The 57,671-nt window shown below is 54.7% G+C and carries 52 protein-coding genes; 14 read left to right on the top strand and 38 right to left on the bottom strand.

All coding sequences use genetic code 11. The features are described from left to right. Positions 1–81 precede the first annotated feature (81 nt). From AAF465_05820 to trxA, 14 genes are all read right to left on the bottom strand, one after another. On the bottom strand, positions 82–480 hold the full coding sequence (locus tag AAF465_05820) for a DoxX family protein (protein ID MEM7082232.1): 399 nt from the start codon (positions 478–480) through the stop codon (positions 82–84). Positions 481–559: 79 nt separating this feature from the next. Further along, entirely contained in the window at positions 560–1,066 is a 507-nt protein-coding gene (locus AAF465_05815; GenBank protein MEM7082231.1) for a hypothetical protein, read from the bottom strand. 84 nt (positions 1,067–1,150) lie between these two features. After that, positions 1,151–1,630, bottom strand: a complete 480-nt coding sequence (locus AAF465_05810) for a hypothetical protein (protein MEM7082230.1) — start codon at positions 1,628–1,630, stop codon at positions 1,151–1,153. A gap of 174 nt (positions 1,631–1,804) precedes the next feature. Continuing rightward, on the bottom strand, positions 1,805–2,290 hold the full coding sequence (locus tag AAF465_05805; GenBank protein ID MEM7082229.1) for a hypothetical protein: 486 nt from the start codon (positions 2,288–2,290) through the stop codon (positions 1,805–1,807). Between the two features lie 96 nt (positions 2,291–2,386). After that, positions 2,387–2,710: a phosphotyrosine protein phosphatase gene (locus AAF465_05800; GenBank protein MEM7082228.1), complete on the bottom strand. Its 324-nt coding sequence runs from the start codon at positions 2,708–2,710 to the stop codon at positions 2,387–2,389. 81 nt (positions 2,711–2,791) lie between these two features. After that, positions 2,792–3,622, bottom strand: a complete 831-nt coding sequence (locus AAF465_05795) for an alpha/beta hydrolase (GenBank protein MEM7082227.1) — start codon at positions 3,620–3,622, stop codon at positions 2,792–2,794. Positions 3,623–4,126: 504 nt separating this feature from the next. Next, positions 4,127–4,477 carry a VOC family protein gene (locus AAF465_05790; GenBank protein ID MEM7082226.1) on the bottom strand — a complete coding sequence of 117 codons (351 nt, stop codon included), beginning with the start codon at positions 4,475–4,477 and terminating at the stop codon, positions 4,127–4,129. A 99-nt stretch (positions 4,478–4,576) separates the two neighbouring features. Continuing rightward, positions 4,577–4,987 (bottom strand): hypothetical protein, encoded by a 411-nt coding sequence (locus tag AAF465_05785; GenBank protein ID MEM7082225.1) that lies wholly within the window; start codon positions 4,985–4,987, stop codon positions 4,577–4,579. Between the two features lie 113 nt (positions 4,988–5,100). Next, a complete protein-coding gene (locus AAF465_05780) occupies positions 5,101–5,613 on the bottom strand; it encodes a hypothetical protein (GenBank protein ID MEM7082224.1) in 513 nt (170 codons plus the stop codon). Positions 5,614–7,256: 1,643 nt separating this feature from the next. Next, positions 7,257–7,751 carry a hypothetical protein gene (locus AAF465_05775; protein MEM7082223.1) on the bottom strand — a complete coding sequence of 165 codons (495 nt, stop codon included), beginning with the start codon at positions 7,749–7,751 and terminating at the stop codon, positions 7,257–7,259. A gap of 117 nt (positions 7,752–7,868) precedes the next feature. Then, positions 7,869–8,186, bottom strand: a complete 318-nt coding sequence (locus AAF465_05770; protein ID MEM7082222.1) for a hypothetical protein — start codon at positions 8,184–8,186, stop codon at positions 7,869–7,871. A 96-nt stretch (positions 8,187–8,282) separates the two neighbouring features. Continuing rightward, positions 8,283–8,771, bottom strand: coding sequence for a hypothetical protein (locus tag AAF465_05765; GenBank protein ID MEM7082221.1), 489 nt, complete (start codon positions 8,769–8,771; stop codon positions 8,283–8,285). A gap of 201 nt (positions 8,772–8,972) precedes the next feature. Next, positions 8,973–10,229, bottom strand: coding sequence for a transcription termination factor Rho (gene rho, locus AAF465_05760; protein MEM7082220.1), 1,257 nt, complete (start codon positions 10,227–10,229; stop codon positions 8,973–8,975). A 194-nt stretch (positions 10,230–10,423) separates the two neighbouring features. Further along, positions 10,424–10,735 carry a thioredoxin TrxA gene (gene trxA / locus AAF465_05755; GenBank protein MEM7082219.1) on the bottom strand — a complete coding sequence of 104 codons (312 nt, stop codon included), beginning with the start codon at positions 10,733–10,735 and terminating at the stop codon, positions 10,424–10,426. A 322-nt stretch (positions 10,736–11,057) separates the two neighbouring features. On the opposite strand from trxA, the gene AAF465_05750 reads away from it, so the two are divergent. Continuing rightward, complete coding sequence (locus AAF465_05750) at positions 11,058–12,398, top strand: DEAD/DEAH box helicase (protein MEM7082218.1); 1,341 nt, start codon at positions 11,058–11,060, stop codon at positions 12,396–12,398. Between the two features lie 87 nt (positions 12,399–12,485). Here the strand turns inward: AAF465_05750 and AAF465_05745 are convergent, their stop codons facing one another. Further along, a complete protein-coding gene (locus AAF465_05745) occupies positions 12,486–13,190 on the bottom strand; it encodes an HAD-IA family hydrolase (protein MEM7082217.1) in 705 nt (234 codons plus the stop codon). 71 nt (positions 13,191–13,261) lie between these two features. On the opposite strand from AAF465_05745, the gene cysQ reads away from it, so the two are divergent. From cysQ to AAF465_05710, 7 genes are all read left to right on the top strand, one after another. After that, on the top strand, positions 13,262–14,026 hold the full coding sequence (gene cysQ, locus AAF465_05740) for a 3'(2'),5'-bisphosphate nucleotidase CysQ (protein MEM7082216.1): 765 nt from the start codon (positions 13,262–13,264) through the stop codon (positions 14,024–14,026). Between the two features lie 7 nt (positions 14,027–14,033). Continuing rightward, entirely contained in the window at positions 14,034–14,339 is a 306-nt protein-coding gene (locus tag AAF465_05735) for a DUF3301 domain-containing protein (GenBank protein MEM7082215.1), read from the top strand. A gap of 229 nt (positions 14,340–14,568) precedes the next feature. Then, complete coding sequence (locus AAF465_05730; protein MEM7082214.1) at positions 14,569–14,778, top strand: DUF465 domain-containing protein; 210 nt, start codon at positions 14,569–14,571, stop codon at positions 14,776–14,778. Positions 14,779–14,782: 4 nt separating this feature from the next. After that, on the top strand, positions 14,783–15,469 hold the full coding sequence (locus AAF465_05725; GenBank protein ID MEM7082213.1) for a metallophosphoesterase family protein: 687 nt from the start codon (positions 14,783–14,785) through the stop codon (positions 15,467–15,469). 137 nt (positions 15,470–15,606) lie between these two features. Then, positions 15,607–16,143 carry a carboxymuconolactone decarboxylase family protein gene (locus AAF465_05720; protein ID MEM7082212.1) on the top strand — a complete coding sequence of 179 codons (537 nt, stop codon included), beginning with the start codon at positions 15,607–15,609 and terminating at the stop codon, positions 16,141–16,143. A gap of 422 nt (positions 16,144–16,565) precedes the next feature. Next, positions 16,566–17,573, top strand: coding sequence for a GGDEF domain-containing protein (locus AAF465_05715; GenBank protein ID MEM7082211.1), 1,008 nt, complete (start codon positions 16,566–16,568; stop codon positions 17,571–17,573). A 133-nt stretch (positions 17,574–17,706) separates the two neighbouring features. After that, entirely contained in the window at positions 17,707–18,192 is a 486-nt protein-coding gene (locus tag AAF465_05710; GenBank protein ID MEM7082210.1) for a hypothetical protein, read from the top strand. A gap of 106 nt (positions 18,193–18,298) precedes the next feature. Here AAF465_05710 and pntB read toward each other — a convergent pair whose 3' ends face one another. The 15 genes from pntB to AAF465_05635 form a co-directional block, all read right to left on the bottom strand. After that, the gene (gene pntB / locus AAF465_05705) at positions 18,299–19,693 is read right to left on the bottom strand and encodes a Re/Si-specific NAD(P)(+) transhydrogenase subunit beta (protein ID MEM7082209.1); all 1,395 of its coding nucleotides are present in this window, start codon (positions 19,691–19,693) and stop codon (positions 18,299–18,301) included. Positions 19,694–19,702: 9 nt separating this feature from the next. Then, the gene (locus tag AAF465_05700) at positions 19,703–21,244 is read right to left on the bottom strand and encodes a Re/Si-specific NAD(P)(+) transhydrogenase subunit alpha (protein ID MEM7082208.1); all 1,542 of its coding nucleotides are present in this window, start codon (positions 21,242–21,244) and stop codon (positions 19,703–19,705) included. Positions 21,245–21,491: 247 nt separating this feature from the next. Next, positions 21,492–22,406 carry a rhodanese-related sulfurtransferase gene (locus AAF465_05695; protein MEM7082207.1) on the bottom strand — a complete coding sequence of 305 codons (915 nt, stop codon included), beginning with the start codon at positions 22,404–22,406 and terminating at the stop codon, positions 21,492–21,494. A gap of 30 nt (positions 22,407–22,436) precedes the next feature. Beyond that, positions 22,437–22,634: a hypothetical protein gene (locus tag AAF465_05690; GenBank protein MEM7082206.1), complete on the bottom strand. Its 198-nt coding sequence runs from the start codon at positions 22,632–22,634 to the stop codon at positions 22,437–22,439. A 40-nt stretch (positions 22,635–22,674) separates the two neighbouring features. After that, a complete protein-coding gene (gene plsB / locus AAF465_05685; protein MEM7082205.1) occupies positions 22,675–25,185 on the bottom strand; it encodes a glycerol-3-phosphate 1-O-acyltransferase PlsB in 2,511 nt (836 codons plus the stop codon). A gap of 26 nt (positions 25,186–25,211) precedes the next feature. Further along, positions 25,212–26,618 carry a GTP-binding protein gene (locus AAF465_05680; protein MEM7082204.1) on the bottom strand — a complete coding sequence of 469 codons (1,407 nt, stop codon included), beginning with the start codon at positions 26,616–26,618 and terminating at the stop codon, positions 25,212–25,214. Next, entirely contained in the window at positions 26,545–28,089 is a 1,545-nt protein-coding gene (locus AAF465_05675) for a GTPase (protein ID MEM7082203.1), read from the bottom strand. Before AAF465_05675 ends, AAF465_05680 begins: the two co-directional genes overlap by 74 nt. Further along, positions 28,061–28,876 (bottom strand): SDR family oxidoreductase, encoded by an 816-nt coding sequence (locus AAF465_05670; protein ID MEM7082202.1) that lies wholly within the window; start codon positions 28,874–28,876, stop codon positions 28,061–28,063. The genes AAF465_05675 and AAF465_05670 overlap by 29 nt, the downstream gene beginning before the upstream one ends. 261 nt (positions 28,877–29,137) lie before the next feature. Further along, on the bottom strand, positions 29,138–29,401 hold the full coding sequence (locus AAF465_05665; protein ID MEM7082201.1) for a hypothetical protein: 264 nt from the start codon (positions 29,399–29,401) through the stop codon (positions 29,138–29,140). A gap of 270 nt (positions 29,402–29,671) precedes the next feature. Then, positions 29,672–30,985 (bottom strand): DsbA family protein, encoded by a 1,314-nt coding sequence (locus AAF465_05660; protein MEM7082200.1) that lies wholly within the window; start codon positions 30,983–30,985, stop codon positions 29,672–29,674. 12 nt (positions 30,986–30,997) lie between these two features. Next, positions 30,998–31,336 carry an MGMT family protein gene (locus AAF465_05655; GenBank protein ID MEM7082199.1) on the bottom strand — a complete coding sequence of 113 codons (339 nt, stop codon included), beginning with the start codon at positions 31,334–31,336 and terminating at the stop codon, positions 30,998–31,000. A 3-nt stretch (positions 31,337–31,339) separates the two neighbouring features. Continuing rightward, entirely contained in the window at positions 31,340–32,869 is a 1,530-nt protein-coding gene (locus tag AAF465_05650) for a hypothetical protein (GenBank protein ID MEM7082198.1), read from the bottom strand. 143 nt (positions 32,870–33,012) lie between these two features. After that, positions 33,013–33,339 carry a tetratricopeptide repeat protein gene (locus tag AAF465_05645; protein ID MEM7082197.1) on the bottom strand — a complete coding sequence of 109 codons (327 nt, stop codon included), beginning with the start codon at positions 33,337–33,339 and terminating at the stop codon, positions 33,013–33,015. Between the two features lie 146 nt (positions 33,340–33,485). Next, complete coding sequence (locus tag AAF465_05640) at positions 33,486–35,465, bottom strand: SDR family oxidoreductase (protein MEM7082196.1); 1,980 nt, start codon at positions 35,463–35,465, stop codon at positions 33,486–33,488. Positions 35,466–35,914: 449 nt separating this feature from the next. After that, a complete protein-coding gene (locus AAF465_05635) occupies positions 35,915–39,202 on the bottom strand; it encodes a reprolysin-like metallopeptidase (GenBank protein ID MEM7082195.1) in 3,288 nt (1,095 codons plus the stop codon). A 452-nt stretch (positions 39,203–39,654) separates the two neighbouring features. On the opposite strand from AAF465_05635, the gene AAF465_05630 reads away from it, so the two are divergent. Further along, on the top strand, positions 39,655–40,728 hold the full coding sequence (locus tag AAF465_05630) for a pyridoxal-phosphate dependent enzyme (GenBank protein MEM7082194.1): 1,074 nt from the start codon (positions 39,655–39,657) through the stop codon (positions 40,726–40,728). A 7-nt stretch (positions 40,729–40,735) separates the two neighbouring features. Here the strand turns inward: AAF465_05630 and AAF465_05625 are convergent, their stop codons facing one another. The 4 genes from AAF465_05625 to AAF465_05610 form a co-directional block, all read right to left on the bottom strand. After that, positions 40,736–41,140: a DUF1043 family protein gene (locus AAF465_05625; protein ID MEM7082193.1), complete on the bottom strand. Its 405-nt coding sequence runs from the start codon at positions 41,138–41,140 to the stop codon at positions 40,736–40,738. Positions 41,141–41,247: 107 nt separating this feature from the next. Then, positions 41,248–42,510 carry a serine hydrolase domain-containing protein gene (locus AAF465_05620; protein ID MEM7082192.1) on the bottom strand — a complete coding sequence of 421 codons (1,263 nt, stop codon included), beginning with the start codon at positions 42,508–42,510 and terminating at the stop codon, positions 41,248–41,250. A gap of 213 nt (positions 42,511–42,723) precedes the next feature. Continuing rightward, positions 42,724–43,275 carry a DNA-3-methyladenine glycosylase 2 family protein gene (locus tag AAF465_05615; protein ID MEM7082191.1) on the bottom strand — a complete coding sequence of 184 codons (552 nt, stop codon included), beginning with the start codon at positions 43,273–43,275 and terminating at the stop codon, positions 42,724–42,726. A 77-nt stretch (positions 43,276–43,352) separates the two neighbouring features. Beyond that, complete coding sequence (locus tag AAF465_05610) at positions 43,353–43,730, bottom strand: cytidine deaminase (protein ID MEM7082190.1); 378 nt, start codon at positions 43,728–43,730, stop codon at positions 43,353–43,355. Positions 43,731–43,797: 67 nt separating this feature from the next. Between AAF465_05610 and AAF465_05605 the strand changes: the two genes are divergently transcribed. Both AAF465_05605 and ppnN read left to right on the top strand, forming a co-directional pair. Continuing rightward, positions 43,798–44,697, top strand: a complete 900-nt coding sequence (locus AAF465_05605) for a 3'-5' exonuclease (protein MEM7082189.1) — start codon at positions 43,798–43,800, stop codon at positions 44,695–44,697. 68 nt (positions 44,698–44,765) lie between these two features. Continuing rightward, on the top strand, positions 44,766–46,127 hold the full coding sequence (gene ppnN / locus AAF465_05600; GenBank protein MEM7082188.1) for a nucleotide 5'-monophosphate nucleosidase PpnN: 1,362 nt from the start codon (positions 44,766–44,768) through the stop codon (positions 46,125–46,127). 55 nt (positions 46,128–46,182) lie between these two features. On the opposite strand, the gene AAF465_05595 is transcribed toward ppnN, so the two are convergent. The 4 genes from AAF465_05595 to AAF465_05580 form a co-directional block, all read right to left on the bottom strand. Then, positions 46,183–46,434, bottom strand: a complete 252-nt coding sequence (locus tag AAF465_05595; protein MEM7082187.1) for a tetratricopeptide repeat protein — start codon at positions 46,432–46,434, stop codon at positions 46,183–46,185. Positions 46,435–46,747: 313 nt separating this feature from the next. Continuing rightward, the gene (locus tag AAF465_05590; protein ID MEM7082186.1) at positions 46,748–48,034 is read right to left on the bottom strand and encodes a citrate synthase; all 1,287 of its coding nucleotides are present in this window, start codon (positions 48,032–48,034) and stop codon (positions 46,748–46,750) included. Between the two features lie 389 nt (positions 48,035–48,423). After that, the gene (locus tag AAF465_05585) at positions 48,424–49,095 is read right to left on the bottom strand and encodes a cyclic nucleotide-binding domain-containing protein (GenBank protein ID MEM7082185.1); all 672 of its coding nucleotides are present in this window, start codon (positions 49,093–49,095) and stop codon (positions 48,424–48,426) included. Positions 49,096–49,109: 14 nt separating this feature from the next. Then, positions 49,110–49,307, bottom strand: coding sequence for a hypothetical protein (locus tag AAF465_05580; GenBank protein ID MEM7082184.1), 198 nt, complete (start codon positions 49,305–49,307; stop codon positions 49,110–49,112). A 90-nt stretch (positions 49,308–49,397) separates the two neighbouring features. Between AAF465_05580 and AAF465_05575 the strand changes: the two genes are divergently transcribed. From AAF465_05575 to AAF465_05565, 3 genes are all read left to right on the top strand, one after another. Next, the gene (locus AAF465_05575; GenBank protein MEM7082183.1) at positions 49,398–50,432 is read left to right on the top strand and encodes a DUF3187 family protein; all 1,035 of its coding nucleotides are present in this window, start codon (positions 49,398–49,400) and stop codon (positions 50,430–50,432) included. 203 nt (positions 50,433–50,635) lie between these two features. Next, complete coding sequence (locus AAF465_05570) at positions 50,636–54,664, top strand: ATP-binding protein (protein ID MEM7082182.1); 4,029 nt, start codon at positions 50,636–50,638, stop codon at positions 54,662–54,664. 438 nt (positions 54,665–55,102) lie between these two features. Next, on the top strand, positions 55,103–57,671 hold a 2,569-nt coding region (locus AAF465_05565), incomplete at its 3' end, for a hypothetical protein (protein MEM7082181.1).

Below are 57,671 nucleotides of genomic sequence, written 5' to 3'. Positions count from 1 at the left end.
ACTCGCGTTGGCTCATCAGCAAATCGATCGCGGACTCGTGTACTGGCCAGCCACTGCCAATGCCCAAGACGCGGCTACCGCCTAGTCGACTGAAGCGTCGAGCGTCCAATGCCAATAAGCGACACCCAATAAATTGGCAATCAGAAGCACGCTGTACTCCATGCCGTTACGCCCTAATCCCACAACGAACCAACCCTCTGGCGCATGGACCAGGGCAATACCCGCGGCATAAATCAAGCAATAGGCGAGACACAGCACGGACACAAATCGCCCCAACGCCAACAACGGCGTGCCGACAATCTCAATAAACGTAACCGCATACGCAATCATTAGTCCAAAGGGGATGTGCTGTGAGTCGAGCCAAGCGCCAAACGGTGCAACGGCACCAGCCGAGAGGCGAGCCCAGCCGTGAGCGGCGATGATGCCCGCAAGGAGTATTCGCAGGCCTGTGAATAGTCGGTGTGCGTTGATTACTGACATTCGTTTACCGTCCTTATCCTAATTCGCGGCCCAACGATTCCTTACGTCCGACACGCCTAGGGACCATCGCTGCGGCGTGTTATTCGTCATAGTGGATACCTTCTGCTCGCATTCTGACCTTAAGTAATCGAGCGGCCAAGGGATGCAGCGTATCGAACTGTATGGCCTTGAGTCGCCTTTTACCAATACGAGCATCCAGCGTTGCCAAGGCCTGTATGAGCGGATCATCAGATCGCAGTGCTTGCTCCGCGCTCAAATCATGCACGTATTCCCAGCAGGACTGATACGCATCGCGTCGTGAGAGCTCTCCGTACTCGACCTCACCGTACCGACTGTTCTGCGCATCTGAGACATGCGAAGGAACCGCTGAATCGGTCACCCATGGCCTGCCTTCTTTTCTCACGTTGCCAGCAGCACGATTGTAGAATGCTCTCGTGCAAAAATTGGCTACGATTTGTTTTTCGACAGTAAGCCAAGCGTGTCCACATGTACAATCCCCATAGGTGGTGCTGTGTATGGCAACAAGCCTCCCAAGGGATGGCGAGAATTTCTTCTCTACACGGTTCTTTAGTTTCGACCATCTCATGAAAAGAACACCGAGCAATGCAAATCACGCTTGCACTCAACGGTAAGAAGCACAAACGCGCCCCCGGCAGATGGTCGCAAGTTGTTATGCATCAATACGTTCAAAATAGCGCTTGTAGACATTGATATAGTTGGTGTCGAGCTGGCAGGACGTGATGTTGGCGTAGTCAATTCGATCAAGCTCATCTAACCAACGGCCGATCCCTGTAAAATAGTGCAAGTCAATCTGATTCTTGCCGATACGCAGTATCTTGCCGATCGCCAGATCGGGCTCATCGATAAGCTCTTGCTCGACAATGAATAGTTCGTTTTGACCATTTGCGGAGAGGAAAAATTCCTCCCACGAATCCACTTTGTAGCTCGAACCAAAATCAATCGACTCGAAAACGCCCTCCTCCTTGAGTAGCTCGGTTTGAAATCGGTCGACCTCGAGAGTCTCAATGCTCGATATGTCACACCTCCTCAGCACCATGAGCCCGTCACTGCGAAAGTCGCAAATATAGTGAAGGAGCAATAGGGAGGGCGATTCGTTGATAACGAATCCCTGAATTTTCTTATCGTCCACACTTTCGCGTTTGATCGAAACAATCTCGCGTTCGTGTATTGATCGCTGGGTATTCAAAACGGTTATCTCTGAGTTGACGGTTGGTTGACAGGTTACGGTATAAATAATTCGCCGGCATTGCGAGCATTCGCTTCAGCCAAACTACCCGTTCTTGCTCTGTTATGGGCGAACTCATCAATTCCCGCGAGATTGCCCGTGCCAATAGAGCGCCTCATCGATATCGGCCTCTATCCCCTCCCCTTTGTGATACATATCACTCACAATACCGGCGGCCGCACGGCTTCCTGACTGCGCGGCTAACAAGTAAAGTTGAAACGCACGTTCCAGATCCTTGTCGACGCCTCGCCCTTCGCGGAAGGCAATCGCAAGCATAACTATGCCATCGATACAGCCACTCTTCATCGCCCGATCTGCCCAATCAACAGCCTCCTTGGGATCAGTATGCCAATAAAGCGCCGCCGCTAAGGCTTGTGCGGCCGGATCGCCACTTTTTGCTTGAGGTAAGACCTTATCCAGGTCGTATTGAATGTCATGACTGACTTGCGGTTCCGTACCGAGGTTTGAGACTCCACTGGAAGCGCACTCAGCGAATTCCGGTTTGCCGCAAGCGACAATCACGCTAAAGCCAATGAGCGCTAGAACGATTTCAACATTGCGCATAACGATTTCGGTCAGCCCAGTTTGGCGCGGTGGCGTAACGTACGGAGGAGACTATGCGGACAGGCCAAGATTCGTTGCACCAATCAGCCGTTTGACCTAGATATTGACATATCTGGGCACTCTTGTTTTTAACAGTCTAATGAGCACTGGATCGCCTCGTTCAAAGTCGTCTGGAATATCCAACACAGCCAACTTCTTTCCCTTCAACAGCGGCCTGAATTTTTTAGCCACCTTGTTTCTATGACTTCGTTCCATCACAAGAATGGCGTCGGCCCACTCAATGAGATCGCCCGTTACGGTAGTTGGCGCATCTGAATTTGTTCCGGCACCGATCGCCTCGACATTTGGATACGACTGGAACACATCCTCAGCGGTCGGACTCCTGAGTCGGTTCTCGCTGCACACAAACAGTAGATTCACAGTGTGAACACCATAAAACGACTAGCATCGGCCGTCTGAACAGGCGCATAGCGACTGGCCTGGTTCGTCGGCCTGCGCAGGTTATGTGATTGATTCATTTTCTAGAAACGGTCGTATTTTTTTCAGTAGCCGTTTGGGCTGCTCTTCGATCACAAGGTGCCCGGCATCTGGAATCTCGTAGAACAAAGATCCAGGGATCAGTGAATGCAGTAGCCGGCCGCGCTCAATGGGAATCCAGGAGTCTTCGGCACCCCAGAGTATCATTAGCGGGGTTCTAATTTGGGAATAGCGTGGCTGTACGTCGTCAGTATAGTCCTCTTTTGCCTGAGCGATTTGCCTGTAAAACGAGGCTTTACCCTCTTCTCCTGTCCAGGGCTGAATAGTTCTTTCCATTGTCTTACCGTCAATTGGCGCAAAGGCGGCTGTATTAATGTAGGCACGGACAATTGCGTCATGGATATAATCGGGGACTCCGGCGAAGGCCGCTTCATGTGCTTTTACATGCTGGAAGAAGGGCGACCCCCACGGCGATACTGAGACCGGATCGATTAACACTATCTTTTGAAAATCTTGCTGGTTAAGCAAATGCGTGCGCAACACCGTGGCACCGCCGAAGTCGTGCCCGATGATGGCAGGTCTTTCCAGATTCCAAAACTTGATCAGTTGATGAAGAACCGCGTTTTGCACGCTAAGGGACACATCCCCCATCGATTTATCGGATTGACCGTAGCCGATAAGATCAAAATAGTAGGTCGTAAAACCATCTGATAGGCCTTCGATAATGTGCCTCATATTAAATGAGGACCAAGGAGTCCCGTGCACGACGATGACAGGCGGCCCACTTCCCATAACGCCAAACCTGACATCACGACCGTCAAACGAATAGGATTCGGTTAGATTCCACGTTGTCATAGGGCAATTTCACCAGTATTAGGCTCGGCGGCCATGAGCGCACGCGTGAATGGTGCGGTCGCGAAATGCGCGGATGTACAGAGCGTCGGTTGCGGTGATTGGTTAGGCATCCGGATCTGAGCCTGCTTTCAGTCTTTTGTTGTAAATACTATGAATCATTCTTAACCCACGAAACTGTGAGTACATTCTCCACAGTGCAAAATACAGTATGGACAAGAAGCCCATTATCAGGAAACCGTTGCTGTCAGCATATAAGCCATACCCAAACATACAACTTCCCGGAACCACCTCAATGGCCCAAAGTAGCAGTCTCGATCTGACAGATTTTGGGATAGCCTGGAGATTGTTGAGATACTTTTTCTCTTCTTCTGTAAGGCTTTCTTTTTTCATGAATCGGTATGACTAACGTCTCAGTTTGGCCGCGATTGACGCCGACGAGCTTCTGGCGGTGACCGGGAGGCTCAGATGAGATATTTGACGCTGCAACGCCCGGTTATGCCGCACTCATGGATTCTCCCAAAGCCCAATGATCTGACCCTCAGGAGGCGTGATCCACGCAAAGCGGCCTTTGCCAGGCACATCAACCGGCCTTACAAGGACTTTCCCGCCAAGATCAACGGTACGCTGGACGGATTCCTCCAAATTCTCAACTTGGACATAAACGGTCACATATTGACCCCATTCCTGACCAAGTGCCGCAAGGTGGCCCGACAGACCACCCGGGGAGTGCGAGTCGATGGCTGGGCTCGAATCAGAGGCCTCAATTTCCCAGTCGAAGAGGCCACGTAAGAATTCCCGGGTCTCAGCCACATTGGTGCAGCCGATCTCAAAATGAACCACTGGATTATTCGCCACGATGCCGTCTCTTCACGACATAACGACTAAGATCAGCCACTGGCTGACGTCCATTAATTTCCATTCGATCCTCTCTCCTCGGTCGGCTTGATCCGCTTGCTAGACATTGTCTGTGCCAAAGTATCTTTCCACACTGGAAAAATAAGCCATGTAAATTATGGCGCCATCCAATAGGCCAATGATACTACCTAGAGTACCTGACAAACCGGTTTGAATGTCTACGCCCATAAATACTCTGAGCACCAACCAGAACAAATAGAACCAGAGAAATACAGAGCGACCAATTGCTATGAAGAAGTACATGAGTACCGATGCGGCGAGAAACACCAAATGGGACACATTAAACACCCAACTTTCAACCCGCACTTTCGCGTTGTAGCCTGAAAAACTCAGCAAATCTACGGTGTCTGCCGATTGAAATCGAACCTCGATATAAGGAAGGACATACCACACGGTATACGTCACCATCGACATGACGATTAGCGACCGAAATAGCTTAACGTCATCCAATCTAGATACCTAAGTATTGAACGCAGCGGTCATTAGCGCGCTCGTGTGTTTTGTGGTGGTAAAACGTGCGGGCACACCGAGGATCGGCTGCAGTGATCTGTTAGGTGACTCATTCAAGGTAGCACAGACCCAAATTTTCTGATCGTAAGCCACGTATAGTCACCTCCAATCAAGCTTGAAGGAGAGTCCAGGTCCTCAATAAACTCGTCATTTGCAAACAAAATTTCCACTTTCGTACGCTCTATAGTTTCTCTGATTCCGCAAAATTTGGCTCTTAAGACACCGTCTTCGCCCGAAACCTCCTCACTCGTCAGACTAGCAGACAGCTCTACTCGTTTTTTGTCTTTGGCTATTATCGATAATTCCGTATCTCTATGTAGTAGCCCATTCAGAATCATATTTGCTTTCGGATACTGTAGGACTACGCACCACTTCTCGTCCGGTTTTTCCTCAATCGCTTCAACCGAAACCCCGTACACAAGCGCTTCCGACGGTTCGACTATTGGCCCTAATACCTGAGCCTGAGAGCCAACAGCAAGTAAGCTCAATGCGACGAAAAACCAGCGGCCTGCGGCGGTCAAATAATTATAAGAATCAGCCGCCAACTGAAGTAGATAAGTTCCCATACAATGCCTCCTTCCAAGTCGGCTGCATCCGCCTGTTAGACTACGCACCCTCAAACTGAGTCACCATACTCACGTGGTTGCCAAAAGTTAGATGCTCTGCTAACTCGCTGTTCGGAGGCAACATCCGGGTTCCTGAATTTGGCGCACGGCAGTTTTTGCCAGTTTGATAAAATGCCCTACCGCCAATCGGCCCATTGCGATCCAAGACAATTCTAAATTCCTTCGTTTGATCCATTCTGACAATTCTGGCTAAACGATAATTACTGACACCGTTTTCAGTACTGTAGATCACCATGCTATCACCCACTTTCAGACCGCATGTGTTTACGTAGTTCCGAACAGAATCGTAATCCCAACCGAACAGTGGAGCCCCAGGTAATACTTCTACTTGCATTTGAGGTAACTATCTCAGCGGCGGCCTAACGATTAAACTCAGCGGCCGTTAGTGCACTCGTGTATCTTTCGACAGCAAATGCGCGGGCGTGCCGACGGCCTGTTGCAGCGATTTGGTAGGTGTGCTCATGGAAGGAGTTCCGGAATCTGTTTCTCAACTCTGAGATAGTGTGACTTCTGTTCCTCCACAAATTTACGCGCTTCAGACAAAGTCTTGGGTAATGGAACCTCGCCCTCAGGAAGACCGCTACCGAAAAATCTGAATCCTGATGCAAATAATAGCTGAATTTTCTGCCACTGTTTAGCGTCTTCTTTTTTGGGGGCAGTGAGCGACCAACCCATCTTATACAACTTCCCGCCACATCGTGGGCATACCTCTACATTCGAAGCCGAGCGTTCGCGTTTTTGCGAAACCCTACAGTCAAAGCACGCGTACGCAATTCTTGAGATCCCACCAACTGATCTCGCAACGCCGTTCGCGCCCCATTGACGCAACCCAGCCTGACGTCGGAGCTCCATTCTTCTCTGTTTCTCATGACCACGAGGCATGATAAACGTCTCCAGTACGCCTAACTATTAAAGTCGACGTCCGCCAGCGGGGTCGTGCATTTTTCGGTAGTAGAACGAGCGGGCACGGCGAGATTCTGTTGCAACGATTTCTTAAATGGCATCGTTAGTTGAACAAAGAGCGTAAATTTGAAAAAACCAGTACCATGCGCTCCCCGCTAATAAGACTGCTATGTTGAGCCATCATACCTCTCTCACTCTCTAAGTCGTACACGATACTTACTTCGGAGACTTCCAAGTACCTCTTGGAGCCGCACAACATTGACCGAAAGTAGCCCTCCTTTTCAAAGCTGACCGTGGTAGGCAGATGAAATCGTAACTCTGTATCATTGCCGTCGTTAGAAACTAACCTGCCAAACGTATTTATGTGCACAAGATCCTTCACCAATGGACTGGTCTCTGGAAACGAGAAATTGATGCACCATTTCCCTGCGCTTTTCGGTTCTTGCTCCTCAGAATTGACGTAAATACCGTAAGCAAGCGACTCTGATGGATCCACATCCCGTATATCAAAGTCTGCTGGATCCTGGGCTTTCACCGAATGACAAATGGAGATTATAAGAACGAATAGCAAAATTCGTGGAAGCGCCATGTAACTATTAAACTCAGCGGCCATTAGCGCGGTCGTGCGATTTGCGATAGCAGAACGTGCGGGCGTACAGAGGGTCCGTTGCAGTGATTTGTTATGTGTCACACTCATACTTGGTATTACTCTTCAAATATTTCCTGAGCATATTATTGTAGTCTTCCGTGTAAGTCGCAATTTTTCCATAGACAGCCATCTCTCCTTGACATGAGATTGCGTCCGTTGGCGCATTCACCTCTTCAAAACCATATTTGTCGACGACACAACTGCGCTCCTGGTGATCATCTATGCCATGGATTCTTGGCATGTAACCACCCATTAAGAACAAAAATCGAAAATCTTCCGATTCCACTCTTGCTGCCAGTCTTTTCCCTAACGGAACTGAATAGTAGGCCTCTACTGCGTCCAGGTATTTACAGACCGAATCACTTCTATCTCTTAATTCGACTCTCCCGCCTCCGGCAATGACTTCTTCCAATATGTGATCGACATTTATTGGACCGGCTGGTTCATCAGTATCAACGTCTTTACTACTGCAAGAGAAGGACATTCCAAGGCACAGAAATCCGACCAGTCGCGCGATGGCACTCATCCGATCGAAGACATATAACTATTAAACTCAGCGGCCATTAGCGCGCTCGTGTATTTTGCGGTAGCAAAATGCGCGGGCGTGCCGAGGGTCCGTTGCAGTGGTTTGTTATACGTCGGCCTAAATTTCATAAAACGTCCTGCATTCTTTCCAAAATCGATTAATCACCTTCTCATCGCCGTCGTGAAAATCTTCGAAGAACCCTGGCTGAATCCATGATGTCGGGTAGGCATATCTTTCTCCATCTTCGCCAATTTCAGACACCCAGAAATTTGGTTCAGCTTCATCAATGAGTTCAAATAGAGCTGGGTCGTACAAGCATGGTTCATTCATATTATTAATGATTCTAAAATCATCTGCCTCAATGCCTATGACTTCGTACTCTTTCCCGGGAGATATGAAGGTCATCTCAGTATTCTTACGCGCTCGAGCTTTCATAGAGACGTATAACTACTAAGATCAGCCGCGGCTGATCTTTGCATGAGAAAGCGACGGCGAATAGCCGTCGGTTGCATCGATTTGTTATGTTTCGGCCTAATCACTAACAAGGAAGTCCTTTGTAAACATACGACTTGCTTCATCATAAAGATGGGTTGCATTCTTCTTTGTCCAAGTTTTATCGCACCAATCACAACACTCATATAGATCCCCCATTTCGACTCCGACAAATTCGCCCTCTCGTCGTCTAGGATCATTGAACTCTAATTGGTAGGCATCCATTCTTCCAATAAAATGACAAAACTCGAAAGGAGTAATCTCATCCATGATTAGTGCCTTGCAATGTTCCAAAACTATCTGCGAAGCAACTTCAATACTACTCACTGAATATGGAGCGAAGTCTTCATGTCTTTTGGCTATAGACACGAGAATAGATTGCGCCTCACCTTCCGATATCGCATCAAATACTTCTAAGAACTCCAATTCCAATTCTAAATTGCCTTGTAATTGCAGACTTACCCAATCCGAGGCCAACGGCACCTCAGTATCGAACCATACTCGAAACGCATACTCGTACAATGTCATTTAGTCACGCTGTTAGTAAACATAACTACAATTGTGTGGAGTTGTTCTTCATAACAATAATTTATCACGGAAATAAATCGTTATTAGGAATTTGTCGAGATTTACTAACCCCCGGCAATCGCGGACTGTGATACCGGCACCCTCACCCACAAAAAACCCCGCACTAGGCGGGGTTTTTAATTTCAGCAGATTCCACTGAAGTTATCGCTTCATGCTCTCGTAGAACTGATCATTCGTCTTAGTATCCTTGAGCTTACCCAGCAAGAATTCGATCGCAGCAATCTCATCCATCGGATGCAATAGCTTGCGCAGAATCCAAATCTTGGCCAACTCTTCCGGATCGGTAAGCAGCTCTTCTTTTCGCGTACCGGAACGATTGATGTTGATCGCAGGGAACGTGCGCTTCTCGGCAATGCGACGATCAAGATGCACTTCCATGTTACCGGTGCCCTTGAACTCTTCGAAAATCACATCGTCCATTCGCGAGCCGGTGTCGACCAGCGCGGTGGCGATGATGGTGAGGCTGCCGCCTTCTTCAATGTTGCGGGCTGCACCAAAGAAGCGCTTGGGTCGGTGCAGTGCGTTGGCGTCCACACCACCGGTGAGCACCTTACCCGACGAGGGCACGACGGTGTTGTAGGCACGTGCAAGACGGGTGATCGAGTCGAGCAGAATCACGACATCCTGTTTGTGCTCGGTGAGCCGTTTGGCTTTTTCGATGACCATCTCGGCCACCTGCACGTGCCGGCTTGCCGGTTCGTCGAAGGTACTCGACACCACTTCGCCACGCACCGATCGCGCCATCTCGGTCACTTCTTCGGGACGCTCATCGATGAGCAGCACGATGAGTGAGCATTCGGGATGGTTGTGCGTAATGGAATGGGCAATGTTTTGCAGCAAGATGGTTTTACCGGCTTTGGGTGGCGAGACGATAAGACCACGCTGCCCTTTTCCGATCGGCGCTGCCATGTCGATAATGCGGGCCGTGAGATCCTCGGTACTGCCGTTACCGATTTCCATTTTCAGACGCTTGCGCGGGAACAGCGGCGTAAGGTTTTCAAAGAGAACCTTGTTGCGCGCATTCTCCGGCTTGTCCATGTTGATCTGACCGACTTTCAACAAGGCAAAGTAACGCTCACCTTCTTTCGGAGGCCGGATCAATCCGGAAATGGTGTCACCGGTGCGCAGACTGAAGCGTCGAATCTGACTCGGCGACACATAAATGTCGTCGGGACCCGCGAGGTAGGAGCTGTTGGCCGAGCGCAAGAAGCCAAAGCCGTCCTGCAAAATCTCGAGCACCCCGTCACCCCAAATGTCTTCACCTTTAGCGGCTTGCGCTTTGAGGATGCCGAAGATGATGTCTTGTCGGCGGAGTCGTGCAACCCCTTCAAGCTCCATGTCGTTGGCCATGTCGACCAGTTCAGCAATGGGTTTGATTTTGAGGTCGGAGAGTTTCATGGCCGTTTCACTTAGGGCCAGCTCCTCCTCACCGACGGTACCGAGATCCTCATCATCGTAATCCTCGCGCTTTGGCCTACGCTTACGGCGCGATTTATTGCCGCCCGACTTTTTGCCGCCGCGGTTATTGTTTTTCTTGGGACCGCCGTCGTTGCCTTTGCCGGCACCGCGAGCGGAACTACCGAGGTAACCTCTCATAATGAATTTTCCAGGGTTGCGATAAGCTTGCCTTTTGACACGACACCAGCGCTTTGTGATTCGACCTGACCGTTTTTAAACAGCATCAATGTCGGAATACTGCGCACCGCGTATTTGCCGGCGATTTGCGGATGCTTGTCGATGTCGAGCTTGGCGATTTTGACCTTACCGGCGTATTCGCTAGCCACTTCGTCAAGCACCGGGGCAATCATCTTGCACGGACCACACCATTCCGCCCAGAAGTCCACCAGTACTGGAATATCAGATTGCAGTACGTCGGCCTCAAAATCGGCGTCGGTTGTGTGAATGGGGGCCGCGGCCGCTGAATGGGATTGGTTTTGATCGCTCACTGCGATAGTCCTCCAAGAGATAGCGTTGTGAATGTGTTCGTCTAAAACGGAATGAATTGGAACCCTGAGAAGGCGATTGGACGGGATCGTGTCGTATAGGAATTGGGTATTAACAGTGACGGCGCGAACCGGATAAGGCACAATGATCCGGATGTTTTACCTGCGCTGTCTGTTTGTCGCTTCGCGATAGAGTCGGCGAAGCTGTTGTAGACCTTATTTTGGCCTGCAATCTGTCCAATATGCAAGCCTTTTATGCCCAAAAACAACACCAGGCCACAATATGACCTCTACGCATCTGTCCGAAACTGCCTTTTCCACCCTGGATTTACACCCGAACGTACTAAAAGGGGTTGAATCGGCCGGGTTCGAGTTTTGCACGCCCATTCAGGCCGGTGCACTGCCCGTGGCGTTGGCTGGGGGCGACGTCGCCGGACAAGCGCAAACCGGCACCGGTAAATCGGCGGCCTTTCTGCTGGCCATGCTCAATCGTCTGACCACCACCTCGCCCGACGACAATCGTCGTCCCAACGATCCGCGCGCCATCATATTGGCGCCGACACGCGAGCTTGCGATCCAGATTTACAACGATGCGGTGGTGCTCAACGAAGGATGCGATTACAAACTGTGCCTGGCCTTCGGCGGCACCGACTATGAAAAGCAACGCGTCGCCATCGAAAACGGCTGCGATGTACTGATCGGCACACCCGGCCGCCTGATCGACTATTTCAAACAAAAGGTGTTTGGTCTCAAGCACATCAGCGTGGTGATTCTCGATGAGGCTGATCGCATGTTTGACCTTGGCTTTATTAAAGACATTCGCTACGTGCTGCGTCGGCTGCCTGAGCCCCAGGCCCGACTCAACCTCATGTTCTCGGCAACACTCTCACAACGCGTGCTTGAGCTGGCGTACGAGCATATGAATGACCCTAAGTTGATTCGCATTGAGGCCGAGTCGGTGGCGGCGGATCGCATTCGGCAGGTCATATACTACCCGGCCAACGACGAAAAGCTCCGGCTTCTGGTGGGCATTTTGCGCAAAACCGATCCCAGCCGCACCATGGTGTTTGTGAACACCAAGCGCGCAGCGGAACTGGTGCAAGCCACACTCATCGCTAATGACTTCAGCGCGCTCGCCATCTCCGGCGACGTGCCGCAAAAGAAACGCATGAGCATGCTCAAGAAGTTTCAAAGCGGTGAGCTGCAAATTCTAGTGGGCACGGATGTGGCCTCGCGCGGCCTCCATATCGATAACGTGAGCCATGTATTCAACTACGATTTGCCGCAAGATCCCGAAGACTATGTGCATCGCATTGGCCGCACGGCGCGTGCGGGCTCCTATGGCGACGCCATCAGTTTCGGCTGCGAAAACTACGCCCAAGGCCTGCCCGATATCGAAAAATATGTGGGTTATCGGCTGCCAATGGAACCGGTAGAGCAAGCGCTCCTGGCCGACATCACCATCCCCACGCTCAAACGGCGTCGCCCACCCCCACGACGAGGCGGTCCGCGCAAAGGCGGTCGTCCTTCCCCATCGCAAAAAGCCTCGGGCAATGAGGGACAGGCTTCGAAGAAACCCAAGCGTCGGCGTCGACGACGTAAGCCCAAACCGGCGAGCGAATAGCAATACCACCAAACGGCGGACGCGCGAGGCGCCTTTGCAGTAACCATCCGCACGGCGCGGTGAAAAGGCCACCGCACGGACGGACGGTTAACCCATGGCGAGTACGGTGTCGGTGATCTCGGCCACGCTGTCCACTTCCATCGCGTCAAGACCGTGGTCCGCGCCTCGACCCGCCTTACCAAACTCCGAGTCGGGTCGCATGATTTCGATCCGATAGGCAACGCCCGCGCGTTGGGCGGCTTCCAGTACGTTGATGCTGTCGTCGATCAGTACGGTGCGTGACAGGTCGATACCAAAACTGCGTTCGAGTGCCGACCAGAAGGCGGGATACTCTTTGGGCGCGTCGAAGTCGTGTGAGGTAATCGCGCGATCGAAATAGCGCTGCACGTGCACTTCTGCCTGTTTGATGGCCAAGATAAACGGATGCGCATTGGTGGCCAGAATGCGACGCGCCGGCAGTCGCTGGAGTGCCCGCAGAAAGTCCTCCGCCCCAGGCAGCCAGCGCACCAGATGACTCTGTGTTTGCTTTACCGAGCGGATATCCACGCCGATCGAACGCGTCCAATGATCGAGGCAATACCAATCGAGCGTGCCTCGCGTGCGGTCCGCGTGGGCGATAACGCGCTGGGTTGCCTCATCGACTGAGATGCCTTTGACCGCCGCAATATGGGCCGGCAAGGTATGCAGCCAAAAGCGCGTGTCGAACGCCAGGTCGAGCAACGTGCCGTCCATGTCCAGCAGCACCGTATCGAGGTGCTGCCAGGGAATATCGTCAAGCATTGGTGCGGTCATGTTGGCTATACTACCGGTCTGTTGACTGCGGAAGGAAGAGCGTCTTGTCCTATAGTGATTGGCTTGAGCCGATGATCGACATCGCATGCGGTGCCGGTCGCCGAATTCTCGACGTGTATGACTCCGACTTTAACGTGGAGCACAAAGCCGATGAGTCGCCACTCACGGCGGCGGATCTGGCCGCGCACACGTATATTGTGGAACAGCTGCAGGCGCTCACGCCGGATATTCCGATTCTGTCGGAAGAGTCGGCCACCATCGAGTGGGAAACGCGACGGGACTGGGATCCCTACTGGCTCGTGGATCCACTCGACGGCACCAAGGAGTTTGTAAAGCGCAACGGCGAGTTCACCGTGAACATTGCGCTCATTCGCGACCATGCGCCGGTACTGGGCGTGGTGCATGTGCCGGTCTCGGGCGACACCTATTGCGGCGACACGCAATCCGGCGCGTTTCTGATCCACGAGGACGATAGAACAACCATCCAGGTGCGCCCCTGCAAGGAGACACCGGTGGTCGTGGGCAGTCGCTCACACCGCGGCGCCCTGCTTGATGAGTATCTGTCGCGGCTCGGCCCGCACGAGATGACGCCGATGGGCAGCTCATTAAAACTGTGCCTAGTGGCCGCCGGCCGCGCCGACCTCTACCCGCGACTCGGTCCGACATCCGAGTGGGACACCGCCGCTGCGCACGCCGTGGTGTCGGCAGCCGGCGGACAGGTGGTCGATCTGAATGGCAGCCCCCTTCGCTACAACGCCAAGGCCGACATTCTCAATCCGCATTTTTTTGTGATCGGCGACGACTCCGTCGATTGGTTAAGGCCGCTACAGGATTAAGCTCAGCATGTGGCCCTATCTGATTTTGGTGCTCCTTCTAACGGCCAGTTGGTTTTGGTTCGACACCATGAAAATTCGTGAGCTGGCCAACGAGGTGGCACGCCAAGGCTGTCGTCGAGCGGATGTCCAGTTTCTCGATGGCACCGTTTCATTTGCCAAACTCAGCCTGATCAACTCGCCCAGTGGTCTGCGTTTTCGACGGGTGTTTACGTTTGATTACAGCGAAAACGGCGAGAATCGGCGCCAAGGCTTTATCGTGTTTGTCGGCGCACAGGTGGCCAATCTCGGGCTTCAGGCGCGGGAGATTCACTAACGGCATGTGGATGCGGCCGCCGAGTCGCAGATCCGTGGCCGTACGATGCCACTTAACCCTTATTTTCAATCAACTAAGCGATTGTTTCGTCACCGAAACACGACGATCGCTCAAACTGCTGCAGCGCAAAATTGCCGACATTATGGCGTCAAAGTAGCCCATCCGGAAGAACGCGCGTGTAGAATACGACGCAGCGATACCGCCGTCGGGCGGCAGGATGTCGGGCACTATGACCATCGATACAGAGTGTTTTAAGAATCGGGAGAAGCTCAAGGAGCTGCGCATCGCCCACCGCGACCTTGACTCTAAAATCATCACCCTCAGCGAAGACCCGTCGGTCGACCAGCTCAAACTGCGACGCCTTAAAAAGCGCAAACTGTATATTAAAGACAACATTACTCGCCTTGAAAGCGCCTTAATTCCAGACCTGAACGCCTGACTGCATGAGCCATTACGCCATCGGCGACATCCACGGTTGCCTAACCGCACTGACGGGACTCGTAGAACGTTTGCCGCTCACACGCGACGATACGCTTGTGCTGCTCGGCGACTATGTCGATCGCGGCCCCGACTCCAAAGGCGTGATCGACTACCTGCTCGACTACGCCGGCCCTGCCAAACTGATCACACTTCGCGGGAATCACGAGGTGATGATGCTCGACGCCCGCGACAACGCAGAACGGTTTTTTGCCTGGCAACATTTCGGCGGTGAGGAAACGCTTTATTCGTATCAGTACACAACGGGTGCCGATTGGCAGGCCAGCATTCCCATTGAACACTGGCAGTTTTTGGAGAATACGTTGCCGTATTACGAGGCGGATTCGCAGATATTCGTCCATGCCAGCGTCAAACCCAAACGACCGCTGGACGAACAAGATGATCGACATTTGTATTGGAAGAAGGTATCGAAACCCCGGCCCTACCATTCCGACCATCGGGTCATTTGCGGACACACAACCCAGTACGATGGCGAGATCGGTGATCACGAGCACACGCTGTTGATTGACACCTACGCTTACGGCGATCAGTGGCTTACTTGCCTCAACGCCGACACGCTGGAATATTGGCAGGCCAACCAGCAAGGGGAGACCCGACAGGGCCAGCTACGACACAGTGATCAAGATGAATAATGATTTAACGATTGCCGGTCTTGGCTGGGTATTTCACCTAGCTGTCATGCACCAGCCGTACGCTCGATTTGACGCCAGCACGACAAGTTGGCACATTCAATCTGGCCCACGACACGTGGCCGCGCGCGGGGAACGCCATGTCGCAATTTAAAACCATCGATCGAGAGTCGGCCGACGGTCTGGCCAAAGACTTACTTGACCAGCTGCACCACCAGCTTGGCATGGTGCCCAATGTGTATGCGGTCATGGCGCAGGCGCCCACCACGCTAGCGGCACAGCTCGCGCTTACCGAACATCTGTCGAACGGCACATTAAGCGCCAAGCTCAACGAAAAAATTGCACTGGTTGTCAGCAATGACAACAGTTGTGGTTATTGTGTTGCCGCCCATTCGGCCATTGCTGCGCGCCTGGGCATGAGCGATGAAGAAATCGTGGCCGCGCAAAAAGGCAAGTCCAAAGATCCGGTTGAACAAGCCGTACTCAATCTGGCCATATCGATCAATGGTAATCATGGACACGGCGACAACTCAGCTGTACGACGGGCGCTCGACGCTGGACTGAGCGAGGCGCAAATCGTCGAGATTGTGGGCCAGGTGGTGAAGAACATCATGACCAACTCCATCAATGGCATTGCCAATACCACTATCGATTTTCCCGAACGCGAGATGTTCTAGTCGCGCGACACATGTCGTCGACGTATCGCCCAAATTGCCTGGTCACGCTCGCCGCGTGGCGAACGTAGCCCACTCCGTTTGCGGAAGTGCCCCCTCCTGCACCGCGCATTGGTGCGACGCAATTCAAATAACGCGGTGGATTGATTTGACATAAATCCAATGCGCGCTCAATCCACACCCAACGCCGCGTAATAATCCCGCTATGCTTCAGCGCGTTAAGCGCGCCCATGGAAACAGTCTAATTACGGGCCTTTTTTTCGTGCTCGCGTGAGGGTTTTCCACGAGTCCTATCGCTTATGTTAGTAGGCTCGCTGCGGATGCGGGGCGTTATGGCGGTCGCGGCACGCGCCCCCATTATCAGCCCCCAAACGCATCCGATTAATCAGCGTGTCGTGATCTTCCTGCGGACTAAAGGTGGCGTCATGCGCGTTAACAAAATTCAGCCAGAGGAAATCCTGCCCTTAATTTTATGTGCGGCGGGCACTTTGGGTATTCTGCCCTTTGCCGTCATGCGCCTGTCGCAAGGCGAGTGGCTGATCGGTTTTGTTGATGCACTCATCGTCGTATCGATGGCGGCCCTTGGGATCTTTGTGTTTCGCACGCACAAGGTGCGGCCAGCCAGTATCTATCTGTCGATTCTCTGCACGAGCGGCGCACTGCTGACGGTCTACCTAAAGGGCCCTATGCAAGTATTCTGGACGTACCCCGCATTGATGGTTGGCTTCTATTTACTCAAACCCAAAGAAGCCCTGGCGCTGGTCATGGTCGCAACGCTCGCCTTGTTGCCGCCCCTTGTGTCGCAGATGGCGTTTAGCCAACTCGGCGCGGTGCTCGTCACCTTGTTGATCACCAATTCAGTGGCCTACAGTTTTTCCGCGCAGACACGACGCCAGAAGGAGCAGCTGATGGAACTGGCGGCCTGTGACCCCCTCACCGGAACCGGCAATCGACGCGGATTGCTACTTGAAATGCAGCGCGTGCAGGCGCAGCGCAATCGGCTGGGCACTCCAAGCTCACTACTGCTAATCGATCTCGATCGATTCAAACAGATCAATGACCAACACGGACACGGTGTCGGCGACGAGGTATTGATCGAGGTGTGTCGTCGAATCACGGCGCGCATACGCCAGACCGACAGTCTGTATCGCATCGGTGGCGAAGAGTTTGTGGTGATCACCCACAATGAGCACATTCGCAGCGCCGCCGCCCTTGCCGAAGAACTGCGAAAAGAAGTCGCTGAGGTACCTTGCAGTGGGGTCGATGTCACCCTGTCGGTCGGCGTCGCTGAATTGGTCAGCGATGAAACGTCCAAAGAATGGCTCGGGCGTGCGGACGAGGCGCTGTATGACGCCAAGGCGCGTGGCCGCAATCAAGTGTGTCTGGCACGCTTCCCCCACGAGCGCGACGCGACCATTACCGTTACCGGTTAAGCCATAACCGGTAGGATCGCCACTTGCCCTGCGCCCTGCGCGACGCCTCGACGACGCAAGTGTTCACAATTGTACGCCGTGGACCGCGCCCATTCGCGGTACCCTACACATTGGCGTATTACCGAGACCCGTCATGAAATCGATTTCCATGGCCCTGGCCAGCTTACTGCTCTTGTCGCCGGCGATGGCCGACACGGAGGGGGATGTGCAGACTATGCTCAATACGCTGCTGCCAATCGCCGAGGAGCTGCTCGTCGAGCACGGCGAGTTTTTCCCGTTTGGTGGCGCCATGACGACCGACGGCGAGGTGGTCACGATTTCTGGTATCGATGGTTTGAACAGCGATCAACCGAGTGCAAACGAGGTGATGGATATGCTGGATATCAATTTGCGTATCGGTGCCGAAAATCAGCGCTACAACGCTACGGCCGTGCTTTCAAACGTCGTCGTCACCCCACCTGGGAAAGACACACCAACCACCGCCATTGCCGTGACACTCGATCATCGCGCTGGCTTTGCCATGACGCTCGTGTTTCCGTATTCGATCGAAGACAGCGCGGTCACACTCGGCGACCTCTTTGCCAAAGCCAGTCCACGCCGACTCTTTGAGTCACCCTAGCGTCGCGGCCACTCTTACTCGACGGCGACAACCCACCGACACCGACCAGGGTGTTATCCACGCGCGTGATATCCCACGCGCGCGGCGATTACGTGTTGTAGAGCAACTAGCGAAGATGCGTAAGCACTTCATCCAGTGTCTCTTTGGCATCGCCAAACAGCATACGGGTGTTGTCCTTAAAAAAGAGCGGGTTTTGCACACCCGCATAGCCCGTGGCCATGCTGCGTTTGAGCACGATCGTCTGATCGCCGTTCCACACTTCGAGCACCGGCATCCCCGCGATGGGACTGTCCGGTTCCTCCAGTGCCGCTGGGTTAACAATGTCATTGGCTCCGATCACCACCGACACATCCACATCCGGAAAGTCTTCGTTAATTTCTTCCATCTCGAACACGATGTCATACGGTACTTTGGCTTCGGCCAACAGCACGTTCATATGACCGGGCATCCGTCCCGCCACAGGATGAATGCCAAAGCGCACGGTAACGCCCTTGTCGCGCAGTGCTTTGGTGATTTCAAACACCGTATGCTGCGCCTGGGCAACCGCCATACCGTAACCCGGAATAATCATTACCTCTTTTGCGCCGGCGAGTAACTCCGCCGTTTCGGCGGCCTGAATGGCCACCACTTCACCCTGTTCAGCGCTACTTCCACCGCCACTGCCGCCTGTCGAACCGAAACCGCCGGCAATAACAGACAGAAACTTGCGGTTCATCGCGCGACACATGATGTAGCTCAAAATCGCGCCGCTACTACCCACCAGCGCACCCGTCACGATCAATAGATCGTTACTCAGCATGAACCCGGTCGCAGCCGCGGCCCAGCCGGAGTAGCTGTTGAGCATCGATACCACCACCGGCATATCGGCCCCGCCGATCGCCACCACCATATGAACGCCAAACAGCAGCGCGATGATGGTCATGATGATCAGTGCGTTGAGTCCACCGCCGGCCGCCGACTGGTCGAGAAACAGTTTACCCACCACAACAGCGGCGATCAGCAAGCCCAGATTGAGCCAGTGACGGGCCGGTAACATCAGCGGTTTGCTTGTCATTCGGCCACTGAGTTTGCCAAACGCCACAACCGACCCGGAAAAGGTCACCGCGCCGATCAGCACGCCCAGGTAGGTCTCCACATCGTGAATGGTCTTCGCCACGCCGACTAAGGCCCACTCGTGATCCATAAAGTTGGCGTAGCCGACGAGCACCGCAGCCATACCGACCAAACTGTGCAAAATCGCAACGAGTTCGGGCATCTCAGTCATTTGTACACGACGGGCGAGCACCAAGCCCACGGCACCACCGAGTGCCAACGTGATAAACACAATTGAGTGGTTGTCGGTAACAATGCCAGCGAGTGTGGCCACGAGCGCTAACAGCATGCCCGCGATACCGTACGCGTTCCCGCGACGAGCGGTTTCTTGATTGCTTAGCCCGCCCAAAGCGAGAATGAATAAAATGATGGCAGCGATATAGGCGGCCGTTACGATTCCAGGTGTCATCCGAGCCCCCTACTTCTGAAACATGCGCAGCATGCGTTGCGTGACCGCAAAACCGCCCACGATGTTTATGCTGGTGATGAAGATGGCGATGGCCGCCATCCACACGACCACTGAATTCGATGAGTCGATCTGCAGCAGCGCGCCAATCACAATGATGCTGCTGATGGCATTGGTCACACTCATCAGCGGCGTGTGCAGCGCGGGCGTCACGTTCCAGATCACCATGTAGCCCACGAAGCACGCGAGCACAAACACGGTGAAGTGCGCCATAAAGTCCGGCGGCGCCACATGCCCAAGTCCGAGAAGCGCCGCCACGCCAATCAGTGCTGCGACAAACGGTCCAACCACGGAGCGCTTTGGCGGCACTGGGGGCGCCGCGTCGGTTTTGGCCGGCGCCGGCTTAGCCGGCGCGGCCGAAAGCTTGGGTGCTGGCGGCGGCCAGGTCGTTTCGCCATCGCGTGTGATGGTGGCACCGCGGACGACTTCGTCCTCAAAATCGACCCGAAGCTCGCCCTCTTTCTCCGGCGTCATGTCCGCCAGCAGATGCCGTAGATTACTGGCATACAGTTGACTGCTTTGCGTGGCCATGCGGCTCGGAAGATCGGTGTAGCCAATCAGTGTGACACCATGGGACTGGTGCACTTCGTCCGGTCGCGTGAGCTCGCAGTTACCGCCCTGTTCGGCGGCAAGATCAACAATCACGCTACCCTCTTTCATTGACGCCACCATTTCTTTGGTGATGAGTCGCGGCGCGGGTTTGCCGGGTATCAGCGCGGTGGTCACAATGATATCCACATCTTTAGCTTGCTCGGCGAACAGCGCCATCTCAGCCTCTATAAACGCCTTGCTCATGACTTTGGCATAGCCACCTTCGCCGGCACCGTCTTCATCCTCTTCAAAATCAAGTTCGAGGAACTCGGCGTCCATACTTTCAACTTGTTCTTTGACCTCGGGTCGCGTATCGAACGCTCGAACAATCGCACCCATACTTTTGGCCGCGCCAATCGCTGCAAGCCCCGCGACGCCCGCACCGATGATCATGACTTTGGCCGGCGGTATGCGTCCCGCCGCCGTAATCTGGCCCGTGAAAAAGCGCGGAAAATATTGTGCGGCCTCAACAATGGCACGATAGCCGGCGATATTCGCCATCGAGCTCAGGGCATCCATTTTCTGCGCCCGAGAAATTCGCGGCACGCTATCCATCGACAGCGCCGTGACCTTTTTCGCGCGCAAAGTTTCCAGCAATTCGGGATGTTGAGCGGGCCACAAAAATCCGATTAGGGTCTGACCCTCCCGCAGTTGATCCAGCTCGGATGCGTCCGGAGCGCGTACTTTAAGAATAATGTCGCTTCCGCTAAACACATCGGCGGCCGTTGCTTCAACGGTGACACCGACATCCCGATACGCCTGATCGGAGAAATTAGCGGCCGCTCCGGCACCGGATTCAACGCTGATGTCGTAGCCAAGCTCAATGAGCTGCCGAGCGACATCAGGCGTGGTCGCAACGCGCTTCTCGCCTGAAAACTGTTCACGTGGAATGCCGATACGCATAAACACCGCTCCTGCTTATTTCGATAGTGGATTAGCTGGCACTATTTAATGTCAAATAGACCCAAAACAAAAGACACAACGGCCAAAAAGGAACATTTAGGCCTAATCGTGTCGTGCACAGAGTTGCGCAGACGAACGCCTCAATCGGCCATACCGGCGCGTTACCGTGAGTGCGTTGCCTGACCGCTCCGCGAAAGGATGGAAGTTCGATCCGACCGATAGGCGGTGACGCCGACCAACGTCCTGTTCAGGCATCAGGGCCGATGTGTTGGCCGCCGCGCGCTTTGGACAGCTCGACCTGGCGCTGCCGTTCGCGAAATGCCGCGCGGCGCTCTTCACTGGTCTCAGTGATGCAATGAAGGCAACTGACCCCCTTCTCGTAGTGCGCGTTTTGCGTCTCTTCCTGCGTAAGCGGTCGGCGGCAGGCGTGACATTGAACAAAGGAACCCGGTTCAAGCGCGCCATCCACGGTCACACGGCGATCAAATACGAAGCATTCGCCTCGCCAAAGTGAGTCACTCTCCTCGGTGTCTTCGAGATACTGCAAAATACCGCCTTCGAGCTGATAGACATCCTCGAACCCCTGCTCGAGGAGATACGCGGAGGCCTTTTCGCATCGAATGCCGCCCGTGCAAAACATCGCCACCTTGCGCTGCTTATCTGGATCGAGATTGTCTTTCACGTAGTCGGGAAACTCTCGAAACGAATCGGAATGCGGGCTGACGGCGCCGGCAAACGTACCGACATCGATTTCGTATTGATTGCGCGTGTCGATGAGCAAAACATCGGGATCACGAATGAGCGCGTTCCACTGCGCGGCGGGCACTTGCTTACCGGTGCGCTCGTGGGGTTTGATGCCCGCCACGCCCATGCTCACAATCTCTTTTTTAAGCCGCACCTTCATACGCAGAAACGGCTTGTCATCCGTCTGCGACCACTTTGCTTTGAGCGACGTCAGCCGCGCGTCGCGTCGCAAGAATGCCAATAGCATGTCCAGCCCACGTTTCGGACCCGACACCGTGCCATTGACGCCTTCATGGGCGAGTAAAATCGTACCGATCAGATGCTCGCGCGCGCACAGCGCTTCGAGCGGACCCTGCCATTCTCGATAGTCTGGTAGATCTGCAAAGTGATAAAAGGCCGCGATGTGATACGAATTCATGGGGCGCAGAGTGTACTACGGCCATTCAGGTCAGTCACTGTGGTGCCGGCCGAGCGTCTTCAGCAATTCGCTCGCTTGCTGTTCAAGGGCATCAATACGGTTTTGTTGCCGTTCAATGTCGGCACTGAGCGCGTCGAGCGACGCCTGTTCTTTAAGCAACTGCTCACGCTCTTCTTCAAGCGGTCCAAGCAATTGTCGAAAGGCCGTGTTGTCGTCGTTTTGGCTCATGTGAGTCGATCCATTCTAAAGTTTGGCAAACTGCCTGCGATTACTTATGTCGTGAAATTCGTCTCACGGGCACATCCGTGGCACTGGCCACCAACTCACCAATGCGGCGGAAGTCATCACCATAACAAAGATTGCGTTCATCATCCTTGTGCACACGCTCGCTGGCAAGCAGGCTCGACATCGCGCGGCGGAACGCGCGCACATCGAGGTATTCCGGATTGATGCGACTATCGAGCATGACCAGTTTTTCAGCGGTCAAGCGCGCCTTTTGTTCAAGTTCCGATTGACGTACCGAACCGGATGGCGCGTCGAGCACCAAGTTAATAATGAGACTATAGCGTTCCACGGTCTCGTAAAAAATGTGTGCGAGCAGATCGAGCTGGCGAATCTCACTGGTATCGGGCGCCGGGCGGGCGATCAGGTCACTGTCCGTTTCCGCACGCAGGAGCCCCAGCGAAATCAGTTCATTGATAGTCGCCTCGATCGGCGTAATCGCTTCTTCGGGCAACCATCGCAAGAAATATTCACCGCGCGCCAGGCTATACATCCCCAACACAAATTCAATGATTTCGTTTCGCGTACGGGCGCGCCTCGACATGAGCGCACAAGCCACCAAAGATGGCATCGCGAACAGATGCTTCACGTTGTTGCGATAGTAGTTGAGCATGACGCCGTTTTGGGGATGCGGACCAATCACATCGCCAAGCTCATGCGCGCGGCGCTCGAGCATGCCGAGCTCAAGTCCATACTCAATAATGTGCTTGCCCGTTGGCGATCGCGTAATCAGCTCACTAAACGTCACTTTGGATGAGTACGGCAGCTGCACCAGCAGATCAACATAGAGCCCAAGCTGGGCATCTAAATCTCGCTCATCCAGCGCTTTAAATTCGGTTGCCTGAAGAACAAGCCCGAGTAAATTGATTGGGCCAACCGCCGCGCTGGCGTTAATGTCCGTCAGAATATCCACACCAAGCTGGGGCACAATCGCTTTGGACAAAGCATCAATCGCGGCGCTCTCGATATCGCCTTTCTCGTCTTGAATCAACGAGGCTTCCCAGTCGGGTTTGATGGCATCGAGTCCCTCGTTAAGGTGAATGGGCGTACCAAAATTGACGAACACCTGGCCAAAATCTTCGCGTAAGAGTTTGACCGATTTGATCAGCCCCCAGATCGACTCTTTCTTTTTTGCCTCGCCACTCAACTCGTTTTCATAGCTGCGCCCTTCTAATAATCGCTCATAACCAAAATAAACAGGCACGAATACGACCGGTCGAGCGCGGTCCTTTAGGTAGCTCTTAATGGTCATTGCGAGCATACCGCCCTTCGGATCAAGTAGTTTGCCGGTGCGACTGCGGGTGCCCTCAATGAAATACTCAAGCGACACGCCCTTGGACAGGTTTCGACGCAGGTACGCATCAAACACCGTCGAGTAGAGTCGTTGCCCTTTAAAACTGCGGCGCAAGAAAAACGCCCCGCCTCTACGCAATATACCGCCGACAACCGGCAAGTTGAGATTGATGCCCGCCGCCACATGGGGCGGCACCAACCCTTGCACATAGAGCACGTAGCTCAACAACAGATAATCAATATGACTGCGGTGACAGGGCACGTAAATAATCGTGCGCCCCGGCGCCACGTCCTGCACCGCTTTGAAATTGTGCTGCACGATGCCGGAGTAGAGACTGTTCCATACCCACTTGAGGAGGGTTTCGAGGACTCGAATGACAGCGTGTGAATAGTTCGCGGCAATCTCGTCGATATAGCCTCGTGCTTTGTCGCGCGCTTTGTCTATCGAGATATCGTTGCGCGCTGCTTCACGCTCAATCGCACGCCGGACGCTGTCGGAGTCCATAATATCGCTAACCAGCAGTCGCTTGTGCGACAGGTCTGGCCCGATCGCGGCCTCGCGTACACGACGAAAGTGCACGCGCAAAATTCGAGACAATTTGCGGATGGAACGGTCGGTGTATTCCTCCCGCGGAAACACTTCGGCAATCGCCACCGGTCGACTGAACTGCACATACATGTTTCGGCCGTGTATCAAAATAATCATAAGTTTGCGCAAGCGACCCGCGATCGACCAACTGTCGGAAAACAGCAATTTAAGCAGCGATTCCTCTTTTTGCGGCGCGCGGCCCCAGTGAATCGTCACGGGCACGAGCTGAACATCCGCCAAGGCGCCTTCGGCATACGCCTGAGCAATGTCGCGTATCTCCTGCGAAATACGCGGGTCGGCTCGTCGTACCAACAGGCCTTTGAGTCGTCGCAGGTAGATCGTCGCCGCCAGCGGTCGGTCCGTTCCCTGTATGAGACCACCCGAATCCGGCAGACCCATTTCATGACAGACGTCGCGTAGGATCAGCGCATTGGACACACCATCCAGATCGAGCACGTAGCAAACCGGTCGCGTCGCATCGATACCCACCTCATCAAAATCAGCCGGCAGCACCGTGGCTTTTACCCACATCATCAAGATGCGCTGAACGAGCCACAGGAACGGCGCCTTTAGACCGAACCATTGCGACGATTCTCTGAACACAGATGACGACATGGCGTGTTTATAATCCTAAATAAACGCTAGCGCGTTTTTAGTTTGCGACGAATATCGGCTTTGGCCTGCTCGAGAATGGAGTCTCGATCCAGACTATCTAGAATATCTCGAACCACGGTTTTCGGACCTCCCTCACCCCATGACTTGCCTTGCCTCAGATACGCTTCCGCGACCTTTCCGACAACCATTGTACTGTAGTAGGCCACCGCGCCTTGCGCCCCGGCCGTCACCGCTACCGACATGCCGCCCGTGCCGACTTTCAATGCGGCCGAAACCAAATGGACGGCCCACACGGTGCCCATCAGTGCCGCAGCCTGCGTGAGAATCACTTTGACTAGCGTACCCGCCTCAGCGCGTGTCACGGGCAAATCGTAGAGCCTGGACAAATGCCAAACCATCGCGCCGTCGATAAACGCGGCGGCGAACAGATCGGCGACCGGCACCGGATTAATCGCCACCGCTACCCCTTTAGACAGGCAATACGTGCGAATGACTTTATCGCCGAGCTCCTTGCGAAGTTCAACAATGCGTGCCGCCACCGAGTCGGTGAGGTCGCTGGCGAAGAGTCCGGCATTCAGTGCCGACAAGGTCTGCCCTTCTGCCTCTAAAATCGACCACAATCGTGCCTTCACCGACGCAACGTCTGGCTCTGGCGTTCGTGTTGACTCGGTTTCATTGCCTTGCTGATCGACCGTGATGACGACCTGTGTGGCCGGGTCCGCGCTGGCTTCAACAATGTTCTCACTGGCAACGAGACCATCGAGCCGTTGGTGAATCACATCAAGAAGCGCTTTGCGCTGCTCGGCCAAATAACGATCAACCTTGTTAACCACTACGATCAGCGGCCGCTGCTGATCGACAAGTAATTTGAGCGCGGTATATTCGGTATCGGTCAGGTCGCCTTCGATCACAAACAAAATGAGGTCAACGCGCCCCGCCACGTCACGGGCAAGTTGCTCCCGGGCCTCGCCATCGACTTCATTGATGCCGGGCGTGTCAATCAAAAAGACACCGCCCGTATCGTATTCGTCCCAGCTGCTGTGCGCCGACGTTCGTGTTTCGCCGTGAATCGGACTGGTTGAAAACGCCTCATGACCCAGCAACGCGTTGAGCAACGACGACTTACCGACACTGACGCGACCAAACACGGCAATATGCACATGGCCATGCTCAAGCTTATCCAGCAGACGCTGAATTTCAGCGTAGTCGTCGGCAAGCGCCGAGCGCACATCGGCCGGCACCCGCTTATCATTGAGCAGCTCACGCAGTGATTCGCGCGCCAACGCCAGGTGCGATTGGCCAGGTTTGTCGTCGTGCGTTGTCATATCCGTCAGGAGCTCCCGATCCTGCGCCGACTGATCAGTCGTCTGACTGCTTTCGCTGCGCAGCGAGAACCAGCTTGGCAATACGTTTCGTACGCGTTTCCAGATCATGATTGAGCGATTCCTCAAAGTTAGCGCTGGCGGCCTCGGCACTGAAGCCTTTCCCGTCGGCCAGTGTTTTCGCCAGACTTTTACCGAGTGCGTCGAAAATAAGCCCGTAGGCCACCGCATGGGTAAATCCGCCCGCCACAGTTCCCAGTCCTGGGAAGGCTTTAAGCGCATTGCCCGCAACGGCTAATACCACCGGCACTGCTTTGCCCACCCGTTGCTGGGCCTCGTCCAAAAAACGCTGCGTGTCCAGCTCGCGCACCGGTTCATCGTAAAGCGCGCACATTTCTCGCACGAGTGCCGTTGCCAGAACTCCTTGAATCAACAAATCCGTGCCGGGCGCAATCGCGGCAAGAGCGCCCACCACCGCTTTTTGCGTATACCGCTGCACCATCGCCTCGGCCTCTTTTTCGCGGAACGTCTGTTCGGCCTCATCTAGGCGTGTCGCGGCCAACGCAAAGACCGCGCTATCGCGAAGTGCGTCGAGACGATTGGGATTTCTAGACACCAGTGAATTGATGGCCTGTACCAATGCCGTCAAATTCGCATCAGTGCGTCGCTCCACCTGCTCTTCTCGGCCGTCCGGTAAAAGCCGTACAACCGATTGAGCCGTCGCCGTGGAAGCAGGCACGACGTGCAGCGAAAAGTATTTGGTCGATATCGACTTGAGCGCTTTAAGCCGCGTTTTAATTTGTTGAATCACCGCCGTTTGTTCGTCGGCCTGCATCAAATCGCTTTTGTTGACCACCACTACGACGGGTTTCTCAAGCGTCACCAGACCACTGATCTGATCAAATTCTGTGCGCGTTAAGTCGCTGTCACACACATACACAACCACATGCGCCCGACGCGCTTCGTCCAGTGCCAGATCGTCGAGCACGGCATCGACTTCATTGAGTCCCGGCACATCCGAAAACACCCAACCCGCATGCTCTGCGCTCTGATATTCCTGCACCCGACGTGTCGAGCCACCGCGCACGCTCACTTCGATCGCCTGTCCCTCATCGCCCAAAAGCGCCTTGATCAGCGAGCTTTTACCGCCACTCACTTCACCAAAAAACGCCACGTAGACCGCATCATCCTGTCGACGGCGAGCGAGCGTGTTGAGCTCGCTTTGCACATGATCGATGGTCACGCCCGCGTCACGCGCTTTTTCCAGGCGCGTGTTGATGCCTGCCTCTGTGGGGCGAGCTTCGCGTTTGCCCAGACGCGGCCCCTTGCGTGGGCCCAACAGTTTCCAAATGACCCAAAGCGTGACGAACAAAAACACCGCCAGCGCAGCCATATACGTGACAAATAGCGGCATCGGTGCCTGACGCAGGCGATCCCAAACCGCAAAAAACGACTCGGTAAGATAGAGTACGGTGCCTAGCGCCAGCAACGTGAGCAGCAGCACGCCAATCGTCAGGGTCCAGCGAATGAGGCGATCGAGATTCAAATGACGCTCAGCGCGGAACGCGGCCGGTAAATTCATCCATGGTTTTGCTCACGCCGAAAAAGCGCATCAGCGCGTCCATCGCAGAGACCGGTAGCAAACGCATCAGAAACACAGAGTAGACCATACGTGGCATGATCAATCGTCGTTTGTTGGCTTCGATCGCGGTGACCATTCTTTCCACCACATAGTTTTGCGACAGAATGGGCAGTAGCCATGAAAACCGTGTCTTGACGCCCGCGAACATGCCTGTGTCGACATAGAAAGGGCACACGACGGTAGTCATCACCGGCGAACCGAGTTTTTTAAGCTCAACTCTCAACGCCTCGTCAAAGCCGAACGCTGCGAACTTACTCGCACTGTAGTCAGTCTGCTTTGCCGTGCCGGTAAATCCGCCGGCGGACGCCACCGTCACGATATGCCCACCACCGGCATTGATCATGTCCGGTAAAAAGGCGCGCGTCATCCAAAAGAGCGCGAGTGTATTGACCGCAAAGGTGCGTTCGATTTGCTCGTCCGAGATATCGAGCAAAAAACCACCCGATACAATGCCCGCATTGTTAACGAGCACATCCACGTGTAGGTCGGCATCACGCATGCGCGCCGCGCTGCGTTCAATCGCATGGCGATCGGTCAAGTCGCACACTTCGGTGTGTACCTCTGCACCGCGCTCGCTGAGTTCTTTGGCCGCGCGCTCAAGCCCTGCCCCATCGATGTCCCAAAGAGAGAGTTTCGCACCCCGTGCCGCCATCTCCTCGGCGAGTTGCCGTCCCAAGCCGCTTGCGCCACCGGTAATCAGCACACGTTTTCCTGCCACATCGGTCATGAACTACTTTCTCCTGCTCTGAAGGGACTCGTATTGATTCTCACCAAACCCTTCTTGGGTTTGTGTGCGCCCGGCAAATGTGTATGAAGGTCAGGCGCGGCTGGCCTGCGCGCCCAGGACCGGCCAACTGGCTGCAAGAATACGTTTTTCGAGGCTCGAATGGGCCACATTTTGACGCAGCACGGCAAAAAAATCAGACGCGACGACGCAGTCCCGATCCGAACTGACCGCTGAGAATTAGAAAATTGCTATGATTTACAGCTACTTGATGCGACTGTTGTAGGGGTCCGTATCGCTGCTTCCGTCGGCGATGGAGAGCTTATCAACGCCTTCGATGCGATAGGGATCCACCGGTCGGCCGTCGCGTTGCGGCTCAACCGTCGCGCGTTTTCGCGGCGGCAAAACCGCCGGGCGGCCTACCCGATCGTCAATGAGCATGACGCCCTCCGCGCGCAGTTGTCGCAGGGCATCCAATAGGCGTTCTTTGTCCGCCTCGAGTGTGCTGATTTTGGCTTTATCTGTCATGTACCTTACCCACTATTTTCTCTTATTTTTCTCTCTGATCGCGTGTTCACGGTAGCAAACGGGGTCGCGTCAGAGGTTGTGTAGCTAAAAATTTACCGCATTCATCGCTGCCGTTCCAGAACGCACGTCACAAAATTGAATTAAGTAAAGCTGCGACATAGGCGTTTTGGCCCACGATGCCGTTCGGCGGGTCTTAATAGTAAGACAGACTGGGAAGCGAATTGTTCGCGGCGCGCACGGCGTGATTATTATGGCAAATACAAGAACTTATCAGTTCGAAGGTCGGCTCAGCCCATACTCCAGCCAAGGCAGCCGATCCTGACCCCAAAATACGTCCACCAAACGATTCGCGCCGTCGGTGAGTGCAAAGGACGGCACACCCCATATACCCATTAGCTCGAGCTGTTGCTGGTTGCGCTCGAGTTCTTGTTGCATGGTTTCGCTCATGGTCACCGATTGCGCATCCGCCCACGATACGCCCGCGCGCTCAACTAGCCGTTGCAACCCACGATCGTGATTGACGCTGATGCCCTCTGCCCAAATGCCTCGCATGACGCTGGCCACGAATTCACGCTCCCTGTTTCGCTCGCGCATGAGTGGCAGCATAGCCAAACAGCGGTGCAACCCCGGCCCGAGCGGATCGCGAATAAACCCAAAGGCGATTTCATGCTTATTGGTAATGCGGGCGACATCATTGAGAATAAAACGGCGTTTGTGATCGCTTAACGCCACTCCCCGCTCCACCATGGGCAACACCGGCCGCAAACGAACGATAACACCCGTCGATTGTTGTAATCGATTAATGCGCGCAAGGCTAACGTAGGTGTAGGGACTGCGTAACGAAAAAAAGAAATCGAGTGTACTGCCCGTGAGTGAATCAACGCGTTTCGGCGCATAGAGCTCACCGTGTACGGTGCTCGGTCCCTTTGCCAGTCCCCAGCGACGCAGATCATCCTCGAGATACTCGAGCCGATCGAGACCCCAAAACCAATTGCCGTTGAATTCCCACATGGCGGCCTGGTAGTGGCCGCGCGCCTCGCGATCATTGTGACCGTTGATGAGCAAGCGACGCCCTTCTTCAGCAGTGCCAGGTGGATGCTCGGTGAGTAAGGTTTGCAGCACGTTAGGATCCGCCGTCCATAACGCGCGGGTCAGTTTAAGAGCCAAAGCTGGGTGGTTAGCAGGGGGCACAGCCGCCAGTGCGCGCACACAGGCTTCGACCGCGAGCGACGACGGCACGTCCACTTCAAGTGCCTTAAGTTGCCAAGCGCGCGCGAGGCGACGAGCGTCGTGAAGGCGGTAGCGCATCCAGCCTTCCTTCGCGCGTTGAGTATCGGTGTGACCCGCGCGTGCTTCGTCTTCGACGAGCACGAGCTCGAACTCAATATCGTAGCGCTGTGCCAGCAGCACGCTGGCCTCTAGCGCCAGCACCGAATACGGGTCGTCCAGTTGATGGAAGAGCGTGACGGTCGGTTTGAGTTTGTGGCCTCGCTGGCGAAGGCGGTCGGGGAAGTCACGCCAGCGTCGCACACGCTCACTGGTCAATACGCGCAAGGCATAAGGTTGCAGCAGTTTCTTTACCATCGCGCGATCCTCTCAGCCGTCGAGCTGCCAAAGTAATTCATCAAGTGTGGGTTGCCATTGGAAGCGTGTGAGATCGATACGTCGCCCACGAAACTCGATACCCTCAGACAGCAATCGCTCTCGCTGCCGTCGATAGCTTGTTGAGTCAACCGGAAACGAAATTTGGCCCGATGCATTTATGACACGATGCCAAGGAAGCGCCATGTCCGGCGGTGCTTTGCCAAGCGATCGCCCTACCATACGCGCAGCACGCCCACATCCGGCCAGATCGGCAACTTGGCCATACGTCGCGACCTGACCGCACGGAATACTGGCCACGGTTTTCCAAATCTTCTGATCTTTCTCAGACACAGCTTATCCCGATTCGTTGCGGGCAACCGGCACCACAATGTTGAGCGAGATGAACCGAGACGGCAAGAGCGGTGCAAGCTCTAATCGAATGCCAAGCTCCCCACGTTGCCGACGCGCAGCGGGATTGGTGTTCAGATCACAATGCACTTCAAAGGCATTGTCCGGCGTGTTCCCCGCCAGCATACCGAGATGCATGCATTCGGTCAGAAACTCGCCGACCTGCAGTGTCACCCGGCGCCAAAGGTGGTCCGAATGCGCTTCATTCGCCACCCACTGTAAGCCACGCTCGATACTGCACGACAGATATTGCAAAACGCGCCGCACCTTAATCGACGTGTGAACCCCATGGTCATTACCATTGAGCAACACGGCGTCCCACACAACTTTGCGTCCTCCTTTGGCATAACGGAGCGTATTCACGCCTTTTTCAGCCAACTCAAAGCTGTCGCGCTCATTGAGCGTCTCGGCAAACTTGCGAAAACCCCGCAACAGCATTTGGTTACCAGCAGGCGTTGCCGCGGGACCCTTGGCTCGAATGGAACGCTCCAGCAGGCCGGCAACTGCACCGCCCGGAGGCATCGTCTTGCGCTGCGTCTCAACGCCGTCGATCGATTCAAGCCAGGGATAATACAGCGCAACACATGGACCGCGCAGACTGAAGCGCTCCACCGCATCGAGCGCGGTCGCCGCGTCGCGCCATGCGCGCGGCGCATCGGCGATAAGCAACGCATGCCGCCGATCGCACACTCTGGCTGCGGCGCGCAATACGGGCACCGCGACGTCCGTATCAAAGTCCAATGGCGGAATGTAGAGCTGACCAAATTCGTACTGCTCCGTCAGCGCAAACAGCCCCGTGCGCGTTTCGCTCGAGCCCAATACCGTCGCCATGGTTAAACGGTTGCCATCACGACCAGGATGGGTCAGGCCTTGAAAATACTGCGCCTTGCCGGTGCTGTGATTGAGTGTCGCGTCAGGTCGCTGTGGGCTAACCTGTGTGTCGCACCGCATGAGCCCAGAGCCGGCCAGGACGTGAGGCAAATAATGCGGATGATCAGGCGCCACGCTCACATAGCGAAATATTTCCTGATCGATCACCTGCTCGGTATCCGGCACCGCCAGTCGCTGCAAGGTCAAATTGAAACAGTCCCCATCGAGCGCATCAATGCCATCGTAGTCCACGGCCGCGCGAAGATAATCATGGGCACCGGGGTTCTTCGACCATAACAGGAGGTTGGCCTCACCGGCCGGCAACGCAAGCGCGGCGGGCAAGGCATCGAGCGCGACACGAACAACCAATGCTTGGCGGCCACCGTTACTGAAAAACAAGCGCAGCGCGTAAGGCAGCGTCAGTTCCTCCGATGGATCGCCAAACAGACGAGTGAAAGTCTGATAGTCGTCGATGGGTGTGGGTACGTTGAGGGGGCCACGCTGGCAAGCACCCAGAAAAGCCGTCGGGCGAATCTCCACCCCTTTGATGGCCTGCTGTCTTGCGCCTTCTTCTACACGAATGCCTCGCGGCAAGTGTGGCTGCATGATCAGTGCTTCACTCGGCAAATGCGCCCTAAGCCATTTCTTCCGTGAGGCGCTGACAGGGCAAGCGCCATTCCGGGCGGCTGGATTATCGTTAAAAGAGTATAGCCTGCTTGACCGAGCGGGAACAGACGATTATGCGTGTATCACAGACTCGCGATAAAACGCGGCACAAGATCCGGCTGAGTCGCGGCCGTGTCAGGCGTGTCGCCGGGGCAGCAAGATGGATCATCGCACGACCGACAGACAGCGGGCGCGTCCTTTTGAAAACTCACGAGTGCCTCTTGAAAAAGCGGCACGGCCTCCGCCGAACGGCCCTGCTTAAGATAGATGCGCCCCAATCGCTGCAAAACACGTGGGTTGGCATCGTTAGTGCTTAAGTAGTTGCGCAAAATTGACGCAGCCGCATCCAAGCGTCCTTTCGACACCAAGTGATCAGCGGCATTCAGCGCCAGATTGACTATTCGACTCATGCGGGATTCTCGCGGCGGTTTGCACGGCCGCACGCCAATCCTCTACGCACGCCGTCAACTGCTCAAAAGTATCCCACAAACGCGTTTTTTTACCCTTGCGTAAATTCACAATTTACGCACAAAAACCGTTATGACAAATCGATGAACTACCAGTGAATGCCCCGCGTAAATTGCGCCACCGCAATCTGCTCGGGTGAGGACTCATCGCCGGACTCACCGCGTGCCGCGGCCGAATCGGGGAACAGTCGAAAGGCCTCGTTCATACCCAGCTCGGTGGTTTTGGGTACAAGCAAGTGCAAGATTTCCGCTGCAATACCAAGACGCGTCGCGATGCGCTTCGGCTGATCGACTATCGCCTCAACCACCATATCGGCGGCCTCTTCTGGGCTCTTAGTCGGCACGTTCTTATACATTTTGGTTGGCGCGATCATCGGTGTGCGAACCAATGGCATATTGATGGTCGTGAAATGGACCCCTGTGTGCGAAAACTCTGCCGCCGCGCATCGGGTGAACGCATCGAGCGCGGCTTTGGACGCCACATAGGCGGAAAATCGCGGCGCGTTACTGAGTACGCCAATCGACGAAATGTTGATGATGTGTCCGGATTTTCGCGCCTGCATGGTGGGCAAGACACCCATGATCAGCCGCAGCGCGCCGAAGTAGTTAAGCTGCATCGTACGCTCGAAGTCGTGAAACCGATCAAACGAATTGGCCACGCCCCGACGAATTGACCGCCCCGCGTTGTTGAGCAAAACGTCGATTTGCCCATGGTCCTTCAGCACGGCTTTGATCAACTTATCGACATCGTCTAGATCCGAAATGTCACACGGATAAATAAACGAGCGCCCCTTGTTGTCTGCAATTTCCTTTTGCGTATCGACCAGTTTGTCTTTCTTGCGTGCAACCAAAATCACCTTGGCGCCGGCCGCCGCCACACGCAGTGCCGCTGCCTTACCAATACCTGACGATGCGCCCGTGACCATCACGACACGGTCTTCGACTCGACCGCGCAATGTAATGTTCTTGAACAAATCGGGATCCATATTGCGTTCCCAATAGTCCCACAACCGCGCCGCATAGGATTCGAGTGGCGGTACTTCGATGCCACTGCCTTTGAGTGCAGCTAAGGTTTTACGATTGTCATATTTAGTCGGATAGTTAATAAACTGGAAGACTTCGCTCGGCAATCCATAGCCCTTCAGCGCGGCCTGCACAACGCGCCTCACCGGCGCGATGGCCCACAGTGTTTTCCACAGATAGGGCGGCACAAAATTAAACATGCGCGCGTCAACACGCATCACCATGGAGGGGGCATGGCCGGCCTTGGCAAACAAATTGATGACATCACCAATCCGACGAGCGTTGCTTTCGGTCAGATGGAAACACTGGCCATTCAATCCGCGTTTGTGCGACAGATAATCGAGCGCATCCACCACGAAATCCACCGGCACGATGTTGATTCGCCCGCCCTCGACTCCGATTGTCGGCATCCACTGCGGCAGCAAACGACGCGTTTTTTGGATCATCTTAAAAAAGTAGTAAGGACCGTCGATCTTACCCATTTCGCCGGTTTTGGAATCGCCAACGACTACGCCCGGACGATAGATGCGATAGGGGATCGTACAGTTGGTTCGCACCAGCCCCTCTGAGTCGTGCTTGGTTTTGTGATAGGGACTCTCTTCGAGGCCCGTCGCTTCCTCGAACATATCTTCACGAAACACGCCTTTGTATAGGCCCGCCGCGGCGATCGAGCTCACCATATGGAAGCAACCCGCTTTTATCTTGTGCGCAAGATCAAGCGTATTTTGGGTGCCTTCAACATTCGTTTTGATTTGTGGTTTGGCGGGCGCCGTGATGTCGTAAATCGCCGCAAGATGATAGAAATGCTTGATCTTGCCCTGCAGTTTCTTCATGTCTGCCGCGCTGACACCCAGGTTCTTACGCGTGATGTCGCCTTTAATCGCGACCGCTCGGGAAGCGTCTACACCCCATCGCTCATAGAGTTTTTTGAGCTCTTTGGCGTTTTTACGGCGCACCAGAAAATAAACGGTCCCTTTGCGCTCCAGCAGTTTGCTGACCAGACGGTTGCCAATGAAACCGGTAGCGCCGGTTACGAAATACGCCATGCTCACTCCCCCAATCGATGTTTAGACGACTACGCCGTCAGATTGATCATCATTATAGGGGAACGATCGGCAAGGTCGAGACACAATCGGCCACTGTTCGCGACGAACACCCACTGTCGGCGCAAAAACGACGCGGTAGCACGGGACCGTCAGGTCCACACCGCCAAAAAAAAGATCCGCAAAGTGCGGATCAACAGTCTTCTTATCACAGTACCCAGCAATGCCATACGGGGTTCGACGTTGACATTGCGATGCCTGAGAAACCCGGGTTAGTTGTTGGTATCGACATCCTTGCCACCCGTCGGATACGCCTACCTAGCACCCTTTAATGCGACATTCGTCGCCGGATTCCCTCAGGGCAAAGCAAAAAAAATGAAAAAATTTCTATTTTCTATGTAATACAGCTAGTTAGAGAAAAAGGCGCCGACAATTTCGGCGCCTCCAAACCCCTACGGCACCAGACCACTCGGACCTGGCATGCCCAAGAACCGCTCTGTCAGGATCACCAGATCCAAGAAATTAACGTTGCCGTCAACGTTGAAGTCGGCCACCGGATCCGTACTCAAAAACAGTGGCTGGAACTGAGACAGATCGAGGAAATTGACGATGCCGTCGTTATTGAGATCGGGATCACATCGATTGCCATAGCCATCCCCATCGGCGTCTACTTGAGCCGGGTTCACAACGTCGGTGCAATTGTCGCTGTCATCAAACACGCCATCGCCATCCGAGTCGGTGCCCGCTGGCGGCCCTACCAACACCGTCACACACCACTCGTTGACGTTACCGGTTGCACCGGCGGCTTGGTCCACCACCCGAATACGCCAATCGCCGGTCAGATTTTCGCCATCGAACGTCGACAGCGCCGCGACAGGCTGCCAGTCGCCGAGCATCGCCACACCACCTCCGTCGCAGGCGAACGCTGGATCATTGATCGATTCGTCGTCAAATACCGCGTCGATGTTGGGCAGCGGGCAGCCACTGACCAGGAACGCGGATCCGGGCGTATTCAAAAACTCCACTTCGGTGCCCGTCGACACATTGGTCAAATAGGCCGCCAGGTTCCCGATCGACGCATGGTTGGTATCGAGTGACACGTTGATATCGAGCACTGAACCGGCATCTGCAATCGCCAGCGTGTCGGTCACGCCCATCGCATCGTTATCCGGAATAGCGACGCCCGGCGTCGAACAGAACGTGACGGGCGGTGATACCGTGGTAAAGCCAGCCACAGCGGACGTCGCGCCACCACAGGCATTGTTCGCGGTGACGCGCCAGTAGTACATCGTGGCTTGATCCAACACCGTGACGACGTTGTAATTGGTTGTTGTCACCGTCGCGCTTTCCACAATACTGCCGAACCCAACGTCACTGGCCAACTCAACGAAGTACTCCGACGCACCGGCGGCCGGTAACCAAGTAAGGGTTGGCTGCTGAGCGATGGCCACGGCACCATCAGCCGGTGAATCGATAACCGGCGTGGCGCTGATTGCCTCAGCCAGGTCCAACGTGAGGGGTACGTTGCGCGTACCCGGTGTACCGGCACCGGCCACGTCAAGCGCAAACACCCCCCCTGATGCGCCACCGGTGTTGCCAACAGTGAGCGTTGTACTGCCGCCCGCATTCGCAGGATTGGGGGAGAAGCTCGAGGTCAAACCGCCTGGCAAACCACTCACCGTGAAGGTCACCGCCCCGGTGAAGCCGCCGATCGACGCAATGTCGATGTCGATCTGTGCATCGTCTGGCGCGCACGCCTCTAGCGTGTCCGTGGATGACGACAATGCGAAATCCGGATCGGGACCCGGCTCGAGAATGATATTGGCGTTGTTGATATCGAAGAAAATGTTCGTCGCACACTCGACCTGCACGCGACCGATATTCGAGGGACTCTCGGGAACAGTAATGTCTTCGGAACCGTCATTTGGCGTGTTGTCCGCCACCAGGAACTCAAAGGTTTGCCCTCCATCGTCGGAGACCGAAATATCCACGCTCGTGCAGGAAATCGGAAACGCTTCGGTGCCGGCAACATTCCACGTTACGGTTTGGGTCGTACCGCCCGGCCAGGCGACAGTGGTGTTTTGCGACGTCACCTCAAACGCACTGCCCGTGTCGATAACCGAATGCGCGACCGTATCGTAGTCGACGCCGCCCCCATCCGCGCGATTGTCCAGCGCAGTCAGGCGAAACGTCAGGTTGCGACTGGTCGACGGGATGACTTCGCCGATCGATTCGAAATCGCCCAAGATGTTGGGTAACCGTGGCAGCAATCGGGTGCCGCTGGCAGTTGCGTTAAACGACCGGAACAGAGGTGCGTTGCCGACCGGCGAATTGGGCGCTCCGCCCGGCCCAAGATCGAATTGCTCCCAGCGATAAACCAGTGAATCGCCATCGGGGTCGGTCGCGCTACCGGTCAACCGAATCGGCGTGTTGGCCGGTAGTGCACGAGCCTGACCAGCGTCCACCACCGGCGCAGAGTTGCCCGTGGCGGTCGACACATCGCACGTCGAACCCGAACCGGTGGTCGTGTAGTTCACAATGTTGTCAAACGAGATGGTATGAAAGTACGCATCGCTAGAGCTGGCGATGTCGTGCGCGCCGCAGATACCGGCATACGCCATGATGGTGCTACCGCTGCCCGGTTCATAGGCCGTTGCGCTATTGCGGTTTGGCGGCGCACAGTTTGCCGCGGTGCCATTGAACGAATGAGGAGCGCCAAACTGGTGCCCGATCTCATGTGACACAAAATCGACATAAAACGGATCGCCGATTGGGCTGGACAGTCCCGTAACGCCTCGCGCTTTGTTGTTGGCACGGCACACCACGCCCAACCCAGCGATGCCGCCACCGCCTGTGCTAAACACGTGACCGATGTCGTAGTTAGCCGGACCGATCAATGAATCGAGCTTAGCCTGGTTTTGGCCGAGCATGGTAAACCCGTTGCTGTTGGTATAGCCGTCGGTCGCGGCATTGGTAAACACCAAAATGTCATTGTTCGGAATCAGCACTAAACGAATGGCAAGTTCGGCCTCGTAAATGCCGGTCACGCGGTTGATCGCGGTCACAATCGCGGCCTGGCCATCGGCGACGGTGCCGCCGTGGAACGTGGTGTACTCACCGGTTGCGGCAACCGCGAGACGATAGGTGCGAAGCTGACTGCCCACCGGCGTTCGAACGGGGCTGTGTGCCGCATGCGCTGCCGCATCATGGGCGGTATGCACACCGCAGGAATGGACGTGATCTTTAGTACGTGCCAAATCCTTCTTGGCATACACCTGGTAGTGCGTGCCCACGACTTTCCCGTTTTCGATTTGATACGGATCGATAAAGGTCATGCCACTGTCGTCGCGAATCATGCCGTGAAAACCGGCGGGCGTAAGATCGATGCGCGCCCAGGCGCCGCTGCCGTCACTGGCGACACCCGCCCAGGTGCGGATCTGTGGAAATTTGGCGGCAAGTTCTTTGGACATCACCGGCGCGTCGCTCATGGTGAAGTCTCGATAAAGTCCGTCGGCCAGTGGCAACGCGATTTCACCGTGCTTATCGATCCGCTGCAGAAACCGCTCGGCATCGAAGTGCAGCGTCTGATAGCGATTTGGGCTGATGTGTCGCGTGCCGCGGGTCGCGATCTGAGTTTCATTGACCGCCGCCCACACGCCATCCGCCGAACCCTGTGCGGCACTGGTCTGCATGCCGAACAAACTCACGGCAATCAGGAGTATCTTTAAGCAATTGTTCATCGACTCATCCTCTGGATTAAAACGGCGCGCGCTCGCCTGGCAACCGCCTGGAATGACCGGATCATGTCGTGATGCGTACCGGTGATTCCGGCATTATTCTTGTACGCCGCGTTGCGCAGCATCAAGCCGGCACCCCCCGGCCAAACCTTCACCCCACAGTATCACGGCGGAACCGATAAAAAACACTCCACGCGGCTGAAATCAACACGTATTCGGCCGGATCGGACCAAAACAAACAATACGTTAGACTCAATCCTACCGTCCCATCGCGCCACAGGCGCGGCGCCAATCGTTTGCAGTGTGGATGACGCTTTACATAATGAATCGCTAAGATGGGCAATACCCCGCGCGACAATCATCGGAAAGAATGGCGAGAGCGCGACGCTCATCTGTCTGACGATACACTGAACTAAGACCTTATCGAGCACGACCACATAACCATTAGGATGACCATGCCGATACTGCCCGAAGCACTCGTCAACGCCTTTCCACGCGTACCACTTGCCACGCTACCGACGCCGGTTTTTGCCATCAATGGGCAACGAGCGCTTGACCGCGACGCGATCCAACGAGGGTCAAGCGCCAACGCCGATATCTGGCGAGACGTCTGGGTTAAACACGATGGACGCTGCAGCAAGTTGTACGCCGGAAATAAGGTGCGAAAGTTGGAGTACTTGCTCGCGGACGCACAGAACCAGGGCGCACAACACATCGTCACACTGGGGGGCGCAGGGTCCAATCACGCGGTCGCCACAAGCACCTATGCCCACCATCTCGGTATGCGCTGCACCGCGTGCCTGTCCCATCAACCACCCGGTGCCATCGCCACGCTCAATCTGCGCCGCCATGTGGCACTCGGCACGCAACTGTATGTGTACGAGCAGTTTCGCGATGCGCTCGATCACGCACATACGCTCGCCCAGGCAGAAGATACGGTGCTCGTACCGCTGGGCGGTTCGGCACCGCTTGCCTCGCTGGGTTATGTGTCGGCCGCCTATGAGTTAGCCACTCAAGTCGCCAACGGCGAACTGCCTCAACCGGAGCGCATCTACGTAGCGTGCGGCACGATGGGCACCGCCGTAGGTCTCGCTATTGGCATGACACTGTTGGATTGGCCCACCCAGGTGGTTGCAGTTAGAGTCACTGAGCGCGGCGTCGCGTCGCCACATAAGTTTTCCGCCCTTTATGAACACAGTGTCGCGCTGCTCAAGTCAACCGTACCGTCGCTCCCTTTGGACGCAACACTACACCCGGATCGTGTTCTATTTGTTGACGATTTTTTTGGAACAGCCTACGCCGAGCCCACTCCCGAGGCGCTAGACGCAATCGAATTTGCTCGCACGGCAGGTTTAAACCTCGATGGTACTTACACGGGCAAAGCGTTTGCCGCGTTGACCGCGCATCGGCAACAAGCGCAATTTGATGGACCAGCGCTATTCTGGTGTACGCTCAACGCCGTCGACACACCACTGGCGGAGATCGATGCGCTGGCTTCCCTTGGAGAGGACTTCGCCCGGTATCGCTGACCGTGGCTTACCCCGCGCCGAGTGGCGGATCGTCGCCCGACCGGTCGGTGTCGGTCGAGGCGGCTTCAGTTTGATCCGTGTGGTCAATTGAGTCTTCCGCCGTCACCGCGTTGGACGGCGTAAATTCAATACGCGTCTGGTCCATGGCATCTTCACCGAGCGATTGAGCACCGCTCGCCAAGTGGTTGTACACATCGCGATATTTCTCGGTCAAGTCGCGAAAAAGTTCAGAAGTGGTCGTGAAGTGTTGACCGACTTCTTCTTTATACTGGTCCAGCTCGGCCTGTACGTCAGCCGCCGTGCGGCCGCCAGAATCACGAGCGAATACGCGCGCGATCAACACACCAAGACCCACGCCCAGCAGCACACTGATCAGTGCAACAACCCAAATGTTAGTGATGAGGTCAGACATAGCCACGATTCGATTCAGACGAGAGTGGGAGTATACCGTACGCATCGATGTGCATCGTTTGTTTCATCAGAACGACACAGTTGTTTTACATTGTAAGCAGTCATGACTTAGCGTGCGCGCGGCGCGCGATTGATCGCAAAAAGCACCCGCATCAACTCAGCGAGGTGCAGCCCGAACAGCGACTTGCCGGTCGATAGCAGTGCCACGGAGAGGTCGCGCGACGGATCGGCCCAACAAAAAATATTAATGAAACCAAGGTGGCCCAACGCGTCTTTGGTCATCGGGCCGAACAAACTCACCGGATTGGCACCAAGCATTAGACCCTCGCTGAATCGAGACGGCACAAACAGCGTGCCGTCGAGAATACTACCGGCCTTAAACTGCGTCACGCGCCTTAATGTGTCGGGCGCAAACACCTGCACATCGCCAATCCGGCCCTGATTAAGGAGCAACTCCATCAAAAGCCCCCATTCGCTTGCGGTGCCAATCGCATTGCCGGCTGGCACCGTGGTCGACAAAAAGCCGGGCTGATTCGACAACTCAACGACCGTATTCCAATCGGCACCCAGCGTTCGCTCGATCAGTGACGACACCGGCCAGCGGTGCACGCCGCCTGTGTTGTAGTTGGTCGCGACGCGCGACTGCCCATTGAGCGGGGCACCGTAACGCAACGTCGGCAGCCCAAGCGGCACACAAACACGTTTGCGCAGAATCTGGTTGAGCGACTTACCCGTTACCGTATTGGCCAACGCACCAAGAATGTAGCCGCCGCTAACCGCGTGATAGGCGGTGCCGCGACCGGGTGGCCGTTGCAACGGACTGGCCATGAGGATATCCACGACTCGCTCGTAATCGAAAATGGTCTCCGGCGGCAGCCCTTTTGGCATCACCGGAAAGCCACCTTGATGGCTCAGCACCTGGCTGATTGTAATAGACGCTTTCCCATTCGCAGCAAACGCTGGCAAATAGTGCGCGACCCGCTCATCCAGATTGAGCACACCTTCCTCAGCCAACCCGTGAATGAGCAGCGCGGTTAACGCCTTGGACGCGGAAAACACCGTGATCGGCGTGTCGATCGATCCGACCTCGCCATCGGCACCCATCCCGTTTTTCGACCAGGTGCCGTGACGATGCCCAAGACTGCGATGGATAACCATGGACCCTTGTTTACGGACGCACAGCGACACGAACGGTTGCGTGCCTGTGCGATACCAACGCTCGACGGCGTCCCACACGCGGTCTCGATAATCACGTGGCAGGCCGAGCTCCTCACAGCCCTCACTCTCCCGACCCACATCGGTGAGTGGATCAAGATCGACGGTAATGCGCCGCAAGGGCGAAGAGAAAATCGGTGTGTCGGGAATTTTCATCACACGTAATCGATAGGTCGTCAACGTCAGACACGTGTAAAACGCGTCGGGCCGAAAGGGATTCTACACGGCTTTGAATGGTTATTCGGGTAAATACGCCGTCGGCCGACACCTAAACCGGCACGACCGTCAATCAGGGCGCGAGTCGACAACAGCCGTCCCGTAACCATGGCTAAGCCTCGATGCGCAAAGGGCGACGCGTTCAAATCCGCGTTAATCGACGGTACGCCATAAATACCAGCATGCCACCGTACGATACGGTGAGAACTGGCGCAAAAGTTCATGGAAGCGTCGCGGCGACGGGCGTTTGCGAAGCGGATAGAGTTCAAACAAGGCGCGCTGCAGACCCACATCATCGGGAGACGCCACATCGGCACGCTTGAGGGCAAACATCAGGAACATCTCCGCAGTCCAGCGCCCAATTCCCTTCAATTGGATCAACCGCTGGATCACCGCCTCGTCGGGCATCTGCGCCAGCGAACGAAAATTTAGATGACCGTCGAGCACCTCATCACACAGCGCGTGTAAAAAGCGGGCTTTATTGTTGGACAGCCCCGCACCGCGCAACGCTTCATGGGACGCAGCGCGTATCGGCGCTGCGGCCATACGCGTCTGATCGGTCAATGCTAAGACGCGGGTTCCGATCGTGTGCGCCGCTTTGGTCGACAACTGCTGCGAGACGATCGACCAGGCGAGGGTGTCAAAGTAGTCCGGTCGGCCGCGCGCAAGCGTGCAAGGTCCATGCTGCCGGATTACCCTGCGCATGATCGGGTCTTTGGCCAAATGACGCTCTGCTCTAACGATCAGTTCGGCGGTCATTCTCGGGCTTTTGTAATGGGCAGTCACGACACCGCAAATGGATTGGCGAGTAAATCACTTAAGACGAAGTCGACATCGCCCACCGAAACCGGCGTATCGCGGTCGGCAAACTCGGCGAGAAACTGAAGACAGGCGCCACAGGGGGTGAATTTCTCTACCGTTTCGCCGTCGGCATTGAGCACGACGGCCAGCGCTTTGATCTCGGTGGCACCGGCCGCGACAGCCGTCGCCATCGCCACCCGTTCAGCACATAACGTCAACCCATAGCTGGCATTTTCGATGTTGCAGCCGGTAAATGTTCGACCCGATTCATCACACACCGCCGCCCCAACGCGAATGCCTGAATAAGGGCTATACGCACGGCTACTCGCGTTTCGAGCCAGTCGTTTGAGTTGCTCCAAAACCACTCTCCTCGGCCAGGTAGCGTCGTGCTACCCTTTCGCCCTTGTTGTTTTACGGGAGACCGCGATGGCAGACTTTGCTCACGCCGATCCGGCCGAATTAGCACGCGCCCTGGCGACCCACGACGACTATCGCGTCGTCAAGCGCTACCAAAAACCCGATCAGTATGCGCCGCTTCCGGACAATCGCGAAGCCGTGAAAACCGGCATCTACCTCGATGTCGAAACAACCGGGTTCGATCACGGTGCCGATCATATCATCGAACTTGCCATGGTGAAGTTCTCGTTCTCCAGTGACGGTACCCTGTACCGACTGGGTGATGAGTATGACGAACTTAATGATCCTGGCGTGCCCATTCCTGCAGAAATCACGCGCATTACCGGCATCACCGACGAGATGGTGAACGGTGAGTCGTTTGACGCGCAGGTAATCGAAGCGTTTATTCAAGACGCCTCCATCATTGTGGCGCACAACGCCGGCTTTGATCGAAAGTTTGTCGAGGCTAGCTTCCCGTTTTTCGCCAACAAGGCCTGGGCCTGTTCGGTCGCACAAATCGATTGGCGCGAGGCAGGCTTTGAAAGTGCAAAACTGGAATACTTGGCCTATCGACAAGGGTTTTTCTACAGTGGTCATCGGGCGGTGACCGATTGCCTGGCAGGGATTCATGTTTTGAGCTATACGCTCGATGATCAGCCGGCGCTGGCGGAACTACTCAATACCGCACGCCGCAAAGGCTTTCGACTGTGGGCAGCCAATGCGCCATTTGAAAGCAAAGACGTTTTGAAGTCGCGCGGCTACCGTTGGAATAGCGGCGCCGATGGTCGCCCCAAAGCGTGGTACAAAGATTTGGGCGACACCGAACTCGACGAGGAACAGGCGTTTTTGGAATCTAACGTGTACGGCGGCCAACGTTCGTTACCGGTCGATACAATCAACGCGTTTAACCGCTTTTCAGCACGAATTTAGACGCGAGCCGAAGCGGCGTAACTGCTACTATTAAGGGCTGGCTAGAGTACTTAACACGGAGCACCTATATGAGCGGCATTGACGCACGCGTATCCCCGGTGGGCAGCCTGGAACTGCTCTCGCAAACGGAAACCAGCATTCTCACCGACGGCGCCGACACGCGTCTCTATGCGTTGTTTCGCCAGTGCTGCCTGGCTGTCTTAAACAGTGGCGCCGAAGAAGACGACGCCAAATCGATGCTCGCGAAACACGAACAGTTCGATATTCAGCTCGAACAACAAGAGCGTGGTTTAAAGCTGGTGCTCAAAAATGCACCCGAGTCCGCGTTTGTCGATGGCGAAATAATCAAAGGCATGCAAGAAAACCTGTTTTCCGTCTTGCGCGACATCGTGTTTGTCGACCAGGAAATTCTCAAGTCCGATCGTTTCGACTTATCGAATCCCGACGACATCACCAACGCCGTTTTCCATATTTTGCGCCGTGCCGGTGCCCTCAAGCCCGGACAAGCCCTCGACATGGTGGTCTGCTGGGGCGGACACTCCATCAGCCGCACCGAGTATGACTACACCAAAGCGGTGGGTTACCAATTTGGTTTGCGCGGCCTCAATGTGATCACCGGCTGCGGACCGGGCGCGATGAAAGGCCCTATGAAAGGCGCCACCATTGGCCATGCCAAACAGCGTATGGGCAGCGGTCGTTACATCGGTATCTCCGAACCCGGCATTATCGCCGCCGAGGCACCGAATCCGATTGTTAATAATCTGGTGATCATGCCCGACATCGAAAAACGACTGGAGGCCTTTGTGCGGACCGGTCATGGCGTTACAGTGTTTCCCGGTGGCGCGGGCACAGCCGAAGAAATTCTTTATCTTCTCGGCATCAAACTGCACCCCGACAATCGCAATATGCCACTGCCGTTTATCTGGACTGGCCCAAAAAGTTCGGCCGACTATTTTCGACAGCTCGATGAATTTATCAGCCAGACCCTCGGCCCCGAAGCACAGCAGCTCTACACCATCATCATTGATGATCCCGCTCGAGTCGCGGTGGAAATGAAGCAAGGATTTGAGCAAGTGCGGGCATTTCGTCGGGACAACAGTGACGCGTTTTATTACAACTGGGTCATGCAGATCGACCCCGATTTCCAGATGCCGTTCGAACCGACTCATGAAAACATGTCGCAACTGAACATCTCATTGGGGCAACCGGTTCATGAACTCGCCGCCAATCTGCGACGGGTGTTTTCCGGCATCGTCGCCGGCAACGTCAAAGAACAGGGCATCACCGCTATCGAAGAACATGGCCCTTTCCAGATAAGCGGCGATAAGCGCATTATGCGCATGCTCGATGAATTGCTCAGTGCCTTTGCCGATGCGGGCCGGATGAAACTACACGGCGACTACACGCCGTGCTACCACGTCATCACCTGACGGCGGCAGTTCGGCGCGTCATCACCCTGTAACGTGTCGACTTCGACTCGTCCGATTAGGATACCGACACGCGACTGTCCGCCGACAGCGCATCGCGTGTTTGGTCGTGTTGAATCGCAAGTTTAAGATACGGTATCGCTTCTTGAGGAAGCCCCTGAGCCAGACGCACCTTACCCAGCCGTCGCAAGAGCTCGGGATGATAAGGATTACTCTCCAGGCTGGTTTCCAACACTGTGGCAGCACTGTCGAGCATGTCCCAGGCCAGTAATCGGTCCGTAATTGATATGGCGCGGTTTACGTCGTTCATAATGATCACCCTGATCATGGTTATGTCAAGGTTAGTGTGGCGCAGGCACACCGGCAGCGCCGTGACATAATTCACATAACTTACTGAATCAAGGGGGTAAAGTGTGACGTGACGCACACTTTTAGTCCGCGGCCGGTTGGGCGCGGTCGTTGGTCGCATTCAAGACAGTGGGGGGCCAAACGCCTGAGGCAAGGTAGCCACAAACATCGTCTGACACACCGCGATCGGCGATGTGGATGAACCGCGACGCTAACGCACGGCGTCGACGAGCGTGCATCGACCGCCCCACTGAATCCGCCGCGTCTTGGGGCGACTACCGCTCGTCGATGGTCGGTACGTCGCGCTTGGCTTCGCCCGTGTAGAGCTGACGTGGACGGCCGATACGCATTTTACCCGACACCATTTCCTGCCAGTGCGCAATCCACCCCACCGCCCGTCCGATAGCAAACATCACGGTGAGCATCTCCAGCGGAATATTGAGTGCCCGATAAATAATGCCGGAATAAAAATCGACGTTGGGGTACAAACCGCGCTTCACAAAGTACTCATCGACCAACGCAATTTCTTCGAGCTTCATGGCAAGCTCCATGCGTGGGTCGTTGCCATATTTGGCCAACACCTCGTGAGCGATCCGTTTGATAATGCGTGCTCGGGGATCAAAATTCTTGTACACACGGTGCCCGAAGCCCATCAGTCGGAAACTGTCGTTTTTGTCTTTGGCCTTTGCGATGTACTGATCGATTCGCGACACGTCGCCAATTTCATCGAGCATTCTCAGCACCGCTTCGTTCGCACCGCCGTGTGCCGGTCCCCACAGACAGGCTGTGCCGGCGGCGATGGCACCAAATGGGTTGGTCCCCGACGAACCAGCCAGGCGCACGGTAGAGGTCGAGGCGTTTTGCTCGTGGTCGGCGTGCAGCGTAAACAGCACATCGAGAGCTTTTTCGGCCACTGGATCGACCTCGTAATCCTCAGCTGGCACGGCGTACATCATGTGTAGCAGATTGCCGGTGTAGCTCAACTCGTTGCGCGGGTACATAAACGGCTGACCAATGGAATGCTTGTAGGCCGCCGCTGCAATAGTCGGCATTTTGGCGATGATGCGCTGAGCGGTGACCATGCGCTGCTGCGGGTCATGGATATCGAGCGAATCGTGGTAGAACGCCGACAGTGAGCCGACCACACCGGTCATCATGGCCATCGGATGGGCATCGTGATGAAAGCCGTCGAAAAATCGACGCAACCCTTCGTTGATCATGGTGTGCGTGCGAATGGTATGGTCGAAGTTTAGCTTTTCCTCTTTATTCGGCAGTTCGCCGTTGAGCAACAGATAACACACTTCTAAGTAATCGCACTTTTCGGCAAGCTGTTCGATCGGGTAGCCACGATACTGCAACAGACCGGCACCGCCATCGAGGTAGGTAATTTTGCTTTCGCAGCTCGCGGTCGCGACAAAACCCGGATCCAGCGTAAAGTGTCCGAAGCCTTTATTAAGATTACCAATGTCGATGACCGGCGTACCGGTGGTGCCTTCGCGCGTGGGAAGCTGAATGCTCTCGCCGGTGGTATCGTGAGTAATCGTTACGCTGGAATCAGCCATGGGCGGTCCTTTTCTGACATCGTGTTTGCAAGGGTCGCGGAGTCGGACAGACTCGGCGCATCGGCCGGCTAGGATAAACGTTTTCCGGCCTAAATTCAGGACACGCCCCGCGCGGGCTCGCACGGGCGCAGATCTCGACGCTTCAAGCCACTTTAAATGCTTGTTTTTGAATGTGATTTAACGTTTGGGTCGACACGCATTTTGACTGAGCGTGATGCGTAGCGGTGTTCTTCGACCGAAAGCGCTCATTTTTTCCGCAAAGCAGCATCGATATCAAGACCGCTCAGAGACTCTTCGGTGTCATCCACCACGTATAGCAGTTCGACATCCAGTACGGAGACCAATAACGGTTGGGACGGTGCCCGATCCGGGTCGTCGGATTAGCGCGTTTAGACCACCAGCTGCGGTTCGCGAACGGGTCGTTCTTTGAATTCACCCCAGACGATGATGCCCTTGTCGATCGTAATAAGGCCCTGGGACTGCAGAAGCTTGAGCACCCGTGAAATCATTTCGCGTGAACACCCGACGATCCGGGCGAGCTGTGGCTGCGTGTATTTCAACCGTCGACCACCCTCGATATCCACCGCATCGGGTTCTTCGGCAAGCTCTAAGAGCACTTTGGCCACACGCCCTGACACACCGAGAAAGGCGAGATTTCCCACCCGGGCGTTGGTGCGACCCAGGCGCACCGCAAGCTGGGTGGCCAATTCGAAAACCAGTGACGTGTTGGTCTTGGAAAATTCGCTAAACTGTTCATACGTCAATTCGGCGACCACGCTATCTCGCCGTGAACGTACCCACGCCGAGCGTTCGGCTTTTTGATTGAAATAGCCCATCTCACCAAAGAAGTGACCTTCGTTCAGAAAGGCGAGAACGAGCTCTTTGCCCTCCTCGGTTTCCATCACCACTTCCACAGACCCTTTAACCAGGTAGTGTATGGTGCGTGGCTCTTCATCGGCCGCCAGAATCGTCTGACCTTTGGTGAATCGGCGAATGCGCGCTCGTTCCAGAAACTGCTGCAAGTCGGCGCGATCAATGCGTTGCTGGGGAGGGCTCTGCATGGGAACTCCAGGAATTAGTGAAGGGGTGAAAATTGAATGAGATGAAGCTCATCCACATCGACATCAAAATTCTGAGCGAGCATACGTCGGGCGTCTTCGGCGCCAAACGCGGGTTGTGACGAGCGATTGAATTGCACGACGCCGGAAAACTCGCCAAAACCGGTGCCTTCAAATTCGGTTAACACAAAGTGTGTGTAATACTTACTGTCCATGCGCGCATTTTACGATTGCCCTTAAGGGATACCGTGAGCGGGTCCTCAGTTTTTCGCTTGTCATAATTCGCACTTTATAAACGGCAACGTATGACCACATCCCTTAGCACTCGCAATCCCAAGCAAACAACAGTTAGGCTGTTTTTTGTTTTTTCCATAACGCTCCTGAGCACCGTCTGCACGGCACAGAACACCACCGCACCACTGACACTCAATAACCGCACACCCTTCACTCAGATTTTTATGGCACCGATTGCGCCAGACCTCGCGCTTTCACCAACGTCTCGTCAACTGTCCACCCAATTTGATTTGACCTCACACTCTCTGATTCAAAGCAATGACATCGAGCAACTTGAAATCGACGGCGAGACGTATCGTTTGGCAATCCAGGCATCCGCACGAATCCGCCCACGATTGATTGTGCACGCCGAAGCACCCTTCTTCCTCCACGGTGCCGGGTTTATAGATCGCTTTATTGATGACTGGCATGCGCTCACTCAGTTACCGGAAGGCGAACGGCCCCGTCAACCGCAAGATGCACTGTTGTTTGGCTATCGAAACAACGACGAATTTTTCCTCGTCGACCGACAGCAACAGGGTATCGGAGACCTACAATTTGCCGCCGCCTATCAGCTACAAGGAATGCGAAGTAGCTCTCCCGAAGGTATATCTCCAACAACATGGCTGCAGATTGCGATAAAACTACCAACAGGACGGTATCGAGCATTGACTGGCAGCGAAGCAGTCGATATTGGGGTATCCATTCATCACACGCGCCATGTGCCGACTGAAAACCGATCGTGGTCGTTTAATGCGGATGTGTTTTTCTTACACGTGGGTGACACACCCCAACTCAGCGCACGTCGTTTTCAGTGGCAAACCAATCTGCGTGCTGCACTGAACCTAACCGATACGCTTGCCCCGGAAGCGCAGCTTCGTTATCGAAGTGCAGCGTATAACAGCAATATCCCCGCCCTTGGCGATGCCTCGCTTAGCCTTGATGCTGGTGTGTATCTGACTAGACCCAACGGCGTTTGGCGATTCGGCATCAGCGAGGACCTCAACGTCGATTCAGCACCCGATATCACGTTCTACGCGCACTTCTCGCGTCGGTACGGACACTAACAATCCGATGGAAAATCAACCAAAACCACATAAAGCCGACGTATAAAACGGGTGAGGGGACATCAATCGTGCAAGTAACCGCTCGGTTTTGTCGCGCCTAATAATGGTATGACCGACACAAGCCTGTAATATGATCACTCCCAGCTTGGGACTGGGTCGTTATCGCCCGAGCGTTGCGCACACGAAAAAAAGAAGAACAAACCATGCTAGAAACACGCTGGCCTTACAATTTGCCACGAGTTGCCGGTCTCCCCATCGCGCTTACCGCCATGGCGATTTCTCAGTATTGCGCCCCCATCCACGCCCATGAATATCAACAAGTCGGGTTGCCGCTCGCTCATGTATTCAGCCCCACTGAGCATGGCGGACACAATCAGAACTGGCATGCACTCCAGGCCCGCAATGGTCGTATCTATATCGGCCATACATCGGGGCTTAGCGAGTGGGATGGTGAAGCGTGGCGAAACTACTCGACCGCCCAAGGCACGGCAATACGGTCGTTAAGCCAATGGTCTGATGATCGTCTGTATCTTGGCACTACCAATGACATTGGGTTTTTCTATGCCGACCGCACCAATGAGTTGCAATACAAGTCGCTGCTGGATGACTGGTCTCACGAAGAAAAACAGTTTGGAGAAGTATGGGCGACCGCTGCCAATCAGCATGGTGTTGTGTTCATTACTGATACGGCCATTTTCCATTGGAATGGCGATACGCTTTCAATTATTGAAAATGCCACGCCCGGTCGACATCGGATTTTCGCTTTGGAAGACCGCTTTGTCTACAAAGAACATGACACAGAGAACCTAATTGACATACGTATCTCCACGGCGGGCACAGCCACCCACTTTGCCGTAACACCAACTTCCCTTCGCATCCCCGGATACACGCGCTTACGTAACGTCTTAGTTAATCGCGAGGGGAAACTAGTCGCGGTAACAGAGGATGCAGGCATCTACGTACAAGAGTCTGACCGCCTCGTCCAACGCACATCTGCCGAACAGTTTGGCGAACAAGTGGCGATCCACAACGCAATTCAGGCGCAGGATGGCTACTACTATATCGCCTCACTCTACGACGGACTATTCATACTCAATGAGTCATTCGAGTTACTTCGGCAATACGACGCTGACCACAACATCGCCATCAACACCGTGTTTTCCGTCATGGAGGATCGACAGCAAAATATCTGGCTAGCCGGTATTCCAAATGTGGTGAAAATGTTGCCACCGCATCGCTATAGCATGTTCAAGGCAGGCACCGTTTCAACCGAAATCCTTCGCGTCAAGCCGTATGGAGACTCTGTCATGGCGGTGGGTAACGGTTTATTTGTACTGGAGGCTGCCAATGCGCAAGCACCGCCCTCGTTTCGTCAAATCACACAGAGTAACGACAGTTATTTGGATACCGTTCGCTACAGCGGTCTCTTTTTGTACAGCGGATTAGGTGGGGTTTATTCGCCGAATTCGACCGAACCGTCTACCAGCGATACGCCCATCTTGAAGGCAGGACTCGCCCGCACTATGCGAATCGACCCTAATTCAGACGAGTTGTTTGTGGGTACCAGCGATGGACTGTTTCGCATCACCTCAGACGATGGAAAACTGCGTTCAGACTATATTGACGGCACCGCCGACCACATTCAGTCCATCGAATTCGATGCGGAAGGTGCGTTGTGGATGGGGACGTCAACACAAGAACTCTATCGCCTATCACGTGCCCAACTTGCCGCAAACCCAAGAACGATCGATGAGTTTGGTGCAGAACAAGGCATCCGACCAGGCAGCGTCTGGCCTTTCCGACTCGATAATCGCATGCTGTTTATGACATCCGGGGGGCTACTCGAAAAAGCCCCCACACCACAACATGCACTTCAACCGGCTACTGGATTCCCTCAAGAGTTTGCGGCCGAGGATGCCAACATACGTTTTTTATATAGCGATAAGATTCAGTCGGAACTCAGCCCACGTCTTTGGTATCAGGTCGACCAGCAGCGCGGGTATCTACGCCAGGGAGATCGGGATAATTGGATTGCCCACAATGAAGTTTTTGGCTCATTGGACCCATTACCGATTTCCGACATGTACGTGAACGACAAGAATGTGGCGTGGGTGGTGCTCGACAAAGGCGACATCTATCGCTTAGACGTCCAGCTAGCCGAGTCACTACCGCCTCTTGGGCTCCTAAATATCCACTCGATTGTGGACGCCAAGAGCAACGCCCGATTGCAAAAATCGTCTGCTGAAAAGTTGGATTCGGCCATTCATCCAGACGACAGTTCACTGCGCATCAGTTATGCATTGGCCGACAATACAACCATCGGTCGTACCGAGTACCGTCATCGGCTTCTTGGCACCAACCAAGACTTTTGGTCGGAGTGGACGCGCGAAACGTATAAAGACCTGACAAGCCTTGAGGGGGTTGATTATCTTTTCGAGGTAGAAGCGCGGGATGCCTGGCATCGCGCTAGTCGCGCCACGATGAGCTTTTCGGTGTTGCCGTACTGGTACGAGACCAAATCCGCCAAAATCCTTCTGATCTTATTCGGATTTTGCTTGTTGCTCGTTTCCGGTTGGCTGGGGCAGCGCTTGCGAACCCGTCACCTGTTAGCGAGAAACCTTGAACTCGAACAAGTGGTCACCCTGCGTACGCGCGACGTTCAGTCCAAGGTCGAGCAGCTTCGTCAACAGCAAATATTAAAGGATCGATTCTTCAATAACGTATCCCATGAGTTTCGCACACCACTGACCTTGACGATCGGCCCTCTGGAAACGATCGTTTCAGAGCATGCCCGCGAGCTACAGCAACCCGTCAAACACCTTGCATCGGCCGCACTTGAGAACTCCAAAAAAATGCTGGCAATGGTTGGGCAAGTATTGGATATGAACCGATTGGAAGCAGGGCAACTTACGCTCAGAGTGGCTTTGCACGACGTTAGCGAATTGGTTCGATCGGTGCAGCCTCGTTTTACCGACTGGGCGCAACAACACGATCAAACCATCGCGCTGAAGAACTGCGAAGACCCATTGGAACTGTGGTTTGACCGCGACCAGTTAGATAGCTGCCTGGCCAATCTCTTGTCCAATGCAATCAAATACAGCGGTAACGGCAGTCAAATTGTGCTGAACATCGTAATGCAGACTGACCGCGTCGGCATACGCGTTGAGGATGACGGCGTGGGCTTAGCGCAAAACGCGCAACACAAAGTGTTCGAACGCTTTTATCAAGAGAAGGCCTCCGAGCGCATCACACACCCGGGAACCGGTATCGGCCTAGCGATAGTAAAAGAAATTATGGAGCTGCACTCGGGTAGTGTGGAACTCACTTCCGAACCCGGCCAAGGCTGCTGTTTCACGCTGTGGCTACGACGGGGTAATGACCACTTCGACTCTGTGCAACTAACGGAACCGCTGCCGAATGACGGAAAGGAAACCTACCCCACCACTCACGCCCTGGCCACACAAGGATTGGACGACGACGATAAAACTACGCTATTGATTATTGATGACAACGCTGAGCTAATTAATTTTATTAGTCTAAGACTGGCTCAGAACTATCGAATTTTGCGTGCCAAAAATGGACAGGAGGGCTACTCGGTGGCCTGCGATGCGCTGCCCGATTTAATTGTCTCAGACGTTTCAATGCCCGGCTTGTCGGGTTTAGACCTGGTTAAAAAACTAAAAAGTACCGCAGCAACTGAAGCGATACCGGTTATCCTCCTTACCGCCAAAGCCACCAAACGAGAAACCGTCGAGGGATTTGCCAGTGGCGCCGACGACTATATTACCAAGCCCTTCGACACGTCGGAGCTCGTCATGCGCGTAAACGCGCAAATAAACGCCAGAAAAAAAATCCGCGAAACAATTGAGCTTGAACAGAGTATCAACGCGATTGGTCAGGGCGCGAAACCAACGTTTTTACAACGGTTGAACGAAACAATCGAGGCGCACTTGGGCGACGCCGAACTCAATGTCCAACTGCTGTCCGATAAACTGCACATGAGCCGCGACACACTAACGCGACGATGCAAAGACGAGCTGGCCACAACACCGCTTGCCCATATCAATACAATTCGCATGCACCATGCGTCAGTCTTGCTGAAGCGCGATAGGCTCAGTGTGTCGGAAATAGCGTACGGTGTGGGTTTTCAAAGCCTCGCCTACTTTTCGCGGCGATTTAAGCAATATTCAGGCTACAGTCCAAGCAAATATGCCGCAGCGCAAAAACATTAACTCGCTCTTGCCCTAGCGCCACCCCAACGCCGACCCGACATCCGGCTTCGCGTCGACACGTCCTCTGGACGTTGCCAACCACCAATCTCCTGAAATTTCTCAGCATTTGCATGATTTGTGCAACCTTCTGCGCCAAATGTGCAAACCCGGAAGAGTCTTAAGCACTAGGCTGATTCTGTACGCGAATAGTGCGCGACAAACGGACATTCAACTGGAAGTTCGGTCATACAACGGCAGTCTGGAAGCCACTTCTTCCTCATCAACCGCTACGGCGGCTATCGACCGGACCAATGAGCTGAACTGACGCTTGCCAAGTGAACCGTTGCGGCGCGCCGCAACGGAATGGCCGAAAAAAGCCATACGCCGACGTCGCGAGCCTGACCACTGAAACAATTCATCCGCGCTCAAGGCGCTGAAAAAAATAAATGGGAGAATATCGTGCGTAATAAATTAACTTGGGTATACAGTCTACTTACCGTTTCGTTTCTTTACGGCTGCGGCGGCGGTGGCGGCGGTAGCAGCCCTGAACCGATCGTGGCCATTTCGCCGCCACAACCGATCCAGCTGACTGTTATCGGAAGCGTGGCAACCGACACTGTAAGCGGTGCGGACGTTCGACTCTTCAAGTTCGAATCAGACGGAACGCAAACCGAAATTGATACGGATCTTGACACCACAGCTAGCACGACCGATGACACTGGACACTATCGCCTGATAATCGGTGAGAACGCGCTCGGCGCACAAACAGGTCCGCTGGTCTTGGCGATTTTTGATGGCACGATGCTAGGCCGAGCAGCGCCGAGTTTAGAAGCCATCATTGCCGATCCCGCACAGTTTGCTGGCGGCAACGAGACCATCACGCTCAATCTGACCCCTGCCAGCACCGTCGCCGCAGCGATGCTGCGCATTAACTCATTAGAAAGCATGCTGGCACCGACAGCGGTTGACGCAAATGTCCTTTTACAGAAAGTTGAACAAGAACTTGGCATCAGCTTTGATGACGATCCGGGCGATTCGATGTCGTCGATCGCGATGTTCAACCGAGATATTGTCGAAAATTTGAACTTGAACGCGGAAGACTCGCCCGGCAATGCGAATGACGCGGTGAATGAGCTCATTGACTATTTTGTGCAAAACCTGCGTTCGTCCTCGGCAAAACTCGACAATTTGATGCGCGATACCGACACCGGTCTGAGCGTCGAAGCCAGCTTCGATCAGCCAAATACTCGCTTGCTATCCGCGCGGGTTCCGGGTGGTCCATCGTCCTTTCGGTTTGCACACATCAGCCTAGACAAAGCTCAGATTGAAAATGACGGACTCGATACCGCCTTTATTACGTCCAGGCTAACCGATGCAACAGGTCGTCCGGTGGCCGACGGTAGTCTGGTCATGGTGGAAAACACAGAGGGCCGAATCGTCATTTCCGACAACATGCCCTCTACAACCGACGGCGAATCAAAAGCCAATATCAGCAGCGTTTATTCCGGACCGTCGCAGATCAAGGTGAGTCACCAAGTAAACAGGGCCCCATCCGCTACTGAAGACGAATCATCAACGACGAATGAACCGACGTTCGTGATGAATGAAGGATTGCTTATCAATTTTGATGTCGTTAACAATGATCCCGACACGCCTGACCTCGAAAAGCCACAAATCGTTAGCGCCGGCGCCACCACCAATACGGAAATTCTGGTGACCTTTTCCGAACCGATGAGAGGTGGCATCAACAGTGCTGAAAACGCTCGACACTATCGCATCCGCTCGATTGATGATCGTTCGGAGACCAAAGGCATCACCGTCAACGACACAGACGCGCCGAAGCGCGCCGAAGTTGTTGTGGTCGATGCCAAGCTGATTCTGCCGGAACGGCAAACAGTCCGCCTAACAACCTTGTCGATGTCCGACCTCCAGTACGAACTATCCGTTACGGCGATGACCGACTTGCAGGGTAATCCGATGGCACCACCTCAAAGCGACTTTCCCAATCCTAGCTCTGCTACGTTTCAGGGCCGCGGACCCAGCGGTGATACCGTGGTTGATACAGACAACGATGGACTCAGTGACAGCGATGAGCTTAGGGGCTGGACCGTCACAACCATTACGGCCGCAGGTGTCGTTCAAACAGTGACGGTAACCTCCGACCCAACGATCGCCGATACGGACGGCGATGGCGTATCGGATGCCGAGGAATTCCATGGTGGTCTTGACCCACGCTCTGCCGACAGCGATGGCGACACACTGACGGACGATCAGGAATGGAACTTTATATTCAGTGATGGATTAAACCAAGACTCAGACGGCGATGGATTGCAGGATGGTTTCGAATTCAACGTGTTAAAGACTTCTCCGAATTTGGCTGATACCGATGGCGATCAAATTTCAGACCCAGAAGAAGTGGCCGCTGGCAACCGAAATCCGCTTGTCGCTGATCTGCCCAGCCCGCGCATCAACATTGGTAATGTGAACCTGCAATTGGATACGCGCTTCACGTTTACCGATGAGTCCGGCATGCTCGTCACCGAAAACAAGACAACCGAAACCACCATTACACGCAGTGAAGACGAATCCTTCTCGAGCAGCAATGAAACCTCAACGAAAAGCACGCTCGAGGCGAGTCAAGAGCTGACCGGAACCTATAACTCAGGCTCAGAATCAGGCCAATTCCCGGGTTACTCAGTTTCACTCGCTTTGGGCTCTCAACAAGGCTCTGAGCAAGGCAACACATTTTCCGCTGGCGAACAGTCAAGCCGTGCGTCGGAAGAGGCTTATCATGACTCGTTAACGACCTCGACTGAGCGCGATATTCGCGAGTCTATTACACGCGAAATCGTCGATGCTGTGGTTAAAGTCGACGTGTCTGTTGACAATGCGGGCGACATCCCATTCACCGTTAGCAATCTGGAATTGTCGGCACAAACTCAAGATCCTCTGGATCGCCGCCGCATCATTCCAGTGGCGTCTTTGGTACCGGAAAACGAACGCCTGGAGTCGATCAACATAGGCGCCT

The sequence above is a fragment of the Pseudomonadota bacterium genome (assembly GCA_039028935.1).
Taxonomy (GTDB): domain Bacteria; phylum Pseudomonadota; class Gammaproteobacteria; order Steroidobacterales; family SZUA-146; genus SZUA-146.
This window is presented reverse-complemented; position numbering and strand designations above follow the sequence as displayed.

Coding starts and splice junctions, on each gene's coding strand:
- AAF465_05660 (MEM7082200.1), bottom strand. CDS start 30,985: ATGGTAAAGAAACTGCTGCAACCTTATGCCTTGCGCGTATTGACCAGT.
- AAF465_05650 (MEM7082198.1), bottom strand. CDS start 32,869: ATGCAGCCACACTTGCCGCGAGGCATTCGTGTAGAAGAAGGCGCAAGA.
- AAF465_05710 (MEM7082210.1), top strand. CDS start 17,707: ATGAAATCGATTTCCATGGCCCTGGCCAGCTTACTGCTCTTGTCGCCG.
- ppnN (MEM7082188.1), top strand. CDS start 44,766: ATGAGCGGCATTGACGCACGCGTATCCCCGGTGGGCAGCCTGGAACTG.
- AAF465_05615 (MEM7082191.1), bottom strand. CDS start 43,275: ATGCGCAGGGTAATCCGGCAGCATGGACCTTGCACGCTTGCGCGCGGC.
- AAF465_05590 (MEM7082186.1), bottom strand. CDS start 48,034: ATGGCTGATTCCAGCGTAACGATTACTCACGATACCACCGGCGAGAGC.
- AAF465_05720 (MEM7082212.1), top strand. CDS start 15,607: ATGTCGCAATTTAAAACCATCGATCGAGAGTCGGCCGACGGTCTGGCC.
- AAF465_05695 (MEM7082207.1), bottom strand. CDS start 22,406: ATGAATTCGTATCACATCGCGGCCTTTTATCACTTTGCAGATCTACCA.
- AAF465_05620 (MEM7082192.1), bottom strand. CDS start 42,510: ATGAAAATTCCCGACACACCGATTTTCTCTTCGCCCTTGCGGCGCATT.
- AAF465_05570 (MEM7082182.1), top strand. CDS start 50,636: ATGCTAGAAACACGCTGGCCTTACAATTTGCCACGAGTTGCCGGTCTC.
- AAF465_05775 (MEM7082223.1), bottom strand. CDS start 7,751: ATGAGTGCCATCGCGCGACTGGTCGGATTTCTGTGCCTTGGAATGTCC.
- AAF465_05680 (MEM7082204.1), bottom strand. CDS start 26,618: ATGATCTGGAAACGCGTACGAAACGTATTGCCAAGCTGGTTCTCGCTG.
- AAF465_05575 (MEM7082183.1), top strand. CDS start 49,398: ATGACCACATCCCTTAGCACTCGCAATCCCAAGCAAACAACAGTTAGG.
- AAF465_05580 (MEM7082184.1), bottom strand. CDS start 49,307: ATGGACAGTAAGTATTACACACACTTTGTGTTAACCGAATTTGAAGGC.
- AAF465_05715 (MEM7082211.1), top strand. CDS start 16,566: ATGCGCGTTAACAAAATTCAGCCAGAGGAAATCCTGCCCTTAATTTTA.
- pntB (MEM7082209.1), bottom strand. CDS start 19,693: ATGACACCTGGAATCGTAACGGCCGCCTATATCGCTGCCATCATTTTA.
- AAF465_05765 (MEM7082221.1), bottom strand. CDS start 8,771: ATGACATTGTACGAGTATGCGTTTCGAGTATGGTTCGATACTGAGGTG.
- AAF465_05750 (MEM7082218.1), top strand. CDS start 11,058: ATGACCTCTACGCATCTGTCCGAAACTGCCTTTTCCACCCTGGATTTA.
- plsB (MEM7082205.1), bottom strand. CDS start 25,185: ATGTCGTCATCTGTGTTCAGAGAATCGTCGCAATGGTTCGGTCTAAAG.
- AAF465_05815 (MEM7082231.1), bottom strand. CDS start 1,066: ATGAGATGGTCGAAACTAAAGAACCGTGTAGAGAAGAAATTCTCGCCA.
- AAF465_05635 (MEM7082195.1), bottom strand. CDS start 39,202: ATGAACAATTGCTTAAAGATACTCCTGATTGCCGTGAGTTTGTTCGGC.
- AAF465_05770 (MEM7082222.1), bottom strand. CDS start 8,186: ATGAAAGCTCGAGCGCGTAAGAATACTGAGATGACCTTCATATCTCCC.
- AAF465_05805 (MEM7082229.1), bottom strand. CDS start 2,290: ATGCGCAATGTTGAAATCGTTCTAGCGCTCATTGGCTTTAGCGTGATT.
- AAF465_05640 (MEM7082196.1), bottom strand. CDS start 35,465: ATGGCGTATTTCGTAACCGGCGCTACCGGTTTCATTGGCAACCGTCTG.
- AAF465_05690 (MEM7082206.1), bottom strand. CDS start 22,634: ATGAGCCAAAACGACGACAACACGGCCTTTCGACAATTGCTTGGACCG.
- AAF465_05795 (MEM7082227.1), bottom strand. CDS start 3,622: ATGACAACGTGGAATCTAACCGAATCCTATTCGTTTGACGGTCGTGAT.
- AAF465_05630 (MEM7082194.1), top strand. CDS start 39,655: ATGCCGATACTGCCCGAAGCACTCGTCAACGCCTTTCCACGCGTACCA.
- AAF465_05605 (MEM7082189.1), top strand. CDS start 43,798: ATGGCAGACTTTGCTCACGCCGATCCGGCCGAATTAGCACGCGCCCTG.
- AAF465_05820 (MEM7082232.1), bottom strand. CDS start 480: ATGTCAGTAATCAACGCACACCGACTATTCACAGGCCTGCGAATACTC.
- AAF465_05735 (MEM7082215.1), top strand. CDS start 14,034: ATGTGGCCCTATCTGATTTTGGTGCTCCTTCTAACGGCCAGTTGGTTT.
- AAF465_05780 (MEM7082224.1), bottom strand. CDS start 5,613: ATGGGAACTTATCTACTTCAGTTGGCGGCTGATTCTTATAATTATTTG.
- AAF465_05745 (MEM7082217.1), bottom strand. CDS start 13,190: ATGACCGCACCAATGCTTGACGATATTCCCTGGCAGCACCTCGATACG.
- AAF465_05585 (MEM7082185.1), bottom strand. CDS start 49,095: ATGCAGAGCCCTCCCCAGCAACGCATTGATCGCGCCGACTTGCAGCAG.
- AAF465_05645 (MEM7082197.1), bottom strand. CDS start 33,339: ATGAGTCGAATAGTCAATCTGGCGCTGAATGCCGCTGATCACTTGGTG.
- cysQ (MEM7082216.1), top strand. CDS start 13,262: ATGATCGACATCGCATGCGGTGCCGGTCGCCGAATTCTCGACGTGTAT.
- AAF465_05625 (MEM7082193.1), bottom strand. CDS start 41,140: ATGTCTGACCTCATCACTAACATTTGGGTTGTTGCACTGATCAGTGTG.
- AAF465_05700 (MEM7082208.1), bottom strand. CDS start 21,244: ATGCGTATCGGCATTCCACGTGAACAGTTTTCAGGCGAGAAGCGCGTT.
- AAF465_05595 (MEM7082187.1), bottom strand. CDS start 46,434: ATGAACGACGTAAACCGCGCCATATCAATTACGGACCGATTACTGGCC.
- AAF465_05665 (MEM7082201.1), bottom strand. CDS start 29,401: ATGACAGATAAAGCCAAAATCAGCACACTCGAGGCGGACAAAGAACGC.
- AAF465_05730 (MEM7082214.1), top strand. CDS start 14,569: ATGACCATCGATACAGAGTGTTTTAAGAATCGGGAGAAGCTCAAGGAG.
- AAF465_05675 (MEM7082203.1), bottom strand. CDS start 28,089: ATGAATTTACCGGCCGCGTTCCGCGCTGAGCGTCATTTGAATCTCGAT.
- AAF465_05725 (MEM7082213.1), top strand. CDS start 14,783: ATGAGCCATTACGCCATCGGCGACATCCACGGTTGCCTAACCGCACTG.
- AAF465_05670 (MEM7082202.1), bottom strand. CDS start 28,876: ATGACCGATGTGGCAGGAAAACGTGTGCTGATTACCGGTGGCGCAAGC.
- rho (MEM7082220.1), bottom strand. CDS start 10,229: ATGAAACTCTCCGACCTCAAAATCAAACCCATTGCTGAACTGGTCGAC.